The following is a 53649-nucleotide window of genomic DNA, read 5'->3' as shown; positions in this document are numbered from 1 at the left end:
TGGTACTGCTACACCAAGTGGGAGAGTAGGAAGCCGCCTTCTTCAAAGTCCGATACATTACGTATCGGACTTTTTTTATACCCTGTTTTAATTAGAAAAATTCTTTGGTACATATTATAACACTACTTCTAGAAAATTAAACTTAAAAAAGAAATGGTATTTTAAATTTATGAGTATAGAAGGACATTTTTTTAAAGTGTAACAATTTAAAAAAGAAGTAGTCTTTGTTTTGTAATTTATTAAAGACTAAAATGAAAAATTTTCTACTGTTATTGTTTTTTAGCATTTTATTAAGCTCATGTAATAAGCAAAAACCTATTAATGATATAGAAAGTCAAGTTTCTCGATTTTTTTTAAAAACGTATAAGGCTAAAAGTTTTTTAGATGATCAACGGTTGGAAAAGATTAAGGAGGTGAAATCTGAGATAAAATCGTTATTTAATACTCATTTTAAAGATAATAATATACCTGGAATTTCTTATGGTATTGTTGTAGACGATTCGTTAATAATAAGCTCTAGTGTTGGAGTATCCAATATTCATAAAAATATAGAAGTTTCAACAAATACTTCTTTCAGAATAGCTTCGATGTCTAAAAGTTTTACGGCTTTAGCAATATTAATGCTTAGAGATCAGGGTAAATTGTCATTAAAAGACCCAGTTGTTAATTATATTCCAGAATTAAAAAGTTTAAATTATTTAACTAAGGATTCTCCCATTTTAAATATTGAAAACCTGTTGACTATGACTGCCGGATTTCCTGAGGATAACCCTTGGGGAGATAGACAGCTTTCAATGACTAAAAAGGATTTTGTCGATTTTATTTCCGGTGGAATTTCTATGTCTAAAACTCCATCATATCAATACGAATATAGTAATACAGGTTATGCTATGTTAGGGTATGTTATTGGTGAAGTTTCAGGTGTTTCATATCAGGATTATATTAAAAATAAAATTTTAATTCCTTTAGGTATGTATGATACACATTGGGAATATAGTACTATAGAAGAGGAAAAATTAGCTCTTGGTTATAGGTGGGAAGATGAAAATTGGAAATTAGAACCAATGTTACATGATGGAATATATGGAGCTATGGGAGGTTTAATTACTACAATTAAAGATTTTAGTAAGTATATTAGTTTTCATTTAAATGCATGGCCAATTAGAAATGATGATAATAATGGTATCGTAAAAAGAAGTACTATTAGAGAAATGCATGTTCCTAAGTATAATTTTTTAAATTCTTGGAATAGAGATTGGGATAACAAACCGTGTGCTGGAATGATTGGATATGGTTATGGTTTAGGTATTTCTATGGATTGTAAACGCATAAAAAAAGTTGCTCATGGTGGTGCTTTACCAGGATTTGGAAGCGATTATGCTTTTTTTCCAGAATATGGTATTGGAATAATGGCTTTTGGTAATAAAACGTATACTTCTCCTATGCCATCTGATAAATTAGAAAAGTTATTATTTGAAACGTTAGATCTGCAAGGACGAAAATTGCCTCCGTCAGAGATTTTAATTCAACGAAAAGAACAAATTACAAATTTAATCACTACGGAAAATGTTAATCTTGTAAGCGATATTTTTGCAGAAAACTTTTTTTTAGATGATACTATAGAGGACCGCCTAATGGAAATACAAAGAATTAGACGTGTCGCTGGTAGGGTTATAAAAATACATGGCATTTCTGCCAAAAATCAATTAAGAGGAGATTTTATTATACAATGTGAAAATGGGGATATAAAAGTGTTTTTTACACTCTCCCCAGAAAAAGTGCCTTTAGTTCAAAAAATGAATGTGAGTTTTAACGCTAATAAGAAAGTTATGAATTAAGTATGTCTTTGTAATCCTCAAAAAAAGCTTCAAAGCTTTCCATAGTATCTTTTAAAAATAACATAGTTTCTTGCCAAGTATTTTTATTATGTATGGAGACATTATTTTTTTCAATATAAATTCTTGAAATTTCTTTTTTGTTTTCTAGAATAAAATAATCTTTAAAGTGGGATTCAGGTAAAAAATCTTCTCGAATTATGGATTTAAGGGTAATTAATTTTTCCCATAATTCAATTCTTTTTTCCAAACTGTTATGGTCAACATCTAAAGATACCATTGCCTTTTTCAAATCAAAATGAAACTTAAACGTAAGACCTTTAATGTTGGTATTATAAAGAGTCCATTTTCTAGGAAAGGATTTACCAAAGGATATCCAAAAATCTTGTTTTAAACGTTTTGACTCTTCTTTGCTGAACATTTACAATATATAAGCAATTAGTATTCCTATTGCAATGACAAGTACTTTACGTAAATTAAATTTATGTCCTTCAGAACTTTCAAAGAGAATAACGGTAGAAATATGTAAAAACACACCTATAACTAGGGCGTTAATTAAAGCGTAGTATTCTTGAGAAAGCTCAAAATTTGCAGCTATAAAACTTCCTATAGGTGTCATTAGTGCAAACAAAACAATAAAGAATATAGCACTTAGGAGTTTTATTTTAGATTCTACTAAGAAAATACTTAGAATTATTGCAATTGGTATTTTATGAATTAGTATACCGTAAAGCATAGTGTGGTTATGTTCTATAGGAACACCTTCTAATAAAGAGTGTATAGAAAGGCTTATGAATAGTAACCAAGGAAATTTGGAAGAATCTTTTTCTACATGAACGTGACCATGTTCTGCTCCTTTGGAAAAGAACTCCAAAAAAATTTGTAATAATATACCAAGCATAACAAATACACCAATCGTTTTTGAATTGGCATGTTTGTATACTTCAGGAAATAGCTCAAATAAAGTAAGAGCAAGTAAAAAAGCACCACTAAAAGCTAAGAGGAGTTTAAAGTTTTCTTTTTTCTTTGGCTTGGCAATGTATACAAACAAAAAACTTAGTAAAACACTTAAGATGGGTAGTGTATAAGTCATGAATTAGTTATACTTAATTTTATATTGCATGGAAAAATATATTGGGGGTAAAATTAACGTATTTTTGTGTGAATATTTATAGATACTATGAACAATAATTTTAAAATGTTAGCGAAAACCCTATTTGGTTTTGAAGAGATACTAGCGAAAGAATTAAAGGATTTAGGAGCAATAAATGTTGAGGAAGGGGTTCGTAGTGTTTCTTTTGAAGGAGATACTGGTTTTATGTACAAAGCTAATCTTTGTTTGCGGACTGCAATTAAAATAATTAAACCTATACATTCTTTTTCTGTGCGTAATGAAAATGAATTGTATAGAAAGGTTTATGCCATGAATTGGGATGACTATTTAAATGTAAATACAAGTTTTGCGATAGATACAACCGCAAAATCGGATAATTTTACACATTCTTTATATGTTTCTCAGAAAGTTAAAGATGCTATAGTAGATAAATTTAGAGATACAGATGGAGAAAGACCTGATGTAGATGTTAAATTTCCGGATTTGCGTATCAATGTTCATATACATAACGAACATTGTAATATTTCTTTAGATAGTTCTGGTAGGTCTTTGCATCATAGAGGATATAGAACGGCAACCAATATAGCACCTATTAATGAGGTTTTAGCCGCGGGTCTTTTGTTATTAAGTGGATGGAAAGGGCAATCGGATTTTTTGGATCCTATGTGTGGAAGTGGTACTATGCTAACTGAGGCCGCTATGATTGCTTGTAACATTCCCGCAAATATTAACAGGAAGGAATTTGCTTTTGAAAAATGGGAGGATTTTGACGAGGAACTTTTTGAGAAAATTGTTGACGTGTCTTTAAATAAAACTCGCGATTTTAATTTTAAAATTATAGGATATGATAAAGCTCCTTCTGCTATTCGTAAAGCGCAAGATAATATTGAGAATGCTAATTTAGCGGAATATATAACGATAGAAAGAAAGAACTTTTTTGATACCGAAAAATTTACGCAAAATCAATTGCACATGGTTTTTAATCCACCATACGGAGAACGTTTGGATATAGATATGCAGGATTTTTATGCATCTATTGGGGATACCTTAAAACAAAAATATCCAGGTACGGATGCTTGGTTTATAACGTCTAATTTAGAGGCATTAAAATATGTAGGACTTAGACCCTCTAGAAAGATAAAAGTATTTAATAGTCATTTAGAATCTAAATTGGTAAAGTACGTAATGTATTCTGGTAGTAAAAAGGCAAAATATCAAAATAAAGAAGAGTAGAAATATGAAATTAAAGCATAAAGCACTTCTTTGTAATTTTGTTTGTTTTGCAGTTATATTTGTAATTGCTAGGCTATTGTTAGGTTATTTTGTTCCACTGCAAAGATTAGTTTTAGCCGTAATCGCAGCAGTGATAGCTAATGTTCTTTCGCCAAAATTTGCTGTAGCCAAAATAAATGGTAAAGAGAAAATGGTTATGAAATGGATTTTGAAAAAGGGCATTAAAGAGTTTTAGATTACTCTTGTATTTCTTCTTTATCTTTTTTCTTTTCTTTTTTTACTTTTTTGTACAACGGTATAAAATACGATATGGAGTAATTATACCCTATTCCAAAAGAACTATTATCGGTTACTTTATTAAAACCTGGAATCCATAAATTGTTAAATCTTGAAGCCTCTGGGTCTTTATCCGTAATTAGTACGCCAACCCTAACACTAGCACCGAGATAAAAGTTGGTAAAAAGTTCTACTTTGGCTCCTAAAACTGCTTCCAGCCAATGTGCGGAAAGTCCGCTAAATTCTTCTGGAGTAGTAGAACCTGTAGAAAAATCATCTGTATCCCAATATCTGTTCCTATTAAAAATTTGATAATTATTTACGGTTTGCGAAAAATTGGCATAAGCATATCGGGCTCCAATAAAAATAGAATTACGTTCTCCATACCAGTTCGCATAGGTATTATAATCTATTCCTAATTTAATGTAGTTTCCTTTGGTTGTAAAATTGTATAAAGGAGAGGTTGTAGTATTTTCATTACTTGGTCCTAATTCTTCTTGTCTGGTATTGGTTTCGTTACCTAACTCAGCAGCTAAATACAATTTTTGCGTTAAACGATAATCTGCTACAATTTCAATACCATCATAATCCTCATTAGTAAAAGATAAAATAGGTCTACTAAGGTCAAGTCCAACTCTTAATCCATAGGATTGTTTGTATACAACCGTATCTTTAGGCTTGGTGTCTATAGGTTTGCTTTGAGCGTATAAACCAATACTACTAATAGTAAAAAAAAGACTAATGATATATTTTAACATGCGTAGTATTTATATTTTCTAGATTTATGTCTGCGGCAATAAATTCAATGCCTTTAATCCAATTATCAGAGTCAGCTGTAAGAGTAGCGGTAATACCGTTGTAATTTGCGATAAATCCACAAGCTCTGGATACATATTCGTCTCCTAATTCATAACTAAACGTTACAGTGTCAGGGTTTCCAATTTCATTATTATTGTCATCATCTTCTGAATCTAAAATAAAAGTAAAACTAGTAGAATTTCCTACTGTTTTAAGGGGGATAGAAATGTTTTTTAAATCTGTTCTATCTTTAAGAGAATCCGTTTGTATGGCATTAGTTTGCCCTTCGCCAATTACTCTAATAGAAGTAGCTGTTAATGCGGTATCCGTATCTGTAGTATCGTAAAACCCTATTTGTAATAATGGCGTATCTCCATCTACGCAAATATCATCTTTCTCACAGGCTAAAAACAAAATTACACCTATAAGCAAAGCTCCTAAAATTTTATATTTTACCATATACCTATATCTTTTCTAAAAGTACAACATTTTCTACATGATGTGTTTGCGGGAACATATCTACAGGTTGTATTTTAGTGATTTTATAAAAATCTTTCATTAGTGCTAAATCTCTTGCTTGTGTTGCACTATTACAACTAACATAAACTATTTTATTTGGAGCAATATTTAGAATTTGTTGTACCACATCTTTATGCATACCATCTCGTGGTGGGTCTGTTATAATAATATCTGGTTGTCCATGTTCTTGAATAAACGCCTCATTAAAAACATTTTTCATGTCACCTACATAAAATTCGGCGTTAGTAATGTTATTATTTTCAGCATTCGCTTTTGCATCTAATATAGCTTCGGGAACGGCTTCTATGCCAATTACTTTTTTTGCTTTTGTAGAAACAAATTGAGCAATGGTTCCTGTTCCAGTATATAAATCATATACCAATTCTTCTCCTGTTAAACCAGCAAAATCTCTAGTTATTTTATATAACTCGTATGCTTGGTCGGAATTAGTTTGATAAAAAGATTTTGCATTTATCTTAAATTGCAAACCTTCCATTTCCTCTATAATATGGTCACGGCCCGAAAAACAAATTATTTCTTGGTCATATATGGTGTCATTCTGTTTTTTGTTAACCACGTATTGCAAAGAAGTAATGGTAGGAAACCTTTCTTTTAAGTGGTCTAATAAAGCTTCTCTTTTCTCTTTGTGGTCTTCGTAGAATTGAATTAGTACCATTATTTCTCCTGTAGATGTTGTTCTAAGCATTAGGGTACGGAGCATTCCTACTTGGTTTCTAGGATTAAAGAAAGACATACCTGTGTCTTGAGCAAATTCTTTAGTCGCAATTCGGATTGCATTAGATGGGTCTTCTTGTAAATGACATTTTTTTACATCTAATATTTTATCCCACATGCCAGGAATATGAAAGCCTAAAGCATTCTTGTTATCAAAATCTTGCCCAGAATTAATTTCTTCCAGGGTTAACCAACGACTATCCGAAAAAGAAAACTCCATCTTATTTCTATAGAAGTATTGTTTTTTAGAGCCTAAAATAGGAGTGGTTTCAGGAATATCAAGATGTCCAATACGAACTAGGTTGTTCAGAACTTCCTTTTCTTTGTAAAATAACTGATTATCATAACTCATATTTTGCCATTTACAACCGCCGCAAACGCCAAAATGTTCGCAAACTGGGTCAGTTCGCTTATCAGATAGTGCATGAAAGTTTATAGCCGTACCTTCAAAGTAAGCTTTTCTCTTTTTGGTAGTCTGTATATCCACTATATCTCCAGGAACGGCATTGGTTGTAAAAACTACGCGGCCATCAGGAGCTTTTCCTATAGTTTTTCCTTTTGCGCCAGCATCTATTATTTCTATATTCTCAAGAATTACTCTCTTATTCTTTTTTCGCATAGGGCAAAAATAAGAATAGCACTTCATTTATAACAGTATCTTTAAGAAGGAATCTGATTAATTTAAGTTAAATAAAAGTGAACCTTTTTGAATTTATCGAGTCTTACATATAGAAATAAGGTTTAATGGCACTAAATAAGGTATTTGATGGCTTACTTGTTCTTCAATATAAAGCAGGGAATAAAAAGGCTTTAGGGTTATTAGTAAAAAGGTACCATACAAAATTTTGCAAACATGCCTACTGGTTTACTAAGGATAAGGATGCTTCTAAAGATGTGGCGCAAGAAAGCTGGAATTCTGTTATAAAGAATATTGATAAGTTAAAAGATGAAAATAGTTTTGGGAGTTGGTCTCTAAGAATTGTTACAAGGATGGCTTTAGATTACGTAAAGAAAAATCAAAAAGAATTAGAAAGAAATAAAGAATTATATAATTTAAAAAAAACGCAAGAAATTCCAGTCGATACTAAGGAGCAAGATTTGGTGCTATTGAAAAAAGGAATAGAAAAATTGTCTGATAATCAAAAAATAGTATTGCAATTGTTTTATACGCAGGGATATTCTTTAAAAGAGATGAGCTCTATTTTAGAAGTGTCCGTCGGAACCGTAAAATCTAGATTGTTTAATGCTAGGGAAAAATTAAAACTTATATTAAAAAAATAATGATGGAAAAAGAAAAAATAGATGTTTTAATTAGAGAAACATTAAGTAGAGATGAAGCTGAATTTTATAATGAATTAGAAGAGCAAAATTTAATTAGGGAGCTCATAAATACAAGTAAAAGTAGTAGTGGTTGGCTTGTTGTTATTATGAGTATAATGCATATCCTAGTTTTTGGGTTCTTTATTTATTGTACAATAGAATTTTTTGATGCAGAAGATACTAAAGAGCTTTTAACATGGCTTGCAGGTGGTTTTATGGCTATGTTTGTAATGGTGATGCTTAAACTTTATGTTTGGATGCAGATGGATAAAAATGTATTAAAGAGAGAGATAAAACGTTTAGAATTGCAAATTTCTTCTTTGTCTTTGAAGATTACAAAATAGGATTTAAAGTAATTAATATTTTGTAATTTGGCGCTTCTTAGGGATGATTTCTTTCCCACGCTGAATTTTCGAGTTCTTCGAAAGGATAAAGGTAGATAAGGAATGGTTATTTTATTAATTTAAACAAAATTAAAATGGCTGTTTTAGACCAATTAACATCGCAACAAGCGATAGATTTAGAAAACAAGTACGGAGCGCACAATTACCATCCATTACCTGTAGTGTTGAGTAGAGGAGAAGGTGTATATGTGTGGGATGTAGAAGGAAAAAAGTATTTTGATTTTTTGTCCGCTTACTCTGCAGTGAACCAAGGACATTGTCATCCTAAAATTGTGGGGGCAATGACAAAACAAGCAGAAACATTAACTTTAACATCAAGAGCATTTTATAATGATATGCTTGGTATGTTCGAAAAAAAGGTAACTAATGTTTTTGGTTTTGATAAGTTTCTACCTATGAATACTGGGGCGGAAGCTGTTGAAACAGCTTTAAAAGTATGCAGAAAATGGGCTTATGAAGTAAAAGGTATTCCCGAAAATGCAGCGCAAATAATTGTTTGTGAAAATAATTTTCATGGTAGAACTACAACTATAATTTCTTTTTCTAATGACCCTGTAGCAAGAGCCAATTTTGGGCCATTTACGAATGGGTTTTTAAAGATTGAATATAATAATTTGCAAGCTTTAGAAGAGACTTTAGAAAGTTCAAAGAATATTGCGGGTTTCTTAGTAGAGCCAATACAAGGAGAAGCTGGGGTATATGTTCCTTCTGAAAACTATTTAGCAAAAGCGAAAAAACTATGCGAGAAACATAATGTATTATTTATCGCCGATGAAGTGCAAACAGGTGTTGCTAGGACGGGAAAAATGTTGGCTGTAGATCATGAAAATGTAAAACCAGATATTTTGGTGCTTGGAAAGGCTCTATCTGGCGGTGCTTATCCTGTTTCTGGTATTTTAGCAAATGATGCCATTATGGGAGTAATACGCCCTGGAAACCATGGGAGTACATACGGAGGCAACCCAATTGCAGCTGCAGTTGGTATTGCTGCTTTAGAAGTGGTAGAGGAAGAGAATCTTGCTGAAAATGCAGAAACCCTTGGATTGTTATTTAGGGAAAAATTAAATGAGTTTATTTCTACGAGTACTATTGTTAACGGTGTTCGCGGTAAAGGGCTCTTAAATGCAATTCTTGTTGATGATACAGAAGAAAGTACTACTGCTTGGGATATTTGTATGGCAATGAAAGAAAACGGATTATTAGCTAAACCAACGCATGGTAATATTATTCGTTTTGCTCCGCCTTTAGTAATGACGAAAGAAGAATTGTTAGAATGTGTAACAATTATAATAAATACTCTGAAGCAATTTGAAAAATAACATTTAAAAAGCGAAATAAATAAAAAATCCCTGAAATACTATTTCAGGGATTTTTTTATATATCATTTATTCTTTCCCAATCTCCATTTGCAATAATAGCAGCAATTATCCCAAAATAAGCTATTACTATAATTAGGGCAAAAACAGCAAAAGCCAGTCCGATATAGGAGAGTATTTTGCCAGTTTTGGCATTTTCGTAACCTTCATATTCACTTGGGTTTTCATTGTAAATACGGGTTGCTTTATTAGCATTTATTATACCAATAATACTGAAAATAGCAGCGAATGGTCCACAACAACATAAAGAAGTAACTAAAGAAACTATACCCATAGTTAAAGAAGTACTTGCTCCTGGTAATTTATTTTTATGCATTTTTTATTTGTTAAAGTATTCCTCTACTCTTTCTCTCATAAGTTCTTCATTTTCCAGAGCATCTAAGCCTATAATACTGAATATAAACCACACGCAGAATAGTAAGAAGAGAAGGTTTAAAACAATGCCAATAATAGCTAATATTTTTCCAGTTTTTACGGAGTTAAAATCCGAATATAATTCGGGTTCGGCATTATATAGTTTGGTAGATTTTATGGCTAAAATTAGAGCTACAATAGCAAGAAGTAGTCCTAAAACTCCATAACACCAACATAATAAAATCGAGGCTATACTTAATCCTATAATTGCGCCTGTATTTGGTAATTTTTGTTGATCCATAATATTACATGAGTTAAATAAATTTTAAAATATAATTAATTAAAATAAAGCCTATAGCGGTTATTGTCAAAGTTACTATAATTTTATTAGCATATTTTATAGTTACAAAGTTACGAACTAAAAGAAAAATTAATAAAGCAATAATACTGTATACGGGAGGATACATTATAAATGCAGCCAAAAAATCTCCTTGAAGTAACAAAGCTAAAGAACGCTGTAAACCACAGCCAGGGCAATCTATACCTATAAATTTCTTTGTAATGCAAGGTAACATAAACTCATCTAAGCTAAATAAAAGAATGGTGATTAATAATTTCATGACTTAAATGAATAAAGATGCTGAAAATTACTATTATTTTTGAGCTTTTAAAACAAAATAATGAGTGTTTTTAAAGTAGGAGACATTGTGGAAACAATAGATGATGTAATTTCAGGGACAATACTTAGTATTGATGGACCTAAAATTACAATGGAAGATACAAATGGTTTCGTTATTTCATTTTTAGCTTCGGAGGTAATGAAAGTAGGGGAAGATATAAAAGTATCTAATTTTGAAGTTGCTCAAATAAAGTCTGAAAAAGAAATTCCTAAGAGAAGAAAAATTATAAATACTAAACCAAAAGAACGTAATGCCCCTAAAATGGAGGTAGATCTTCATATCCATAAGTTAACTAGGAACTCCGGTAATATGACTAGTTACGAAAAATTGAATTTGCAACTAGAAACAGCAAAAAGGCAATTAGAGTTTGCTATGCGAAAAAGAATCCAGAAAGTGGTGTTTATTCATGGAGTAGGAGAAGGAGTATTAAAAGAAGAATTAGGGTATCTTTTTAGAAGATACGATAATTTAAAACATTACGAAGCCGATTACCAGAAATACGGAATGGGGGCTACGGAAGTATATTTTTTTCAGAATATTTAATTTACTGTTGTTGTAATATCTCCGTAATCGGAAATACTTAAATCCGTTATTCTTTGGCTAGAAGATGTCTCCAAAGTAATATCATTTAATATAATTTTGTGCGTATAGGTTATATTATCTTCTGTTGTAGTTGTAATAAGTACAGCGCCGTTTTTCGCAATTATTTCTTCTAGTACCGTAGGAGTGGTTAGCGGTACACTAGAGCAAAAATAATCTTTGGTTGCTTTATCAGAAAATGTTCTATAGATAAGTTTTGATGGACCGCTAGCACTAATATTACTTTCTATAGTTTCCGTAGTAATTTCGTTTTTTAAAACATTGGCTGGTAATTCTAATATTAAAGCTTCTGTATCATTTATTTTAAATAACAAGTTGGTAGCAGCAATATCAATAGTGTTACAGGTAGTAATTGTAGTAATACTATCAAAATCTATAGTTTCGATTTGTAAATCCCCATCATCACATGAAGAAAGAGTAATAACAACTAAAAGAAATAAAAGCTTTTTCATAGTTCAAATTTAAATCAAAAAAATATATTTCGCTTTAATGATTGTCTTATTTATATCTTAAATACTAAAGTTTTATAAAAATAGTTAACAATGTTAACTATTTTTATAAAGAATAGCGTTACTTTTGTTTTCTATTCTATTTTGGAAAGAAAAGAAGTGTCTATGGAAAAGGTATATTTAGATAATGCAGCAACTACTCAGGTACGTTCTAGTGTAATAGAAAAAATGCAAAATGCATTGCGAAGTTTTTATGGAAATCCATCTTCCACGCATAGTTTTGGGCGATCAGCTAAGACTGGAGTAGAGAGTGCTAGGAAGACAATTGCTAAATATTTAAATGCACAACCATCGGAAATTATTTTTACTTCTGGCGGTACAGAGGCAGATAATATGATATTGAGATGTGTTGTTAGAGATATGCAAGTAAAAACGATAATAACCTCTAGAATAGAACACCATGCTGTTTTACATACGGTAGAAGAATTAGAAAAAGAATATAATATTACATTGAAGTATGTAGATTTAGATGCCCATGGTACACCAGATTTTACACATTTAAAAGCACTTCTTACAGAAGATGATTCAAAAACTTTGGTGAGTTTAATGCATGTTAATAATGAAATAGGTAATAAAATAGATATAGATGTGCTTAGTGCTTTATGTATAGAAAATAATGCATTACTGCACTCCGATACGGTTCAATCTGTTGGACATTATGCTTGGGATGTTAAAAAAACACCTATAGACTTTTTAACTGCTGCGGCACATAAATTCCATGGTCCAAAGGGAATAGGTTTTGCTTATATAAAAAAGAATGCGCAAATAAAGCCATTAATTTCGGGAGGGTCTCAAGAAAGAGGTTTTAGAGCAGGAACAGAATCATATCATAATATAGTTGGCTTAGAAGAGGCTTTTGTACAAGCTTATGATAACTTAGAGGAAGAAATGACCTATGTAAAAGGGTTAAAAAAGTATTTTATAGATACTATTAAAAAAGAAATTCCAGGAGTTATTTTTAATGGGCATTCGGGTGATATGGAAAAAAGCACCTATACTTTGGTTAATGTTTGTTTGCCTATAGATGAGCAGAAGGCATTAATGTTATTATTTCATTTAGATATAAAAGGGGTTGCTTGCTCTAAAGGAAGTGCGTGCCAATCTGGTAGCGATTTGGGTTCTCATGTATTAACTCAGGTACTTTCTGTAGAAAACCTTAAGAAGCCATCTTTGCGATTTTCTTTTTCCAAGTATAATACTACTAAAGAAATAGATTACGCTATTGCTGTATTGAAAGAATTTGTAGATAAATAAGGAGGGATTAAGATCGCTTTTCTCTTTTTTTCTCTTTATCGTATGGAAATTTTCGAATAGCTAATTTCATCATACGATTAATTAAATCTGTCGTGTTTTTTCCCGATTTTTTGTTAATTCTTTTTTCGTACTTCCACAAAAGTTTCCCCGTAATACCATCACTTATTTTCATGCCTATTCTGCCGTAATTTGCATCTCCTAGGAAATAATCAACAAGGCTAAAATTAGAAGGTATTCCTTTAGATAAAAGAATCGTAAGATCTAGGTTTCCGCTAATTATACCATCAACATTAAGTATTTTACTTAATTCTGTTGTAGTGTAAATATCAATATTTTGGTAGTTTATGTTATGCTTGGCTAAAATGGCTTTTGTGTCTTTCGTATTTTGAAAAGCAACAGTAAATTTCTTTTTCTTTTTTCTATTAGAAAAATAAGTTTCCAATGCGTTTTGTACCGCATAGCCTTCTTTTTCTTCTAGTTCTTTTAGTTCTTCTTTACTAAGGTTATCTTTTAAATTAAGATTCGTTAAAAAAGGTAAAATGGCTAAAGTTTTGTGTGCTTTACTAAGTTCATTAAACTTTGCACTTTCATAAATGTTTTTTTGAGCATGCGCGGAAATAGATGCTAATAGGAAAAATGAAATTATCGCTTTGTACATTACTTAATTTATAAACGCATACTTAACTTTAGGTTAAGTACACGACTGGTCATAAAATTTGGAATTGCAAATTGTTGTTTACTTTCAACATCTCTGACCCATGTATTAGTAATGGAATTTTGATTGTTAAAAAGATTAAAAACTTCAATCCCTATAGTAAGTTCCTTAAAATTATGTGTCCAATGATTTTTGGAGAACTTTTTGTTATCGCCTACAAAAATATAGGAAATTCCTAAATCTGCCCGTTTATAATCTCTTAATCTTTTCTGAAAAATATATGGGTCGGCATAACTTGGGGACCCTCCAGGTAAACCGGTATTATATACTAGGTTTAAATACATTTTTAAATCGGGCATATTGGGGATGTAATCTTGGAAAAGAACAGCTACTTTTAACCGTTGATCAGTTGGTCTAGATATGTATCCTTTGTCCTCTATATTCTCTTCTGTTTTTAAGTAACTTAAAGAAACCCACGATTCTGTTCCAGGAACAAAAGCCCCATTTAATCTTAGCTCAGCCCCATACGCATATGCTTTAGCATTGTTTAATGCGGCATATCGAATACGCACATCTTCTATAGTATATGGATTTACGTTGGTGAGTTTTTTATAATATACTTCGCCAATCATTGTAAACGGTCTATCCCATAATGCAAAGCTATATTCATTTCCTGCTACTATATGTAATGCTTTTTGAGCCTTTACATTTGGGTTAATAATACCTTGACTATTTCTTAGTTCTCTATAAAACGGGGGTTGATGGTATATGCCTGCTGCAATTCTAAAAAGCATATCTTTTTTCCAATTGGGTTTTATTCCTATTTGTGTTCTAGGGCTATATACAGTTTGCGATACTTTTTCTACTCCCGTTCCACTAGTTGTCCAGTATTGACTTCTTATTCCCGCATTATAATAAATATCATGCGTGTTCCATGTGGTGTTTTTGCTAAATTGTATATAGCCAGAGAATCTATTAGTTTTAATAAAATTAGTAGCGTAAATACCTTCAAAAGCTTCAATAGGAGCATTAAATGGTTCGTTCGGTTGGTTGTTCGTGAATTGGGATTGCGGTGGTCTAATAGAAAAACCGGTAGAATCAATAAATTCAGATTCTCTTAATTGGTCTCTTATATCTTCATGGGTATATTTTATGCCCCATTCTATTTCTTTATTTTCTTTAGAATATTTTCCTTTATGTTCTAAGTTAAACAACAAGGCGTCTAAATCATTTCTAGATCTATTAAATTGAGACCCTATTCCTTTGGAGATATCTGTACTACTATTTTCGTTAAAAACGATTTCTGAAGGACCTAGTCTATAAGCAGCAATTACATCGGAATATTCTTCTTCTGTAGTATGGTATACAGATGAAATAGCTTTAAGAGTAACATGGTCAGATACAAAGTAATTAGCTTTTAAAGCTCCAAGAGCTGTATTAAATCTATTGTCTTCTTTTCCTTGATAATGTACTAATAAAGTCTGTGGGTTATTTAAAGTGCCAAAATTGGTTTCTCTAGTTAAAGGCTCGTTTTGATAATTGTTAATAGAAATATTACCTAAAAAGTTAAACAAAAGTTTATCAGAAAATTTATAAGTAGAATAAGTTTGAAAATCTCCAAAAGTTGGATTAAAATTGGTGTTCGTATTCTTACTATTTACCAACAAACTATTGTTCCTGTAGCGCACACCAGTTATATTGGACAATTTTTTATTCTTACTCATGGTTTCAATAGAAGCGCTTGCTCCTAAAAGACTTATATCTATTTGTGCTCCAAATTCTATAGGTTTTTTATACGTAATATTTAATGTAGAAGATAGTTTATCTCCGTATTTGGCTTGGAATCCTCCTGCGGAGAATTTTACACTCTGTACTAAATTACTATTAATAAAGCTAAGTCCTTCCTGCTGTCCAGAGCGAATTAAAAAAGGTTTGTAAACTTCTATTTCATTAATGTAAATAAGGTTTTCGTCATAATTACCACCTCTTACTGCATATTGCGTACTTAATTCGTTATTAGAGTTTACTCCTGGTAGCAATTTTAAAATGTTTTCTACGCCGGCATTTGCTCCTGGAATTTTTTTTATTTGTTGGGTAGAAAGGTTGGATATTCCTAAGCTCTTCTTTTTTCCAGTCGCCGTAATAGTTACTTCATCAATTTGTATGCTATTTGCTTTTAAAATAGGATAAAATTCAAAAGTCTCATTCGTAGTAAGGATTAGTTTTTCTAAAACTACATCGGCATGGCTTATATGGGAAAATGTAATATTTGTTTTTTGGTCCGATGTTATCTTAAGGATGTAATATCCATTTGCATCGGTCGAAGTTCCATTGTTGGTTGAGGAAACATTAACATTAGCTAGTGGCTTGTTTTGTTCGTTTAAAACTACCCCAGTAATAGTTGCTGTTTGAGCAAAACCTTGGAAGGAAAAACACAATGCAAAAATTAGTACTAGAGCTTTAAGTAATTTCAAACCAATTTATTTTCTGTAAAAATTAGTAACTAATTCACTTTTGTTTCCAACGTTATCCGTGACAACAATTTTTAGTTCGCATTGCTTTTTATTTAAGATTTTATCATCAAAATTATACGTTAAAGTATTTTTTTTAGATTCATATTCCATTAATATCCATTCGCCATTAAGCGTAGCAGAATAGGTATTTATGCCACTCAAATCATCCGTAATCTTTACAGTTAAATATTTGTAATTATTAAGCCATTGTTTTTCTTTAAAATTCTTTAAAGAAATTTTTGGCGCAATAGAATCTTTGGCTATGGTATAAGTGCCTAAGTATTTTGTTCTGGTAGTAAATGTGTTGCCACGTTTATAAGTAGAGACATGGCTAGGTCTTTTTTTGTGATCTAACCTAGCAATAAAAAGTTGTTTTTGTTCTTCTTTTGAGTATTTAGAGGCATCAAAAGTTATGGTAAAATTCCTATGCGCAGGAACTTTGTTACTATGAATAGTTACCGTATCATTTTGGTTTTCTAAGTTCATATAAAAATTTTCATAAAAGGTATTGGATGGAAAATATACTTTGGCAGGACCAATACTATAATTATTTGGTTTTTTGGCAATAATATAATTTGCTGTCTTTTTTTCTGCTTTTTTTATTTTTAGGAGGTCTTTTTTTCCTTCTATGGGAATGATAAGTTTGGTAACGTTATTCTTTAAATCTTTTATTAATAATTCTACAGAGTACGATAGGCCTTCTATAATATTTATTTTTCCATCATTTTTTAATTCATTATAAATACTTAGCCTATTTCCAGCCGATTTAAAACATTTTTGGATACGTTGCTTATACTTTCCGTAATAATCGTAATCTATTAAAGTGTTTATATATCTAGTTTCCGTAAAGGAAAAAGTTTCAAAATCGTAGTTAGTGTAGGTAGTACCATTTACAGACATATTTACAGAATAAATTCCATTTTTATTTGCGGCCATATCTTGGCGGTCAAAAGCAATAAATCCAAATCCGATAGTCCCAGAGGCATTAATTTTATCTGCTAAAAAAGTACCGTCTTTTTGTTTTTTAAAGTTTAATTGTACTCTTTTGTTACTTTGTTTTATCTGAGCATCCTTACTGATGGGATATCCAAACAATTTTAAAAGAGTAGGGTTGGTAGCATCTGCGACTTCATAACCATATAAAAGGGGATTTGTAGGTTTTTCAGTAGCACTGCTACGTATTTCAAAATGAAGGTGGGGTCCGGCAGAACCACCAGTATTTCCACTATAAGCTATAAGGTCACCTTTCTTTATTTTTAACTCTCCAAAATCCGGAAAAACTTCCACTTCGTACATTTTTTTTTGGTACTGTATTTTCTTTATATATGATTCAATCTCAGGAGAAAATTTTTGTAAATGACCGTAAACAGATGTGTATCCGTTGGGGTGTGTTATATAAAGAACTTTTCCATAACCCCATAAAGACACTTTAATTCTGGTTATTGTACCATCGCCAATACCATATACCTTAATGCCTTCTCGTTGTTGCGTTTTTATATCTATACCGGAATGAAAATGATTAGAGCGTAGCTCTCCAAATGTGCCTGCTAGTATCATAGGAATATCTAGAGGAGATCTAAAAGCATCTTTCGGATATTGGTTTTGAGAAAAAACATGAAATGAAAAAAGTAAAACAAAAGTAAAAACAAAATAAAAGTGCTTCATAATATAAATAAGTTAGTGCGAAAGTAATTAATCAGAATTAAAACTTAAAAAACTATGTTCTTTGTTCGTAACGCGATAATCCAGATTTTGACCCTTTGGGACTTGTATTGCAATAAGAATTAGTATCGAACTAATGCTCCCGATGCTTTACTCGAGGTAGTTTACTCTTTGATATATTCAACGTTTACAAATGATTAAAAGTATTCTGAGAATATAAATGATAAAAATATTGCTAAGTCTTAAGATGAATGTTAACTTTGTGTAAAATGCATTGATTTTTGTGTATGAGTGAATTGGTAAAAATAGTTGATTCCTTAGAAAACAAAATTAGCAAGTTGTTGCATAAACTAGAAGTACAACAACAGGTTAATGAAAAGTTAGAAAAGGAGTTAGTAGCCATAAAAATGGATCACGATGTTACTCGTAAGAGTATAACAGAGTGGCGAGAAAAGTACAATTCGCTTAAACTTGCAAATTCAATGCTGGGCAGTAATACAAATAAAACCGAAGCTAAGCTTAAAATAAATACGTTAATAAGAGAGTTGGACTATTGCATAGCACAACTCGCTGAATAATGTTTTACAAATAAATATGTCAGAAAAGCTCAAAATAAAGCTTTCTATTGCAGACAGGGTATATCCGTTAACGATAGATCCTAGTCAAGAAGAAGGTTTGCGTAAGGCTGCTAAAAATATAGAGCAGCTAGCAAAGAAATTTGAGCAGAATTATGCGGTACGGGATAAGCAAGATGTATTGGCAATGTGTGCCTTGCAATTTGCTTCGAAAATAGAGCAAAAAGGCATTGAAAAAGCGGAAGGAACTGATGAAGCTACCGAACGATTAAAAGCGTTAGATGTTTTAGTGAGTTCTAAGTTAGGAATAAAATAAGTTCATATAAATAACCTAAAGTTACTGCCCACATTGGTAATATCTTTTGACAAACTCAACATTAAATTGTTTAAAAAGGGTGAGTTTAAATAGTAAAAGCAGGCCTTACTTGTATAAGGATTCTTGATCTGTTTGTTAGCCCTAAACTTGTATTTTGGAGTTTGTACAAAACTTCGCTAATGTGGGCTTTTTTTATATTAAATTTTTAACAACTATGGATAACAGTATATTGATAATAGCAGGTATAGTAGGTCTTGTAATAGGATTTGCGATTGCAAAATTTATGGAAAAAGGAAAAGCCTCTAAAACTATTGCTAATGCAAAGAAAGAGGCGCAAAGCATTATAAAAGAGGCAAAGATAGAAGGGGAGAGTGTTAAAAAAGATAAGATGTTTCAGGCTAAAGAAAAGTTCTTAGAGCTAAAGGCGGAACACGAAAAAGTAATCCAAAATAAGGATAGAAAGATTGGGGAGGCAGAAAAGCGAACTAGGGACAAAGAATCTCAAGTAAGTAGTGAACTCGCAAAAACTAAAAATTTAAATGGGCAATTAGAAAGTAAAATTAAAGATGCCAAGCATAGGGCAGAATTTTTAGAAAAGAAGCAATCAGAAGTAGAGAAACTACATAAAAATCAGGTGCAACAATTAGAAGTTATTTCTGGTTTGTCTGCAGATGAAGCTAAAACGCAATTATTAGAATCTTTAAAGGAAACCGCAAAGTCAGACGCTATGGCTTATATTCAGTCCACTGTAGAGGAAGCTAAGTTAACTGCCCAGCAAGAAGCTAAAAAAATTGTTATCAATAGCATTCAACGAATTGGTACAGAAGAGGCTGTCGAAAATTGTGTTTCTGTTTTTAATTTGGAGTCCGATGATGTTAAAGGGCGAATTATTGGTAGAGAAGGGCGCAATATTAGAGCTATAGAAGCAGCAACTGGTGTAGAAATTATTGTAGATGATACTCCAGAAGCAATTATCCTTTCTTGTTTCGATTCTGTTCGTAGAGAGGTAGCTCGTTTATCTTTACACAAATTAGTTACGGACGGTAGAATACACCCAGCGCGAATAGAAGAGGTGGTTAAAAAGACCGAAAAGCAAATAGAGCAAGAGATTGTTGAAATTGGTAAGCGTACCGTAATAGATTTAGGAGTTCATGGATTACATCCAGAATTAATAAAAGCGGTTGGTAGAATGAAGTATCGTTCTTCTTATGGTCAAAATTTATTGCAGCACTCAAGAGAAGTTGCAAAACTTTGTGGTGTTATGGCAGCAGAATTAGGGCTAAATCCAAAACTAGCAAAAAGAGCAGGTTTATTACATGATATTGGTAAAGTCCCTAATACTGAAGCTGAGGTAGAAACACCACATGCTATATTAGGAATGCAATGGGCAGAGAAGTTTGGTGAAAAACCAGATGTTTGTAATGCAATAGGAGCGCACCATGATGAGATAGAAATGAAAACATTAATTTCTCCAATTGTACAGGTTTGTGATGCTATTAGTGGCGCAAGACCTGGAGCAAGAAGGCAGGTGTTAGATTCTTATATACAACGTTTAAAAGATTTAGAAGAAATTGCTTTTGGATTCAATGGCGTACAAAAAGCATACGCTATACAAGCGGGTAGAGAGTTGCGCGTAATTGTAGAAAGCGAAAAAGTAAACGATGATAAAGCAGCAGCACTTTCTTTTGAAATTTCACAAAAGATTCAGACGGATATGACCTATCCTGGGCAAGTTAAAGTTACCGTTATAAGAGAAACAAGAGCTGTTAATGTAGCTAAGTAAGTATTCTAAAGGCTTGTTTTTTAAAAAAGCAAAAAGCTATCTAGAAACAATATGTTTTTGGATAGCTTTTTTTGTATCTGATATTTATCATATATAGGAGAGATTACGGAATGTAACTTTAAGGGAGAAATACAGATTTAATCCTTATGAAAAAAAGAACACCTATAGCAGCGATAATGACTAAGAAAGTAATTACGCTACAAACTGGAGACTCATTAAATAAGGCAGAATATCTTTTTAAAAAGCATCATATTCGTCATATACCTGTTTTAAAAGGAGAAAAAGTAGTAGGAATGCTTAGTTATACCGATTTGTTGCGTATCAGTTTTGCGGATGCTGTGGATGAAGATGATGATTCTGTAGAAACTATAGTGTACAATATGTTTACTTTGGAGCAAGTAATGGCTAAGAAATTAGTGAGTGTAAATTCCGAAACGAGCATAAGAGAAGTGGCAGAATTATTGTCTAAAAAAGAGTTTCATGCAATTCCTGTTATGGATAATGAAGAATTGGTTGGTATGGTTACTACTACAGATTTATTGAATTATATGTTGGAGGAGTTTTAGTCAATATAGGGTAACGACTCAAAGCTTTGTTTTAATTTAAAACTAAACTCAGAGACGTTACTTTTTTATTTTAATTAAACTAAACACAAACACTTAAAATTGATTTTACTCTTCTTCGGAAGAAGTTTCTTTATTTCCTTCTTGTTCTTCCGCTCTGTGTAGGTTGTTTTCTAGAATATTTAGTTTTTTTAGTTTTTCTGTCCATGTAGCAAGAGCATCTTTATGTTTCTCTACATTTTTAATAACTTCTTTTACTAGAGGGTTGTCTTCGGAAGCATTAGAAAAGAATTGCAAATTATTTTCTAACTGGCGAATTTCGTTTTTGCTCTCTCCAATTTTCTTGCGAATAAAGGAACGTTCATTATAAATAGCTCTTTCGTTATCTTCCGAATTGGCTAATTGCTGTATTTTGTTTCCGTATTTTAATAATTCGGATTCTTGTCTACTAACATCTAGCTTATTAAAAAGCGTATCTAGTATTTTATTAAACTTTTGGTTGATATGCTTTTTGTTAAAAGGAACTCTTCCTATTTTTTTCCATTCTGCTACAAACCCTTTTATGGCAGATAAATCCGCATTTCTCTCTCCAGAGAGTTTAAATTCTTTGAGTTTCTCTAAAAAGGTAATTTTTAACTCATAGTTAGCCTCTTCTTCTTTATTGGATTTGTTTTTTAAAGCATGTACGCGGTCGAAATAATGGTTACAAGCATTTTTAAATTCATTCCATATTTTATCAGAATACTTTCTTGGTACATGGCCAATTTTCTTCCAATCACTTTGTATGCGCTTCATTTGTGATGTGGTAGAATCCCAATCCTCACTATCTTTTAAAGAAACAGCTAAAGCTAAAAGCTCTCGTTTCTTTTCTAAATTTACTTGTTGTTCTTTTTTTAGATTTTTATAGAAATTATTTTTATTTCTATTGAAATTACGAACAGCTTCTTTGAAAGCAGCCCAGGTCTTTTCATTCTCTTTTTGAGGAACTTTGCCTGCCTTAAAGAAAGACTCTCTTAGGCCTTCTAGAGTTTTTATTTGTTGCTGAAGTTGTTTGTGATTATGAGAAACATTGTTAGATAGGATACTAATTTCACTAATGATAGCGTTTTTCTTCTCTAAGTTAATTTCATATACTTTATCTTGTTCTGCATAATATTCTTGGCGCCTATTATGTAATACTTTAGTGGCAGCACTGAATTGTTCCCAAATTTCTTCGCGATGGTCTTTTCCTACGGGTCCAATATCTTCTTTCCAAATTTTGTGTAGTGTTTGGAGCTCTCTAAAGGCTTTATTTAAATCGGGTTCTTTTCCTAGTTCTTCTGCTCGGAGCACTATTTTTTGTTTTTCTTCTAGGTTATGTTTAAAATCTAGGTCCCGTAATTCTCGATTAATATTTAAGAAATCGTAAAATATTTCTATATGATGCTGGTAGGTGCGCCATACATCATTGTAATTTGCCCTAGGTACAGGGCCCGCATTGCGCCATTGTTCTTGAATGTCTTTAAAATTCTTATAGGTGGTGTTAATGTCTTCTTCAACATTTACTAAACCTTTTAGATTTTCAATGATATTTAATCTTAGAGTAAGATTTTCTTTTAGGTTTTTCTCTAAACCTTTATAGTAAGTATTCTTTTTTTCGCGATAATCGGAATAAACTTCATTAAACTGTCTTTTAGTAACAGAATTATATCTAAAGTCTATTTCATTGCCACCACCAGCAATAAAATCTTCTTTTTTATGCTCTAAGAACTCTTGAAACTTTAAATCAAATTCATGCTTAATACCATCTACATGTTTTTTTATGGCTTGTACTTTTTCATTACGAACTAAACGTTGTAATTCTCCAACCAAATTTTCCATAGACATAGAGTGGTAGTCTAGAATTGGAATTTCGTGTCGTTTTTCGTTATGTGTATCTTCTGCATCTTCTGCATTGGATTCATCTATTTCTTTGTGAATAGTTTCCTCATTTTCATTTGTAGACTCTTCTTGAGTGGCAGTAGATGATTTTTTTGCTACTTCTGCTATGGTCTCTTCATTGTTAGGTACTTCAGTAGTTTTCTCCAAACTTTTTTCTGTATTGGTAGTTTCTGAATTATCTTGCTCCCCTACATTTTTATGTAGTTCTTGTTCTTTTTCTTCCTGCATTATCACTTAATTAAGTTGTTTTAATACCAAATAAACTACAAAAGAATCGATTAAAATAGTTTCTATTTTCTTTATGTTTCAACATAAAATAAAACCGTAACCTAAGCTCTTCTTATGTTTGCAATTTTATCTAGAGAAAATATAAGTCAAATTTAGTGTCAAACATTTATAAATTCATTTGGTATAATAAAAGTATTTGTAAGATAGTAACAACAATACGAATAGCAAAAAATATAGGAATTTCTTTTTTGTCTAGTACTTAAATGAAATGGATAGAAATCTTTGCTTAAAGTGCATTTTAATACTTTGTAATAGAGTTATTCATTCCAAATATCCCAAGCTTTTTCGGCTTGTATTTCTAACATTTTTTCTCCGTTGCAAATAGTAGCTCCTTGGGATTCTCCTTCTTTAAGAAAGGCCGTTTTTTCTGGATTATAAATTAAATCGAAAAGCAGATGTTTTGGAGTGATATAATGATAAGGTAATGCAGGTTTATCTGTAATATTTGGATGTGTACCTAATGGGGTAGTATTAACAATAACGGTATGTTCCTCTATAATCTCTTTCGTAAGGTCGTTATAGGCATATTTGTTTTCTCCAGACTTTCTAGAAACGTACGTATGAGAAATTCCAAGGGAGTCTAAAACAAAAGAAACCGCTTTAGACGCCCCTCCAGTGCCTAAAATTAGAGCTTTGGTATGATGTTTCTTTATATGAGGTTCTATGGTATATTGAAAACCATGAACATCGGTATTGTAACCTTTTAGACCGTCTTTGGTAACCTTAATAGTATTTACGGCACCTATTTTTTCTGCATCTTTATCTAGGCATTGTAAAAAAGGTATTATTACTTCTTTGTACGGAATGGTTACATTTAGGCCATTAATTGTATCCGTGTTTTCGGCTATCGCTTTAAAAGCATTTATAGTCTCTAAATCGAAATTCACATAGGAATAATTCTCCAATCCTAAGTTTTTGAATTTTTCTTTAAAATAACCTCTAGAAAAAGAATATGAAATATTTTTTCCTACTAATCCGAACTTATAATGCTTCTTTTCTTTTTTTTTCATACCAATCTATACCCAATAAAACACTTATTCCAAGAACCACAAAAAAAATAGCGCTCCATGTTTCAGAAATCTCAAAATTTGGAAAATAGCGTTCATAATTAACAATAATATCTTTTCCATTAGAGTCTACAAGAGTTTCTCCTAAAGAATTTGTTTTGTAAATAGTTTTTTTCCAAGGCCAGACTACTCCCAGAGACCCGGTAATAAAACCTATTATCAGTGCTGTTGTAGTGTGTTTAAAACGTTTTAATACAAAACTTAAAAGGTGAGAAAGTGTAACTAATCCGGCTGCTGAACCAGTAGTAAATACGGCTAATATGGTTAAGGTTTTAACTCTTTTTGAGTTTTTAACAAAACTAAAATCTCCAGAAAAAACTTCGGAAATAGTATCATACAATGCATTTACAGAATCTACTAAAAGTAAAACATAATTGCCGAGTAAAATTAAAATGAACGAACCGGATAATCCCGGCAGAGTCATTCCGGAAACACTAATCATTCCGCAGAGAAAAATAAATAATAGATTGTCATTCTCTTTAGCAGGGCTTAAAAAGCTTATAGATACACCTATACATAAGCCAATTGCTCCGGTAATTACTGTGCTCTTATTCCAATGCTTAAAATCCTTTGCTATATAATAGATAGACCCTAAAATCATTCCAAAAAAGGCAGACCAAACAAATAGTTCTTTTTTTTCTAAAAAATAATCGAGTACTTTAGAAATGCTAAAGTAGCTAATAAGCATTCCAAATATCAAAAGAGCAAGGAAACGACCATTTGTATATTGCGCAAAGCTTCTGAACCTTCCGTTCAGAATTAATTTTAAAGCTTTTAAATTTATTTTTTGCAAAGAATAGATGAATTCTTCATAAAACCCCCCAACAAAGGCAACAATTCCTCCGGAAACACCAGGGACTTTATTTGCTGCACCCATGAATAGGCCCTTAAGGACTAATAAAAACTGGTCTTTTACGTTTCTGGGTGTGCTCATTATTATGTCGTAAAGCAGCTGTTACTTTCATCCATAGTTTTAAATACCTTGATTCTCTTACGTATACATGGTAAAAGGACGGTTCTTTTTTATATTTCGCAAGGTTTCGTTAAGGTACTTTATTTTTTGTTGGCTGCTTTTTCCATGATAAAAATAAGAGAAAATCCTAGGATAGCAAGTAGTACTGCGAACATAATCTGCGGGTCTCCATCAAAATTAACAGGAGAAACACTAGTATCCTTAATGGTTATTATTTTATCTCCAAATGTTTTAGTTTCTAGTACCTGTTTCCAAGGCCATATTTTATTTAAAGAACCAACAATAAAACCAGTTAATAATGCTAGAGTTAGGTTTTTGTAATTAGCGAACATCCATTTTAGCAATTTGGCAAAGCTTAGTAAACCAAATATGGCGCCTAAACCTACTGTAAGAACTATTTTAAAATCTCTTTCATGTACAGCATCTAGAATAGTTTTGTAGGAACCTAATAGCACCAAAATAAAAGCTCCAGAAATACCGGGTAATATCATGGCGCAAACTGCTAATGCACCAGATAAAAATAAGAAGGGTAGGCTATTTACGTTTTCATTAGGAGGTAGAGTGGTAATGTAAAAAGCTAGTACAGCACCAAAAACAAGTGCCAGGATTGTAGCAATATTCCATTTTTTAATCTCTTTTCCTACGAAAAAAACACTTGCTGAGACTAACCCAAAAAAGAAGGACCATAATAAAACGGGTTCGTTCTCTAATAACCAACTTACAATGGTAGCTAAAGAGAATAGGCTAATGAATATTCCTAGAAATAAGGCGGCTAAAAAGCCTCCGTTTACTTGCTGCCAAAAAGCTTTAAAACCATCGTTTTTTAATGTTTTAAGTAAGGAAGGTCTTATATTGTTTATGGAGCCAATTAGTTCTTCGTAGATGCCAGAAATAAATGCGATTGTTCCACCAGAAACACCTGGGACAACATCTGCAGCTCCCATAGCAATTCCTTTTAAAGTTATGAAGGCGTATTGAATTGGGGTTCTTTTTTTCGTCATAAATAAGGATAAGTAGTTAGGACTTTTTTTGAATAGAATTTACTATTTCTTGTGTCCATAAAGTTTCACTGTATTGCGGATACTCTCGTTTGAATATACTAAACGCTTCAAAATTATCTTTTAGTGCATCTATTAAAGAGATTCTTGCGTTAATAGTATCTCTGGATAATAAATACAATCCTGGGATTTTATAGTTTATTTCTGCACTATCTGGATAAAACTGCTTTCCTTGCGCTAAAATCTGCAAGGCAGAAGCATAATCTTTATTTAAAATAGATATGTTAGACCAATTTAACCAAGTTTCGAGCTCATAATTTCCAAGGTCTACGGCTTGTCTGTAGGCAAAATCTGCCTGATCATAATTTTTTAATTCCACATTAATTTGAGCACATTTTTTCCAGTACGTAGGACTTTTTTCATCAATATTTAAAGCTTTATTGATATAATAAAGTGCTTTTTTAAAGTTCTTTCTTTGAAAATAGAAATTCGTTATCGCTAACCATCCTTTATCTAATAACGGGTCTTCATGTACCGTTTGGTAATAATAGTATTTAGCCATATCATAGTTACCTATTTTTTCGTAACATTTTCCTATTCTTAGAAAAGCATGAGAAGTGGGGTCTTCTATTTTTATAGTAGTTTCATAATTTTCAATAGCTTCTGGGTAGCGGCCTAGTTTTTCTAATACTTTTCCTTTTTCAAAATAAGCTCCGATAAAGTTATCATCCGATATTATTGCAAAATCAAAAGCACTTAAAGCTTCTTTGTACATTTTCTCTGAATAATATTGCTTACCCAATTGATGCCACGCTACTTCGCAATAAGGATTTCTATCTAAATAATCATTTAAGTATAGTATGGCTCCCTCGTAATCTTCAAGAAACTCAAAGCAGTAAATTACATTGTATAAAGAAGAGTAATCCTGTTCGTCGAAAGAAACGCATTGCATAAAACTATCTTTGGCTTTTTTAAAATCATCCATAAATAAATACTCCATTCCTAATAAAGAATGTATATCAAAACTATCATTAGAAAGTTCTAAAGCTTTATTTAGCAATTTTATGGCCCCTTCGTGATTATCTTTTTTGGATAAAATATTAGCACGTTGTATATAAATTTCTTCATTACTGCTGTCTAAAAGTTGTAGCTTGTCTAATAGTTTTTCTGCAGATTCAAAATTGTTTTCGAACACCATTACCTCTACATTTAGAAGTTTTAACTCTATGGAGTCTGGGTGTTGTTTTAGACTTATCTTTATTGCTTTTTTAGCCAAAGAAATTTTCCCATTATTAAGGTAATGGTGAATAATATCTTCAAAATCTTCGGCATCAAAAAAATAGATGTCGTCTGTCTTTAACATGGATTCAAACTTTGCTATCGGTTTGTTCGGCCTTTCATTAGATTCTAATGCCATAGGAACGTTTTATGTAGTCTATAAGATTAAAATTAAACTATTGGCTGAACTATACCTTGTCTATTGGAGCTATATTATTAACAAATTAGTTAACAAATTATTGTAAGTAACTGTCTAAAATTGAAAGAATAATAGTACATCCTAGTTTAATTTCTTCGTTTGAAATAGTAAGTGGGGGGGAAATTCTAACAGCTTTTGGTTCAAATAATAACCAGAATAGAATTAGGTTTTCCTCTGCTGCTTTTAGAATTATGTGATTTGCAATAGTGTCATTTTCTACTATTATAGCAAGCATTAGCCCTTTTCCACGAACTTCTTTGATTAGAGGATGTTTTAGTAATTTTCTAAAAAGAGTCTCTTTTTGAAGAGATGTAGGGATTAAGTTCTCTTTTTTTATGGTATTTAATGTTGCTAAACTAGCGGCGGCAATAACAGGGTTTCCTCCGAAAGTGGTTATATGGCCTAACTTTGGGTTGCTTTTTAAGGAATTCATTATACTAGTAGAAGATGTAAAGGCACCTACAGGCATTCCAGACGCCATGCCTTTGCCAATAACTAGAATATCTGGAATACAGTTATAATGTTCAAATGCAAACCATTTTCCTGTTCGTCCAAATCCCGGTTGCACTTCATCTAAAATTAATAAAGCTCCTACCTCATGGCATTTTTCTTTTACCTTTTTTAGATACCCTTTCTGCGGAAGTATAAAGCCAGCACCTCCTTGAATAGTCTCTAGAATTACAGCCGCGGTTTTAGTTGTTATTTTTGCTATATCCGGAATGCTATTAAAAGTTATGAAATTTATATCTGGTATAAGCGGTCGAAACGGAGCTTTACGTTCTTCGAACCCCATAAGACTTAAACTACCCATTGTATTGCCGTGGTACGCTTTTTTTGCAGCAATAATTTCAGAACGTCCGGTGTATTTACGGGCTAATTTTAGCGCTCCTTCTACTGCTTCCGTGCCAGAATTAACAAGGTACGTAGATTCTAGTGGTTGTGGTAATATAGACGCTAGTGCTTTAGTATATTTTACGGCAACATCTTGTATGTACTCGCCATAAACCATTACATGCATATAGGAGTCTGCTTGTTTTTGTATTGCACCGACTACATTAGGATGGCAGTGCCCTAAAGTGCAAGCAGAAATCCCAGCGACAAAATCTAAATGAGCATTTTCTTCCGTATCATAAATATAGCTGCCTTTTGCATGGGAAACTTGCAGGGCTAAAGGGTAAGGAGACGTTTGTGCTTGGAATTTTACAAAATCATCTTTCATAGTAATGCCTTTATAGTTGTCTGTTGTTACTTAACGTTCAAAAGAGATAAGTGTAAAGACTAAGAAACTATTATTCATTTTTAGCTTTTGATTGTTTCTTTGGTTTTGTTGCTTTGTTGTTAGAAGGAGGTATTTTATTTACGGGATCACCTTCGTTTTTTCTTCGTTCCTCTTCTTCAGCATCAATATCTATTGGGTTATCTATACCACGAATAATAGCTAACTCTAAATTGTTATCATCTTCATCAAAAATGTCCTCTTTGGTTAAAATTCGTTCGTCACCTCTCCAAATGAAACCTTTTAGAATTCGGCTATTTTCTGGAAGTTCGGCATCTGGGAAAATAGTGCCATCAGGGTTTGTTGTAAATGTTAAATCCTCTACATCATTATTGGCCATGGTAATTCTAATAGCACTGCAAATAGTTTTATTAATACCGATGAACTCATCATCATCATTATACATGTAATAAATGACTTCTGTGTTTTTTATAAGATCAATTATTTTTAGCTCATTTTCTTCAAATTTACCAAACAAGTCTTTTCCTTTTGCTTGATTAAATCCTGTTTTTCCTATAGTGTCTTGAGAGATAATAAAAGCATTATTAAGTACTTTTAGAGAGTCTAACTTTTCGGTTTTAAGATTAGAAATTAAATGAATACTATCTCCGGTCATTTGGTTTTCTCCGTTCCAAAGAATAGGATTTCGTACAAGTTGAGTTATACCGGTTTTTTGCTCAGAATGAATAGAATCACATTTTCCGCTAAGGTCTTTTTTATAAAATTTAGCATTTCTAAACGCTCTTAAAATACGCTCTTCTGGTTTGCCGGTAATCATAAGAGTGTCTCCATGCATGTATAAAGAGTCTTTTTCCATAACGCTGATGGAAACTGCTCTTTTTGTTGCAAATAGAGAATCTTTTGCCTTATAAACTTCCGCATAATGTGCTCTAATTAGTCCGTGATTAATAGTATCCGTGACTACTATGTTGTTGGTAGCCGAAGCGAACTCTAAGGCTTTGTTAAAATAAACGCTATCTCCTTGAATAATTCTGTCATTATAATCTATTCTGGTATTTTTAATACCGTATCCCGTTTCTATTTTAGTGTCGTAAAATCCACGTTCGCAATATATTTTATACGATTCTCCAATAATAGTGGAGGGGCCATACATATACGCATTTTTAGAAGTGGTGTAGTAATCTAATTGTTCCGAATCTAATGTATATTGAGGGTTTTGAACATGTACACTATCTAAAAATTGGTATTTTTTGGCTTCCATAAAATACTTTCCAATTTCGCTTGTAAGTGTATTGGCAGAATCTATTACGGTACCAAAATCTTGATAATAAGCTTCTTGTTTTTCTCTATCTAAACGAAGAGTGTCCGTTCTTAGAGTCATGTCTGTATTTTCTAGAAGTACATTTTCGTAGGCTTTTGCAAGTTTTAAATTTCCATCATACTCTATTTTACCACTTGTCATTTTTACAGAATCGCCTTGTTGTAGACGAATGTTTCCTATGGCTTTGAGCTTATTTTCATGTTGATAGAAAATAGCAATATCGCACCATAGGTCGGCTCCTTGGTGTTCAAATTGTACTTGCTTTTCGTCTTTGCTAAATATAGAAGCTCCAGGATATTTAACTTCGTTTTTAGTGAAATTAGCGCCGTAAACTATATTAATTTGTTTGCTGGCTTCTTTGAGTTCGTCTTGCGCCCATATAAAAGAGGAGCTAAGAATAAAAAGTAAAATGTATGGTAGCTTTTGCAATCCTAAAAAATTTTATTCAAAAATAGGATTTTTTAAACGAGGTTTAACACCTTTATGATAGATTTAATACCAATACAAAATAAAAAGAGCCACTCGAAAGTGGCTCCCTTGTATTATCTTAATATTGTTTGCGTTCGGTCGGGGCCAACGGAAACAATTTTAATAGGAATCTCTAATTCTTTTTCTAAAAAAGCTATATAGTCATTAAGAGCCTTAGGAAATTCTTCTGGGCTTCTCATTGTGGTTAGATCTTGTGACCATCCATCCATTTCAGTATATATAGGTGTAACATTCTCTGCCTCGATATTAAAAGGCAAGTGTGTAATTTCTTCTCCTTTGTAATTGTATGCAGTACATACCTTTAGTTTAGGAAAGCCACTAAGAACGTCTCCTTTCATCATCATAAGTTCTGTAACACCATTTACTTGTACAGCGTATTTTAAAGCGACTAAATCTAACCAGCCACAACGTCTGGGTCTTCCTGTTGTTGCTCCAAATTCGTTACCAACTCTTCCCATTGTTTCTCCGTCAGTATCAAATAATTCGGTAGGGAAGGGGCCACTACCAACACGGGTAGTATAGGCTTTAAATATCCCAAATACACCACCGATTTGGTTCGGTGCTACACCTAATCCAGTACAAGCTCCAGCTGCAGTAGTATTAGAGGATGTAACAAAAGGATAGGTTCCAAAATCAATATCTAATAAAGAACCTTGCGCTCCTTCTGCTAAAATTTTCTTTCCTTCTTTTTGTGCTCTGTAAAGATATTCTTCGCTATCAATGAAAGTAAGTTTCTTTAATTCTTCAACAGCTTTAAAAAAGGCAGTTTCTAATTCCGGTAAATCATACTGAATATCTACATCATAAAAACCAATCATAGCTTCGTGTTTGTTAGCTAAAGAACGGTATTTTTCTTTCCAGTCAGTCAATTCTAAATCTCCGATACGCATGCCATTTCTACCGGTTTTATCCATGTAAGTTGGGCCAATTCCTTTTAAAGTAGAGCCAATTTTTGCCTTACCTTTTGCAGCTTCAGAAGCGGCATCTAATAATCTATGAGTCGGTAAAATTAAATGTGCTTTTCTCGAGATTAGAAGTTTAGAAATAAAATCAATATCAAATTTACCTAAAGCATCTAGCTCTTTTTGAAAAATAACAGGATCTATTACAACGCCGTTACCAACAACATTCATTGCTGTTTTATGAAATATTCCAGATGGAATGGTATGTAAAACATGTTTAATTCCATCAAATTCTAATGTGTGACCCGCGTTAGGTCCTCCTTGAAATCTTGCGATTATATCATAATCTTTGGTTAGTACATCAACGATTTTTCCTTTTCCTTCGTCTCCCCACTGTAGTCCTAACAATAAATCTACTGCCATTTAATTAATTGGTTAGTTGTTTGCGTTATTTTTTTTGTTTTTTGTGCCGTAAAAGTATAATGAGTGGTTATTGATTGTAATATCAAAAACTTCCTCGATAGTTTTTTTTATAGATTGAATTCTAGGGTCGCAAAATTCCATTACGTCTCCGGTATCGGTTAAAATAACGTGGTCGTGTTGACGGTCGAAATAAGATTTCTCGTATTGCGCCTGGTTTTTGCCAAATTGATGTTTCCTAACCAATTTACAATCTAATAGTAATTCAATAGTATTGTAAAGGGTAGCCCTACTAACTCGGTAGTTCTTATTTTTCATGTTAATATAGAGTGATTCTATATCAAAATGTTCTTCACTATCGTAAATTTCTTGGAGTATTGCGTAACGTTCCGGTGTCTTTCGGTGGCCGTTTTCCTCTAGGAAGGCGGTAAAAACGTTTTTTACAATGTCTTGGTTCTTGTTCTGAGCCATAATTTGTTACAGCATTAATGTGCAAATGTACAGTTAAATTTTGATACAATTTCTATACTCTTGTCACTTTATCAATACCGTTGATTTGTTTTAGATTCGTTATTAATTTTTTAAGAATAGCATTGTTTTTTACAACAACAGTAATTTTTCCTTTAAATGTACCCCCGTCCGTGCTAAAACTTAGATTACGAATATTTACGTGCATATTTTTAGAAATCATTTCTGTAATCTGGCTTACCAGTCCAAGATTGTCAATACCTGTAAGGGTAATTTCTGATTTAAATTCTTCTTGAGAGGAATCTACCCATTTGGCAGTTATAATCCTGTAAGCATAATGAGATTGTAAAGAAATGGCATTAGGGCAATTCTTTTTGTGCACTTTAATACCTTCGGAAACACTGACAAAACCAAATACAGGGTCTCCAGGAATTGGATTACAACATTGCGATAAAGTATAATCTAGTTTTTCTTCTTCTTTGCCAAAAACAAGAACATCGTATTTGGATGTAATTTCTTCTTTGTTAATATTTTCGGGAGCAGTATTTCTTCTAATTTTATTTTTAAAGAAGCTAATAAAGGCATTGTTATAGGAAGAAGCGAACTCTTTGACCATTTGATTGTCAATTGCGCCAATTCCTATTCTATAAAATAAATCTAAACTAGTTTTTAATTTAAAGAAGGTTACCATTTTGTTAATGGTATCTTCATTTAAATTAATTTTTTGAGATTTTAGTTTACGTCTAAGAATCTCTTTACCTTCTAAGGCCATTGCTTTTTTCTCTTCTCTTAACGAAGATTTTATTTTTGCTCTGGCTCTAGCAGTGGTGGCATAGTCTAACCAATTTTGGTTGGGTTTAGCTTGTTCCGAAGTAATTATTTCTACTTGGTCTCCACTGTTTAGTGTGGTATTTAATGGAACTAGTTTGCCGTTTACTTTAGTTCCACGAGTACGTAAGCCTATTTCGGTATGAATATTAAAAGCAAAATCTAAAGGAGTAGCTCCTTTTGGTAAAGATTTTAGTTCTCCTTGCGGGGTAAAAACAAATATTTCTTTAGAATATAGGTTAAGTTTAAACTCTTCAACAAAATCTACAGCATTAGTATTAGCATTTTCTAAAGCTTCTTGCAGTCGATTTAACCAAACTTCAATACCTTGTTCTTTTTGCGCTCCATGTTTATATTTAAAATGAGCGGCATATCCTTTTTCTGCAATTTCATGCATGCGGTCACTTCTGATCTGAACTTCTACCCAACGACCTTTAGGTCCCATTACAGTAATGTGCAAGGCTTCGTATCCTGTAGATTTTGGAGAAGAGATCCAATCTCTTAAACGAACAGGATTAGGGGTAAAGTGATCGGTAACTATAGAATAGATCTTCCATGCCAAGAATTTTTCATTGGCACGGTCCGATTTATAGATAATTCGTATTGCAAACTTGTCATAGATTTCATCAAAAGAAACATTTTGCATTTTCATTTTTCTACGTATAGAAAAAATGGATTTCATGCGGCCTTTGATAGTGTAATTTAACCCTTCTTTTTCTAAAGAGTTATCTATTACTCCAGAAAAGGCATCTATGTATGCTTGGTTATCTTCTTTGGAGTCTTCTATTTCGCTTTTTATATCCTGGTATACATTTGGCTCGGTATACTTTAAACTTAAATCTTCTAGTTCCGTTTTAATATTGTACAGGCCAATTCTATGCGCTAGTGGAGCGTAAATATATAAGGTTTCTGATGCTATTTTAACTTGCTTATGTTCCGGCATAGAGTCCATCGTAAGCATGTTGTGGTACCGGTCCGCAATCTTAATAATAATAACTCTTACATCATCATTAAGAGTTAAAAGCATTTTTCTGAAATTCTCCGCCTGTTGGGAGATATTCATATCTTTTTTTAAATGTGCAATTTTGGTAAGACCATCGACAATACGGGCTACGGTTTCACCAAACATACGATCTATATCATCTAGAGTATATTCAGTATCTTCTACAACATCATGCAATAATGCAGATGCTATAGACACGGCATCGAGTCCAATCTCCGCAGCTACTATTTTTGCAACAGCTATGGGATGAAAAATATAGGCTTCGCCTGATTTTCTGCGTTGATTTTTATGCGCATCTACGGCAATTTCGAATGCAGAACGTATTAGTTTTTTGTCATCATCCGATAAAGTTTGATAGCTAATACGAAGCAACTCTTTATATTGCTTAGCAATTTCTTTATTTTCTTTTTCTATTTCAACCTCTGTCATACTTCATTAAATTTACCACAAACATTATTGGTATACAACAAAAATTATACCTTTAAATTGTGAATACGATTTATTAATGGCGGGTGCGAATAATGCATAAAAACATAAGAAGGATGAGGGGTAAGGTTACTTAAGCTATTTTTAGAAAGTTTCTTGAGTCCGGTTATTAAAGGTTTGGCTTTGTACGTGCTTTTAGCATAATCATCAGCTTGGTATTCAAATTTTCTAGATAAATAATTCATAATGAGTGCCGTAATTTCAGAAATAGGACTATACAAAATTCCAAAACCAATTAAAGCTGCATGAAAACTTGGTTTAGAAACACCAATGGCTAAAGATACCTCTGGGGTATTTATAAATAGAGATAATAGAAAAAGAGTTACTCCTGTTAATAGTATAGAAGCAAAAAGGTTAAAAAGAATATGTTTCTTTTTATAGTGCCCTACTTCATGGGCCAGCACCGCAACAATCTCTTCTTCTTCTAAATCTTTAATTAAAGTATCATAAAGAGTTACTCTTTTTTCTTTGGCAAAACCAGAAAAATAGGCATTTGCCTTTGTGGATCTTTTAGAGCCATCTATTACATAAATATTGTCTAAAGCAAAGCCAACCGTTTCTGCATAATCCTGTATTTTACTTTTTAAGTCCCCTTCTTGTAAGGCTTCTTGCTTATTAAATAATGGAACGATTAACTTACTGTAAAAAAGATTCATAAAAATGGTTACTACCGCTATTATAGACCATACGTAAATCCAAAAATTACTCCCAGCCCATTGAAAGAACCAGATAATTAGAGCAAGTAGACCTCCTCCTAGTATTACCATCATGCACCATCCTTTTATTTTGTCTAAAAGGAAAAGTTTAAAAGTAGATTTGTTAAAGCCAAATTTTTCTTCAATAACAAAGGTTTGGTAATAAGAAAAAGGAGTTGTTATTATATCACTCCCTATTAAAATTATTCCAAAAAATAGTAAAGCTTTTAGAATAGAATTATCCGTTAGTATAGCTATCCATTGATCTACGTAATTAAAACCTCCTAAGGTTAAAAAGCTTAAGGTTAAAAATAAGGAGAAAGTGGAAGAAATTAGTCCAAAACGGTAATTTGTCTTTTTGTATTCTTGAGATTTTTGATATTCCTCTTCGTTAAAAACATCTTCTAGTTCATGTGGGATAGGATCTTGATATCGCTGAGCATTTAAATAATCTAAAAAAGTCTCTATTACGTATTGTACTATTAATATGCTTATGATTATATAAAATAAGTGGTTACTATCCATAGATGGTTTTAGTTAAAGATATATTTTCTGTTATACATACTGACGTTGTCTCTTGGCTTCAAAAATTATAATAGAAGCGGATACGGAAACGTTCATGGAGTCTATTTCTCCTTGCATAGGTATAATTATGTTGTCTTTAGATGCTTGTAGCCAGGTGTCTGTAAGTCCGGTTGCTTCTGTGCCAACCACAATGGCAGATGCTTGTTTGTAGTCTATCGCAGTGTAATTTTTAGAAGCTGTTAGTGCGGCACAATAGATATTTATGTTGTTATTTTTTAAATAGCTTATTATATCTTCTGTACTGGCCATGGCAACAGGAACAGTAAACACGCAACCCACACTAGAGCGTATTATGTTAGGGTTGTATAAATCACTTTTCGGATTAGCAATAATTACACCATCTAAATTAGCAGCATCCGCTGTTCTTAGTAAAGCACCAATATTGCCAGGTTTTTCTGGAGCTTCCGCGATTAAAATTAAAGGGGTTGCATTTTTTAGTCTAAAGTTTTCTAATGAGGTATTTTTAGATGAAACAATAGCAATAGCACCTTCTGTAGTTCCTCTATAAGCGAGCTTTTGGTATACTTCTTTAGAGACAGAAATAGAATTTGAAATAGAACCGAAGGAAGTTTCAATAGTGTTTTCAGGAAGTAAATTGGGTTCAAAAAAGAGAGTGTTAATATTATAGTTCCCCTTAATAGCGAGCTGAATTTCTCTTTTTCCTTCCAAAATAAAAAGGCCTGTTTTTTTTCTTTCTCTAGCCTTGTCTCGTAGTAAAAGTACTTTTTTTACTAAAGGGTTTTGTAAACTACTTAAATGTTTAAATTTACTCATTGACGCAAAAATAATGTAATTCCTAAATTATCATACCGACAACCATAAAAAAACTATATACCATGTCGTACAAATTAAAGTCTTTTTTAGTGTTCTTAATTTTTTTAAACTCTTGTAAAGAGCATTCTGCCGAAAAAGTAAGTTCTTTACAACAGGAAAAGAGTGTTACTTCTTTAAAGGAAAATAGGTATCCAGCTTCTTTAGAAAAAGTGTTTCATGCGCATGGCGGATTAAATTCTTGGAAGGGGTTTAAAACCTTAGAGTATTCTATTTCTAAAGATGATTATAATGAAAAACATACTGTTAGTTTATCTAGTAGAAAAGATATAATTAAAGCGCCGGATTACTCATTGGGTTTTGATGGTGAAAACGTATGGAAATTGGATGTCTTAGGGAATTTTAAAGGGGATGCTGTTTTTTATCATAACCTGTTTTTTTATTTCTACGCAATGCCTTTTGTTTTAGCAGATGAGGGTATTACCTATGCAGAAACTCCAAATTTAGAGTTTAAGGGAGTTAGTTATCCTGGTGTAAAAATTAGTTATGATGTTGGTGTAGGAACCTCTTTTAAAGATAACTATTATTTACACTACCATCCGGAAACTTATAAAATGGAATGGCTTGGGTATACGGTTACATACAGGAGTGGAGAGACGTCTAATAATATTAAATGGATACGTTATAACGATTGGCAGTCCGTAGAAAAGATGATTTTACCCAAATCTATAACTTGGTATAGCTATGAGGGAAGAGAAATACAAGAAGCTAAGAAAACTATGTTGTTTAGTGATGTGAAATTGTATAAAGAAGAATTTTTAATAGATTTTTTCGTAGCTCCTAAAGAAGCTATTTATGTTATGAAAAAATAATTTTTTTAACATAAAAAAAAATGTTAAAATTGGATTGAATGTAAAGCAGAAGCCTATTTTATATATATTTTTAAACCTATAGAAATAGTTATATAAGGTATAGCGTTTTTATCTTAGTTTAATAAATTAATCCAACCCTCATAAAATATGGCAACTTTTAATCTATCAATTAACGGAAAATCACATGCTGTAGAAGCAGATGCAGATACCCCATTATTATGGGCACTTCGAGATCATTTAGAAATGGTCGGAACCAAGTTTGGTTGCGGCATAGGACAATGCGGTGCTTGTACAATTCATATCGATGGTAATGCAACCAGAAGCTGTTTGTTACCTATATCAAGCTTAGAAGGAAAAGAAATTACAACTATAGAAGGACTTTCTACCGATGGTTCGCATCCTGTGCAACAAGCATGGAAAGAGGTAGATGTTCCCCAGTGTGGTTATTGCCAAGCTGGTCAGATTATGACGGCTTCCGCATTTCTAGAAACAAACCCTAAGCCTACAGAAGAAGAAATTAAAGTAGCTATGAACGGTAATATTTGTCGTTGCTCTGCATATAATCGTATACAGAAAGCTGTAGCTATTGCATCTGAAAAAATAGGATAACCCCAAAAAACAAAAAAATGTCAAAACAAAAAACTTCCAATTTTAGTAGAAGAGGATTTTTAAAAGCATCTTCTTTAGCGAGTGGTGGAATGCTTATAGGCTTTAACCTTTTTACAGCATGTAAACCAAAGGCAGAAATGCCAATAGATATATCTAAATTGAATTTTGCCGATTTTAACGCATTTATAAAAATTGCAGAGAATGGCATGGTAACCATTTTTTCTCCAAACCCAGAAATAGGGCAAGGGGTAAAGACTTCAATGCCTATGCTAATAGCTGAGGAACTTAACGTAGAATGGAAAAATGTAGTTGTAGAGCAGGGGGGGTTGGATACTGAAAATTACACAAGACAAGTAGCGGGTGGTAGTCAATCTATTCGTTTTGGTTGGGAAGCATTAAGACAAACAGGAGCTACAGCAAGGCAAATGTTGGTAAATGCAGCAGCAGCGCGTTGGAATGTAGATGCTAAGGAATGTACGGCTAAAGATGGTGTAATTACAAATGCAGCTGGAGAAACACTAGGGTACGGAGATGTTGTGAAAGAAGCAGCTTTACTTGAAGTTCCTGAAAATATAGAACTTAAAGAACCAAAAGATTTCACTATTATAGGCACAGATGCTACAAATGTAGATATTGATAAAATAGTGACAGGACAGCCACTTTTTGGATTAGATTATAAGGAAGATGGAATGGTTTATGCTTCTGTATTAAGACCACCTGCTTTTGGGCAAATATTAGAGTCTTTTGATGCTACTGAGGCAAAAAAAATACAAGGAGTATTAGACGTTATTACTATTGGTGAAAAAGCTAGAAAATTGTTAAATAGTGAAGACCCTGCATGGTCCGTAAAACTATGTAGTAGTGATAAAGTAGTTGTAATAGCAAGCTCTACTTGGGCAGCAATGAAAGGGAAAAAAGCAATAAAAGCGGTTTGGAAAATAGATACCCCTTTAGAGAATTCCGAAAATCATAATAAGGAATTATTAAGTTTATTAGATGGGAAGAAATTTAAAACTATGCGTTCCGATGGAGATGTAAAAAAAGCTTTTGCTCAAGCGGATAAAATAGTAGAGAAGACTTATGAATCTCCTTTTTTACCTCATAATTGTATGGAGCCTATGAATTTCTTTGCAAGTGTAAATGAGGATAAAGTAAGATTGGTAGGGCCTATCCAAACTCCTGAAGCATTAGCGACATCGGTTTCTACTTTATTAGATAGAAAATTAGAAGATATTAGCGTAGAGATGACCCGTATGGGTGGCGGTTTTGGAAGAAGGTTATATGGAGATTTTGCTATGGAAGTGGCCGAAATTTCTGATGTTATAAGGAAACCAGTTAAGATGATTTCTTCTAGAGAGGATGACATGACAACAGGAGTCTACCGTCCGGCAATTAAATATCGTATTAAGGCAAGTATAAAGAACGGAGAAATAACAGGATATCAACTTAAAGAAGCTGCAGTAAATGGTAATATGTACGGTTTAATTCCCAACTTTTTCCCTGCTGGAGCCATTGAAAATTACCAAGTTGATGTTGCTAGTTTAAAAAGTAATATTACCACAGGAGCTTGGCGTGCACCATATACCAACTTTTTATCTTATGCAGAACAAAGTTTTTTAGATGAACTGGCGGAAGTGTTAGAAAAAGACCCTGTTCAAATGCGTTTGGATTTATTGCAAAAAGTAAAAGGCACTAAAGATGAGAAAATTAAATATTCTCCAGAACGTTTAGAGGGAGTAATAAATTTGGCAGTAGAGAAATCGGGCTATAGAACCCCAAAAGAAGGTGTTTATCAAGGTTTTTGTTCATACTATTGTCATAATACGCATGTGGCAGAAGTAGCAGATGTGGTTATGGAAAATAACCAGCCAGTTGTTAAAAGAGTTACTGTTGCTGTTGATTGTGGTATTGTAGTGAATCCTCTTGGCGCAATAAATCAAATTGAAGGTGGTGTTGTAGATGGTGTTGGACATGCAATGTACGGCGATTTTAGTTTTAAGGAAGGGGAGCCAGATAGAAATAATTATGGAGCTTATCGCCTTATTCGTATGAATGAAGCACCTAAAGTGGATACTTATTTTGTAAAGAATGATCTATCACCTACAGGATTAGGGGAACCAACATTGCCACCAGCTGGAGCAGCGGTTTCTATAGCCATTACTAAAGCTACTGGAAATAGAATATACAAACAGCCTTTTATTGATAATATGGCACCTAAAGAAATAATTGGGTAGAGAGATAGAAGGGTAGAGGCAGAAGCTTTACAATTTTTTTTATGAAGAAGCCTTTCTATTTATATAAGTAAACTATCTCGGTGTACTTATATGTCAATTATAGAGTAATATAGAAAAAAGCAGTAGAAGGAAAATGGTTAATGGAGCTAAAATATATGGTCTTGTTCTATCTGGGGGTAAAAGTACTCGGATGGGACAAGATAAAGGTTTGTTGATTTATCATGGTAAACCACAAAGAGAGTATTTGTACGGAATGTTAAATACTGTTTGTGTTAAAACGTTTCTTAGTATTCGTAAGGAACAAGCGTCGGAAATTACACCAAAATTTAAAACGATAGTAGATACTAATGAGTATGATGGTCCTTATAATGGACTTTTGTCCGCTTATAAAAAGTATCCAAATGTTGCCTGGTTGGTTTTAGCTTGCGATTTGCCATTAATGAATGTAGAATCTTTAAAAGAACTTATAGCGGTAAGAAATGTAAAAAAACATCCCTTAGCAACTTCTTTCGCTTTAAAAGAAAACCCGTTGCCAGAGCCTTTGTGCGCTATATGGGAACCAGAAGCCTTAAAACAATCGATAATTTGCCTACAGACTCAGAAAGCAAGTAGTCCTCGCAAATTTTTAATTAAGAATAATGTAGATTTGGTATTTCCTTCCAATGAAGAGGCTTTATTAAATGCCAATTCTATGGAAGATTATAAAGCAGCAATAGGAAAAATTTCTACAGTATGAGTCAGGATAGATATAGTAGGCAATTACAATTAAAAGATTTTGGGGTGTCTGCACAGGCTAAATTATCTGAGGCAAAGGTATTAGTCATTGGTGCTGGCGGTTTAGGAGTACCTGTGCTTACGTATTTAAATGCAATGGGTGTCGGCGAAATAGGAATAGTAGACAAAGATGTTGTTTCTATTACTAATTTACATAGACAAGTTTTGTATGATGAATGTGATGTTGGAAAATCTAAAGTAAAGGTGGCTGTTAGAAAATTAATGGCTCAGAATTCAAATACTAAGATTACAGCGATTGATACTTTTTTAGAGGTTACTAATGCAATAGAAATTATAAAGCCGTATGATTATGTGGTAGACGCTTCGGATAACTTCCCAACAAGGTATTTAGTAAATGATGCGTGTATATTACTTAATAAACCTTTTGTTTATGGAGCTTTGCACGGTTTTGAAGGACAGGTAAGTGTTTTTAACGCAAATGGTGGTCCTACGTATAGATGTTTATTCCCTAACATGCCCAAAGAAGATGAGGTTCCTAACTGTAATGAAAATGGAGTTTTAGGAATTTTACCAGGAATAATTGGTAATTTACAGGCATTAGAAACGGTTAAATTAATTACAGGAATTGGGGATTTATTATCTGGTACATTATTAATTTTTAACGGCTTATCGCAAAGAACACAAAAAATAAAGTTTTCTTTAGTTTCTGAAAATAGTACCCGAAAAAAGTTAGAAACCAGTTACGATTTTCAATGTAATGTGGATTTGTCATCTATAGAGGCAATTGCATTACAGCAGCTACTTGAGGAAGAGGAGATTCAACTTATTGATGTTCGTACAGAAAATGAATTTGAAACGGAGCACTTAATAGGAGCTCTGAATATTCCTTTAGATGAAATAGAAGAAAGGTTGAAAGAGTTACGTATTGTTGGTCCTATTTATTTTATTTGTCAATCTGGTATACGAAGCAAGAAGGCAATTTCTATAGTAAAAACTATTTTTCCAGAAGCAAGCTGTGTTAATGTAAATGGTGGTATGAATAGCCTGAATTCTTTTGCAAATTTTGCGTAAAAAATAGTGCGTTTGGCTTGCGAAAAGAGAGTGTTAAAAAAACAAAGTGACTGCATTATGAATCGTAATTTTTTTTTGTTATGTATTGGTGTTATCCTTTGCGGGCTTTCTTTAAGGTCGCAAGAAGTAGATGAGGAACCTGTAGAAGGAAAATTTGGAAATAAAGTTATCTACTTAGTTAATAATCATGTTATAGCCAATGAAAAAACACTAGAGTGGTACAAGGAGAAGATTGAAGATGTTTCCGTTCTTCTGGAGAAACCCAAAGAGAGTGAGCCCTATTATAGTTTGTCAAAAAATGGGATTCTTTTTGTGAAGTTAAAAACCGATTTAAAAAACAAAACCCAAAAACAATTAAATACTTTTTTTGGTTTGGAAGAAGATAATCTCATTTTAGTTAATGGGTGTATTTTGGAAAACATAAATTATTCTATCGCAACGGAGAGTATTTCCTCTGTTTGTATTATAGAGCCTAATTCCGAAAATAAATTAAATAGTAAAACTTTAGATATTTTATTATACTCAGCCAATCAAGGTAAATGAAACTTTTTGACTGGTACCCTCATTTTTGTAAGATTAAACATAGTGTTTTTTGATTTTTTGTGGATTTAGATTAGCTGTTTGTAAGACATCCCTCTGAATATAGCTGACATTGCAAAGAATTTTATATCTTGTTTATCATAAACACGAATAATACTATTAACTGTCATTTTAACCCCCTAATAAATGATAAGAAACTTTAGAAATGAAAAATGGAAAGTCATAAAGTTTGATGACAAGATTTCCAAAAGTGAAAATTACAAGATTTCCAATCACGGAAGAATCATTAATTGTAAAGGCGAAACCGAAAAATTGGTAAAAGTCACTTATATTAATGGGTATCAGAACTTGCCCTTAAGGCAAGAGGTAAATAAAAAGCTCACCAGTAGATATGTTCATAAATTAATAGCAGAACACTTTTTGGAGAAAAAAGATGGTATTTATGTTATTCACTTGAATTATGACAAAAAAGACAATCGTCTAGAAAATTTAAAATGGGCTACCAAGAAGGAGAAAGAAGAGCATCAATTTAGTAATCCTGAATATAAGGAAGCTTCAAAAAGAAGACGATATTCTAAACTTTCAGAGGCTAAAGTAAGATTGTTAAAGAAGAAAATAAATGATCCTAATAGGCGTACCAGATTAAAAATGATTGCAAAACAATTTGGTATTTCTGAAATGCAATTATACCGTATTAAATCTGGTGAAAACTGGGGTTCCGTAGAATAGAGGCAAAATACATTATAGCAAAAAGCTCTTTAAGATATTTTAAAGAGCTTTTTGTTCGTAAAACTTTGGATTTTATTTTCCGTTATACTTTTTCATATAGCGTTTCCATAATTCTGTCTGGTGCGTTTCTAGAGAAATGTTTCTTCCATCGATAAAAGCATGACTTAATTGATTAGTTCTCATATCTAGAGCATCGCCAGAAGAAATAAATAGGGTTGCACTTTTACCCACAGCAATAGTACCATACATGGCATCGATACCTAGAATTTTAGCAGTGTTTCCGGATATTAGCTGTAAAGCAATTTCTTTATCTAAACCTTGGCCAACTGCCTGGCCTGCATAAAAAGGTAAATTTCTAGTTTGAAAATTTGATGCCGCGCCATTTTGTATTCCAACTAACAATCCCGCATCTACCAATATTTTAGGGAGCTTATAGGGTAAATCATAATCGTCATCTTCAAAAAATGGTAAATTGTGCGTAAATTGAACTAAAACAGGAATCTTGTTATCTTTTAATAAAGAAGATGTTTTGTGTGCTTCATATCCGCCTACTAAAACTACTTCTACTATATTTTCTTTTTTTAGTTTAGTAATGGCATCTATAATTTCCTTTTCACCATTAGCGTACACATATAATTTTTGAGAGCCATTTAGTACTCCTTGAAAAGCTGAAAAAGCGGGATTAATTTCTTTAGCTATATTTTTTCCATACGCTATTGAATTACGGATAAAACTAATTACTTCATCTACTTGTTTGTTGTATTTCTTATTTGGAAGAAATCCTTTTGACTCTCCAAGCCACCATTTTCCTTTTCTAAAAGTAGTAGGCCAATTTAGATGAATACCATCATCTACTTTAATAGCAGCATCTTCCCAATTCCAAGCATCAAATTGTACAATTGATGAGGTTCCTGAAATACGTCCTCCATTTGGCGTAATTTGGCCAATTAAAACACCATTAGGGCGCATACTCTCTACGAGTTTGGATTCAGCATTATAAGCTATTAAACTACGCACATGCGGAATTATCTCTCCAATTTCATCCTGGTCGTTACTTGCTCTTACCGCATTAACTTCTATTAATCCTAAGGCTTTGGACGGGGCAATAAAACCTGGGTATACATGTTTATTTTTGCCATTTATTAAGGTGCCTTTTCTTGCAATTTTTTGAGTAGCAGAACCAACAAAAGTAAGTATGCCGTCTTCGAACATAATCAAAGAATTCTCAATGATTTTTCCATTTCCTAAATGAGCTGTTGCTCCTTCAATAGAAATAGTTTCCGATTGTTTTGGAGCTGGTGTTTGCTGCGCAAGACTGGTAAGCGAAAAGCTTAAAAACAAAGCGCATATTATAGTTGTATATTTTTTCATTTTGTTTTTTTTAAAGACTGTCACAGTGGTGGTGTTCTTTTTTAGTTTGTTTTGGTTCTTGCGTTTTAGCACCTCCGGCTTTTTCCTGTAGCATTAAACCAATAAGTAAATTTCTTTCTTTTTGTATCGCTTTTCTATATTGTAGGTCCGTTTGTAAATCAAAATAAGTAACACCTTCGATAATAGTTTTTTCCGCTTTAGCGTAAACGGAAAGAGGATTATCGTTCCATAGCACTATATCAGCGTCTTTTCCTTCTTTAATACTACCTACACGATGGTCTATGTGTAATAATTTTGCGGGATTAATAGTGACCATTTTCCAAGCTTCTAGTTCGGTCATGCCTCCATATTTTACCGTTTTTCCTGCTTCTTGGTTTAACCTTCTAGACATTTCGGCATCATCACTGTTGATTGCTACAGTTATTCCTTGGCTTTGCATTATTGCTGCATTATATGGTATGGCATCGTTTACTTCATATTTGTAAGCCCACCAATCGCTAAAAGTAGAAGCACCAACGCCGTGTTCTTTCATTTTATCGGCAACTTTATACCCTTCTAAAATATGAGTAAAAGTATTTACAGTAAAATCGAATTTATCTGCTACTTTCATTAGCATATTAATTTCGCTTTGAACATAGGAGTGGCAACTAATAAAACGTTCTCCGTTTAATATTTCAGCAATTACTTCCATTTCTTCATCGTATCGGTAAGGTTGGCCGCTCTTTTTTAATGCATCATATTCTTTGCCTCTTTGAAAGTAGTTCATGAATACTTGTTCTACACCCATTCTAGTTTGCGGAAAACGAGAAAAACTTTGCCAGTTAGATTGTTTTACGTTTTCTCCTAAGGCGAATTTTATAAATTTTGGGGAGTTGTTGTAAATTAATTTATCGGCGGTTTCTCCCCATTTTAGTTTTAATATAGCAGAGCGTCCACCAATAGGGTTTGCAGAGCCATGTAGTAATTGTGCAGAAGTGACTCCGCCTGCCAAATTATAATATATGTTAATGTCTTCTGAGTCTACAACATCTTCCATTTTTACCTCGGCTGTAGAATTATGTCCGGCTTCATTAATAGCTACAGCTGCAATGTGCGTGTGCTCATCTATTATACCAGCTGTTAGGTGTTTTCCTGTCGCATCTATTGTTTTAACTCCTTTAAAATTAAGATTCTTTCCGATTTTAGATATTTTGCCGTCTTTTATTAAAACATCTGTATTTTCTAGAATTCCCTCATTTTCTCCAGTCCAAACTGTCGCGTTTTTAAATAGGGTGGTTTCTTTTTTAGGCTTAGAATTGAAACCATATCCAACATTTGGAAATGTAATTGGGACTATGGTAAGGTTAGAAGTATTGGCTCCCTTATTTTCTTCTTTAGAGTCTTTATAGTTTACAATTTTTATGGCTTTAAAAGCACTTTCTTTTCCGTTTGGTAGAACTAATTTTCCACTAATGGTATTAGTATTAGAATGGGTTATGCCCGTCATTCTATATTGCTTATTTTCTTTATGCTCGGCAAAAGAAAGTGTAAGCCAATTGTTTGTATGAGTAATTTTAACTTTAAACTTAGTTGTGTCTTGTTTTAATTCTGCAGAAGGTTTACTGGGGTTTCCTTTTATTTTTAGTTCGTATATTAATCCACCTATATCTAAATCGTACGTTCCTCTAATATCATTTAAGGTAATATCATTGATTACATTTTTACGACCCTGTACCCAATTTTCATATAAGGTAGTATTTGTATCAAAAAGGTCTCCAGAAGTAATTAAAAAGTTTGCTTGTCTACCTGTTTTAAGAGAACCAATAATATTAGATTTACCTAATATTTCTGCAGGAGTGGTAGTTAAAGCTTTTAAAGCTGCTGTTTTGGATAGTCCATGTTTAATAGCTTTTGCTAATTTCTTTTTGAAAAGAGAAGGACTTTTTAATGTATGGGTTGTTAAAGAGAACAACACACCGTTTTCTGCAAGAATTTTTGGATTACTAGGAGCTTGGTTCCAGTTTCTCATATCCCTTAAAGTCACATATTTTGCTTGGTATGGATTGGATACGTCGTAAGCATCTGGAAAATTTATTGGGAGTATATATGTAGCATTAGTTGCTTTTATATCTTCAATATTTTCATATTCGTTACCGCCTCCAAGGATAGTATACTGAATTCCGTATGCATCACCAATTTTATCAGCCCTAAGAGCATTGTCTTTATCTTTGGCCTCAAATATTTGGACTTTAGTTTTGTTTTTTAACAATGCTTCTAAAGATTGGTCTTTGGTTGTTGCGTTTCCTTGGGAATACCATTTTGCATCGGAATACATTTGTCTTAACAATGCCATGGAGCCCATTAGAGATGTTGGGTAAGCCTGTTTTTTTTGTACACTTTTTGAAAAAGACAAATACTGCGCAGATTGGTCATCTAAGATTCTTCTGGCATCATTATCTGTACTATTTAAGGCAACTAAAATACCAGTACCCCTTACAATACCATCTTGTATATGGGAGTTTACTACTCCAAAACCAACATCAACAAGTTCTTTTGCTTTTTTTGCATCGAATTTAAATTTGGTATTTGCACTGTTCTCTGGCATAATGTGGTCGTTCCAATAAAACCCTTCCCTAGATGGGTTGTATTGAGCAGCTCTTCTTGTAGATGGGCTTTTTTTAGGCTGTTCTACTCCAAATGTGGAATAAATGTCAATAAAAGAAGGGTAAATAGACTTTCCTTTTAAATCAATAATAACAGAATTTGTAGGGATAGAAATAGAAGTTCCAGATTTAATTACTTTTCCGTTTTGAATAAGAAGGGTGCCATTTTGGATGACTTCTTCCGGGGTAATGTAAATTTTTGCGTTAGTAAATGCAGTAAAATTTTTGTTGGTGGCTTTTACTCCTTCATTTTCAGGGAAATAATCTTGAGCAAATAGGGTAGAACTACACCATAATAGGCATAATCCTAAAAATTTCATTTTCATACTTTTGGTAATTTAATTAGTCACCTTAAAGATAGAAGATAATAAAGAGGATTGGGAAATTTTACATTTTTTTAACACTACAATGTGTGTTCTTTATGGTAAGCTATTAATAAAGAAACTACTGCATTATAGCTTTGTATTCCCTGCGTTTGGTTATTTGCTTTTAAGAAGTTGTTGAAAATAGATTTAAATATGGGTTCTAATGGATTTTCATAGGAAGACCAAAAATTAGACATCTCTTGGTAATTTAGTTTAACCCCCGGATTTAAATCTCGAAGTAAAATCTTGAAAAGATTAGGGTCTTTTTTGTTAATGTCATTTAGGCAATATCCTAGTGCATATGCATAAGCGGCATATTTAAAATATATATCCTTATTATTCATAGTTACAAGATACCCTATGAAATTTGTTTCATTTTCTGCAGAATAACCAATTTGATGCCCAATTTCGTGACCCGCTACTACGGGAAATCTAAATGTTGGTAATATGCCATTAACATGGGCTTCATTTGTAAATGGGTTAAGGTAGCCTCCGTAACCCATATAGGTTAATCCAGTACTGAATAGAGATTGTTTTATGCTTGGTTTTTGATAAGATAAAAAAGGATACATTTCTTTTAATTGTACATATCCGTCTAGAGTTATAGAAAATATTTCGTTTTTAGTATAGGGAATTACTACAGCAGTAATAGTATCATTTGTGATTTTTAATTGTGTAGCATTTGTTTTTGTAATAAGTTTTTTTGCCAAAGAAATTAACTCTTCTCGAGAATATTCTTCTTCTAAATTAAATTTAGAAGCAATGGGTTCTCTATAATAATTAAATCCCCATAAAATATGAAAAGTAAAATAGGCAATGGAGAGAATCATAGTACAATTGATGAAAAACGTCTTTAAGTTTTTTCGAATGTATCTTCTGTTATTGACTATATATCCAATCGCTAATATGATAAGAGAAAAGTATGCTAAATCTCCAATAGAAAAAGGAATCCATCCAAAGATTGTTCTAAAAAAATAAGAAATTTTTGGGTATAGCCCATTGCTATAATAATTTTCAACAATTTCTGGGTGATTGCCAATCCATTTCACCAAAATTATTTGCGGAATTAATAATAAAGCAATTACTCTGTTTAGTGTTATTTTCAAATTAAAAAATAATGTTGTTGAATGTATTTTTGTTTGTTATTCAAAATTAGCCAATTTACTCGGATGCTAGTACATCAATATGTATTTTTGATTTAATAAATGGCATAGCCTTTAAGAAATGTCGTATTATATAGAGTTTCTCTTATTATTTTAATGTTGAGGTTGGGGGAAATTAAACTAAAAAAAGATAAAGTCTATTGATTAAAATAAAGAAATGAGTAAAGAAATAAGAATTTTAGAACCTATATCGGTTTGGAATAAGTTTGCAGATTTAAACGAAGTGCCAAGACCATCTAAAAAAGAAGAGCGTGTAATAGATTTTATGCTTGCTTTTGGAAATTCACTTGGTTTAGAAACGTTTGCCGATGACGTAGGGAATGTTATTGTTAGAAAACCTGCAACCTCAGGAATGGAGGACAGGAAAATGGTAACATTACAATCCCATTTAGATATGGTGCATCAAAAAAATAAGGATACTAATTTCGATTTTGATTCTCAGGGTATAGATATGTTTGTTGATGGAGATTGGGTACGAGCAAATGGAACTACACTTGGTGCAGATAACGGATTAGGTGTAGCAACTATTATGGCTTTGTTGGAAAGTAAAGATATTCCGCACCCCGCTTTAGAAGCTTTATTTACTATTGATGAAGAAACGGGTATGACTGGGGCAATGGGTCTTAAGCAGGGAGTACTTCAAGGAGAAATATTATTGAACTTAGATACCGAGGAAGATGATGAAATTGGTATAGGTTGTGCCGGCGGTGTAGATATAACGGCAAAGAGAACTTATGGAGAAAAATCTCTTCCACGTGGAGTAGTACCTTATAAGATAGTCGTTAGTGGGTTGCAAGGTGGTCATAGTGGTATGGATATTCATAAAGGGTTAGGGAATGCTAATAAGATTATGAATAGGATTCTCTACCATTGTAATAAGGATTTAAATATTAGAATTTCTGAGATTAATGGTGGTGGTTTACGTAATGCAATACCAAGAGAAAGTTATACGGTATTAATTGTAGATAAAGCCCATACTGTGTTGTTTGAGAAAAAAGTTCAAAATTTGGCGGGGATTATTAAGGAGGAATTAAAGGAAATGGAACCAAATCTTATGATTGAGGTTGCTTCTGCCAAAAAACCAAAGAAAATAGTCGGTTTACGTTCGCAAGAGAAATTATTTAAGACATTATATGCTGCGCATAATGGAGTGTATAGAATGAGTGCGGCTATACCAGATTTAGTGGAAACGTCTAATAATCTTGCTAGAGTAAAAGTTAAAAATGGGAAGATGGAAATAGCTTGTTTAACCCGTTCTTCTCTGAATTCGTCAAAAAACGATTTAACAGAAGCCTTAACCTCTGCATTTGAAATGGCAGGAATGGAAGTTACTCTATCTGGTGTGTATCCAGGATGGAATCCTAATCCAGATTCTGAAATTTTAAAAGTGTTAGTAGAAAAATACGAGACGCTGTTTAATGAAAAGCCTAATGTTGCTGCCTGCCATGCAGGACTAGAATGTGGGATTTTAGGAAATAACTATCCAGAAATGGATATGATTAGTTTTGGACCTACCATTAAAGGTGCGCATTCTCCGGATGAGAGAGTGAGTATATCGTCTGTGCAGAAGTATTGGAAATTTGTGTTGGCAGTTTTAGAAGATAGTCCAAAGAAATAAATAAAATCAAATAAAAAAGGCTCGCAATTTGCGAGCCTTTTATTATCTTTTTGGTTTACTCCGCTAAACCGGTAATTTCTAAATCAAAAACCAAATCTGCATTAGGTGGGATAACTCTTCCAGCCCCAGCTTCTCCGTATCCCAAATGTGGTGGAATGAATACACGAATTTTGTCTCCAATTTTCATGCTTAAAAGTCCGTCTTTAAAACCTTGTATTAAAGAAGCATCTGGACTGTAATCCATAGGGATAGCTTCATAACCACGACCTTGTTTTCTTCTTTGGTCGAATTTGTTAAACTTTACGGCAACATCTTCATAATTACTATCGAATAAAGCTCCATTAGCTAAATAGCCAGCATAAAAAACTTTTACTTTTTGTCCTACTCTTGGCTTTTCTCCTGTTCCTTCTGTTAGTTTGTAGATTTTTAAACCACTAGGCAGTTCTACAGCTTTAGCTTTATTATTCTCTAATTCGGCAGCAAATTCGTTTTTCATTTTTTCAAAAGCAGCAATTTTTTCCTCTTCTTCTTTAAAGTAAGAGCTCATTACTTCTACTGCATCAAACTTTTTAGCAATTTTACCATTTCTAATAATGCTAACCTTTTCCATAACAATACTGTCTAAAGGTTTTTCAGAAACTGTTTTTACGTTAGCTATCGTGTCAAGAACATCTAAGCCTTCAACAACTTCTCCAAAAACAGTATGTCTTCCATCTAAAAATGGAGTTTCTTTATGAGTTATAAAAAATTGGCTTCCATTTGTAGTGGGGCCAGAATTGGCCATAGATAAGATTCCTTTTTTACTGTGTGTTAAAGAATCATTGAACTCATCTTTAAATTTATAACCAGGGTTTCCAGTTCCAGTTCCAGTTGGGTCACCTCCTTGAATCATAAAGTCTTTAATGATTCTATGGAAAATAATACCATCGTAATATTTTTTGCCTTTAAACTCTTCGCTAACAAAGGGGCTAGTGCCTTCTGCTAAGGAAACAAAATTGGCTACTGTAATGGGTGTTTTTTCTTGTTCGAGTTTTACAATAATATCTCCTTTCGTAGTTGCTATATTAGCAAAAATACCATCCCCTAAATCAGCATGTTTACCAGATTTACAACTAGCTAATGCAAAAGCTATTATAGCAAATGCGTATACTTTTTTAATCATAATTTTAATTTTAAATCTATTTGTTTTCTTTTTCTATTTTTAAAATGGATATGGTTGCTTTCAAAGGAACATTTACTCCAATTTTTTTAGTGTCTCCATGATATCCATACCCTAAGGAGGATGGATATAAAAAAGTAGCAGTTTCGTTTTCTTTTAAAAGCTTAACACTATGTCGTAATCCAGGAAATAATTCTTGTAAATCTACTTTGTACTTAATAGTGTCTATTTCTTTATAGGAGTATATGGTATCATTATTAGTGCTTAAAATAGTATAAGTCATCGTAACTAAATCCTTAGGTTTTGCGGTATAGTAGTTAGTAGTATCTTTAACGTTGTAAAAATACCAAGATCCAGTATCACTATGTAGGTAAGTGTTTGTTGTATCTTTTGCTATTATTTCTTGAAAGAGTTTTTCTTCTTCTTGTAAAAGTCTTTTGTTTCTGGCTACAGATTCTTTTATTATACTACCGGAACTTTGTTTAATTGCTCTTCTTGGTTCCGGACCTTTACAATTAAAGAGTAGTAGTCCTAATAGAATTAGTGTAATTTTTTTCATGCGGTAAGTTGATCTTTATAGTTTTTTAATAAACTTTTAAAGTAAGCTGTAGTTTCTTCTATGCTATCATCGCTTTTTCCACCGGCAGCATTATCGTGTCCTCCACCTTGAAAATGTTTCCTAGAGAATTCATTTACCGAAAAATCACCAACAGAGCGTAGAGATATTTTTAAAATCCCTTCTTCTTTATTTTCTATAAAGATAACAGCAAATCTAATACCTTCTAGGGTTAAGCCGTAATTAACAAAACCTTCTGTATCTCCTTTTTGGTAGCTAAATGTGTCTAATTCTTCTTGACTTAATGTAATGTATACTGTATTGTATTCTTCTAATATGACCATGTTTTTTAAAGCGCAGCCTAATAAATGTAATCTGCTCGGTCTGTTAGAATCATATATGTTATGATGTATTTGCGTGTTTTTTGCACCTTTTCTAATTAAATCTGCCACAACTTCATGTGTTCTACTTGTTGTAGAGGCAAATTTAAAAGAACCAGTGTCTGTCATTATACCAGTATATAAGCAATTGGCAATTTCCGTATTAATATCGCTAGTGCCATCCAAAAATTCTATGAGGTTATATACCATTTCACAGGTAGAACTCATGCTAACATCAGAGTACATAATAGAGGCATAATCCGATGGCTCTTGGTGATGGTCTACCATCACAAAAGTAGCATTAGATTCTTCTAAAATAGGTTGCATTTGTCCTATTCTTCCTAAATGATTAAAATCTAAAGTAAAAATTACTGTAGCTTCTTTTATACGATCTTTGGATTGGTAGTTTTCTTTCTCAAAATTCAAAATGGTTTCATTGCCGGGCATCCATTTTAAAAACTTAGGATAGTCGTTAGGAGAAACGATAGTTGCTTTATGTCCAGAATTCTGTAAAAAATGACGTAACCCTAAAGTAGACCCAATAGCATCTCCATCAGGGTTTTTATGCGGGACAATTACAATTTTTTGAGGTGTTGAAAGTAT

General features: G+C 32.6%; 50 protein-coding genes and 1 other RNA gene (1 of these 51 only partly in view). 21 read left to right on the top strand and 30 right to left on the bottom strand.

Features of this window, described 5'->3' with window-relative positions:
• Positions 1 to 251 precede the first annotated feature (251 nt).
• Positions 252 to 1838 (top strand): serine hydrolase domain-containing protein, encoded by a 1587-nt coding sequence (locus Q0856_RS13815; protein ID WP_298505959.1) that lies wholly within the window; start codon positions 252 to 254, stop codon positions 1836 to 1838.
• Here Q0856_RS13815 and Q0856_RS13810 read toward each other — a convergent pair.
• Entirely contained in the window at positions 1828 to 2256 is a 429-nt protein-coding gene (locus Q0856_RS13810; protein ID WP_298505956.1) for a DUF4268 domain-containing protein, read from the bottom strand. The two genes, Q0856_RS13815 and Q0856_RS13810, sit on opposite strands and share 11 nt — an antisense overlap.
• Entirely contained in the window at positions 2257 to 2928 is a 672-nt protein-coding gene (locus Q0856_RS13805) for a ZIP family metal transporter (RefSeq protein ID WP_298480257.1), read from the bottom strand.
• Between the two features lie 87 nt (positions 2929 to 3015).
• Here Q0856_RS13805 and Q0856_RS13800 point away from each other — a divergent pair, with 87 nt between their 5' ends.
• Both Q0856_RS13800 and Q0856_RS13795 read left to right on the top strand, forming a co-directional pair.
• Positions 3016 to 4182, top strand: a complete 1167-nt coding sequence (locus Q0856_RS13800; protein WP_298480260.1) for a THUMP domain-containing protein — start codon at positions 3016 to 3018, stop codon at positions 4180 to 4182.
• 4 nt (positions 4183 to 4186) lie between these two features.
• Positions 4187 to 4417 (top strand): hypothetical protein, encoded by a 231-nt coding sequence (locus Q0856_RS13795; RefSeq protein ID WP_298480265.1) that lies wholly within the window; start codon positions 4187 to 4189, stop codon positions 4415 to 4417.
• A gap of 1 nt (position 4418) precedes the next feature.
• On the opposite strand, the gene Q0856_RS13790 is transcribed toward Q0856_RS13795, so the two are convergent.
• From Q0856_RS13790 to rlmD, 3 genes are read right to left on the bottom strand one after another with little or no spacing between them, the layout of a single operon-like run.
• Complete coding sequence (locus Q0856_RS13790; protein WP_298505954.1) at positions 4419 to 5216, bottom strand: DUF6048 family protein; 798 nt, start codon at positions 5214 to 5216, stop codon at positions 4419 to 4421.
• Positions 5197 to 5715: a DUF6452 family protein gene (locus tag Q0856_RS13785; protein WP_298480272.1), complete on the bottom strand. Its 519-nt coding sequence runs from the start codon at positions 5713 to 5715 to the stop codon at positions 5197 to 5199. The genes Q0856_RS13790 and Q0856_RS13785 overlap by 20 nt, the downstream gene beginning before the upstream one ends.
• Positions 5716 to 5719: 4 nt before the next feature.
• Complete coding sequence (rlmD, locus tag Q0856_RS13780; RefSeq protein ID WP_298505952.1) at positions 5720 to 7129, bottom strand: 23S rRNA (uracil(1939)-C(5))-methyltransferase RlmD; 1410 nt, start codon at positions 7127 to 7129, stop codon at positions 5720 to 5722.
• A 125-nt stretch (positions 7130 to 7254) separates the two neighbouring features.
• On the opposite strand from rlmD, the gene Q0856_RS13775 reads away from it, so the two are divergent.
• The 3 genes from Q0856_RS13775 (at position 7255) to rocD (ending at position 9553) form a co-directional block, all read left to right on the top strand.
• Complete coding sequence (locus Q0856_RS13775; protein WP_298480278.1) at positions 7255 to 7791, top strand: RNA polymerase sigma factor; 537 nt, start codon at positions 7255 to 7257, stop codon at positions 7789 to 7791.
• On the top strand, positions 7791 to 8174 hold the full coding sequence (locus tag Q0856_RS13770; protein WP_298480281.1) for a DUF6768 family protein: 384 nt from the start codon (positions 7791 to 7793) through the stop codon (positions 8172 to 8174). Before Q0856_RS13775 ends, Q0856_RS13770 begins: the two co-directional genes overlap by 1 nt.
• 134 nt (positions 8175 to 8308) lie before the next feature.
• Positions 8309 to 9553, top strand: coding sequence for an ornithine--oxo-acid transaminase (gene rocD, locus Q0856_RS13765; protein ID WP_298505950.1), 1245 nt, complete (start codon positions 8309 to 8311; stop codon positions 9551 to 9553).
• Between the two features lie 55 nt (positions 9554 to 9608).
• On the opposite strand, the gene Q0856_RS13760 is transcribed toward rocD, so the two are convergent.
• From Q0856_RS13760 to Q0856_RS13750, 3 genes are read right to left on the bottom strand one after another with little or no spacing between them, the layout of a single operon-like run.
• Positions 9609 to 9926 (bottom strand): CCC motif membrane protein, encoded by a 318-nt coding sequence (locus tag Q0856_RS13760; protein ID WP_298505947.1) that lies wholly within the window; start codon positions 9924 to 9926, stop codon positions 9609 to 9611.
• 3 nt (positions 9927 to 9929) lie between these two features.
• Positions 9930 to 10265, bottom strand: coding sequence for a CCC motif membrane protein (locus tag Q0856_RS13755; protein WP_298480290.1), 336 nt, complete (start codon positions 10263 to 10265; stop codon positions 9930 to 9932).
• 13 nt (positions 10266 to 10278) lie between these two features.
• Entirely contained in the window at positions 10279 to 10584 is a 306-nt protein-coding gene (locus tag Q0856_RS13750) for a DUF2752 domain-containing protein (RefSeq protein WP_298505944.1), read from the bottom strand.
• Positions 10585 to 10644: 60 nt separating this feature from the next.
• On the opposite strand from Q0856_RS13750, the gene Q0856_RS13745 reads away from it, so the two are divergent.
• Positions 10645 to 11187, top strand: coding sequence for a Smr/MutS family protein (locus Q0856_RS13745; RefSeq protein WP_298505941.1), 543 nt, complete (start codon positions 10645 to 10647; stop codon positions 11185 to 11187).
• Here the strand turns inward: Q0856_RS13745 and Q0856_RS13740 are convergent.
• The gene (locus Q0856_RS13740) at positions 11184 to 11696 is read right to left on the bottom strand and encodes a hypothetical protein (protein ID WP_298480299.1); all 513 of its coding nucleotides are present in this window, start codon (positions 11694 to 11696) and stop codon (positions 11184 to 11186) included. The genes Q0856_RS13745 and Q0856_RS13740 overlap by 4 nt on opposite strands.
• Positions 11697 to 11858: 162 nt before the next feature.
• On the opposite strand from Q0856_RS13740, the gene Q0856_RS13735 reads away from it, so the two are divergent.
• Positions 11859 to 13007: a cysteine desulfurase family protein gene (locus Q0856_RS13735; protein ID WP_298480664.1), complete on the top strand. Its 1149-nt coding sequence runs from the start codon at positions 11859 to 11861 to the stop codon at positions 13005 to 13007.
• A gap of 7 nt (positions 13008 to 13014) precedes the next feature.
• Here Q0856_RS13735 and Q0856_RS13730 read toward each other — a convergent pair whose 3' ends face one another.
• The 3 genes from Q0856_RS13730 to Q0856_RS13720 are packed head-to-tail and all read right to left on the bottom strand — an operon-like array spanning position 13015 to position 17840.
• A complete protein-coding gene (locus Q0856_RS13730; protein WP_298480302.1) occupies positions 13015 to 13665 on the bottom strand; it encodes a hypothetical protein in 651 nt (216 codons plus the stop codon).
• Positions 13666 to 13673: 8 nt separating this feature from the next.
• Positions 13674 to 16136: a carboxypeptidase-like regulatory domain-containing protein gene (locus tag Q0856_RS13725; protein WP_298505939.1), complete on the bottom strand. Its 2463-nt coding sequence runs from the start codon at positions 16134 to 16136 to the stop codon at positions 13674 to 13676.
• A 6-nt stretch (positions 16137 to 16142) separates the two neighbouring features.
• Positions 16143 to 17840: a M23 family metallopeptidase gene (locus tag Q0856_RS13720; protein ID WP_298505937.1), complete on the bottom strand. Its 1698-nt coding sequence runs from the start codon at positions 17838 to 17840 to the stop codon at positions 16143 to 16145.
• Positions 17841 to 18124: 284 nt separating this feature from the next.
• Between Q0856_RS13720 and Q0856_RS13715 the strand changes: the two genes are divergently transcribed.
• From Q0856_RS13715 to Q0856_RS13695, 5 genes are all read left to right on the top strand, one after another.
• Positions 18125 to 18415, top strand: coding sequence for a hypothetical protein (locus Q0856_RS13715; protein WP_298480311.1), 291 nt, complete (start codon positions 18125 to 18127; stop codon positions 18413 to 18415).
• Positions 18416 to 18431: 16 nt separating this feature from the next.
• Positions 18432 to 18728 (top strand): cell division protein ZapA, encoded by a 297-nt coding sequence (locus tag Q0856_RS13710; protein WP_298480316.1) that lies wholly within the window; start codon positions 18432 to 18434, stop codon positions 18726 to 18728.
• A gap of 53 nt (positions 18729 to 18781) precedes the next feature.
• Positions 18782 to 18891: non-coding RNA, 6S RNA (ssrS, locus tag Q0856_RS13705), on the top strand.
• A gap of 51 nt (positions 18892 to 18942) precedes the next feature.
• The gene (gene rny, locus Q0856_RS13700; RefSeq protein WP_298480319.1) at positions 18943 to 20511 is read left to right on the top strand and encodes a ribonuclease Y; all 1569 of its coding nucleotides are present in this window, start codon (positions 18943 to 18945) and stop codon (positions 20509 to 20511) included.
• 146 nt (positions 20512 to 20657) lie between these two features.
• Positions 20658 to 21077 carry a CBS domain-containing protein gene (locus Q0856_RS13695; RefSeq protein WP_298505936.1) on the top strand — a complete coding sequence of 140 codons (420 nt, stop codon included), beginning with the start codon at positions 20658 to 20660 and terminating at the stop codon, positions 21075 to 21077.
• A gap of 105 nt (positions 21078 to 21182) precedes the next feature.
• On the opposite strand, the gene Q0856_RS13690 is transcribed toward Q0856_RS13695, so the two are convergent.
• The 12 genes from Q0856_RS13690 to Q0856_RS13635 form a co-directional block, all read right to left on the bottom strand.
• On the bottom strand, positions 21183 to 23222 hold the full coding sequence (locus Q0856_RS13690; protein ID WP_298505934.1) for a DUF349 domain-containing protein: 2040 nt from the start codon (positions 23220 to 23222) through the stop codon (positions 21183 to 21185).
• A gap of 317 nt (positions 23223 to 23539) precedes the next feature.
• Positions 23540 to 24292 (bottom strand): shikimate dehydrogenase, encoded by a 753-nt coding sequence (locus Q0856_RS13685; protein ID WP_298505932.1) that lies wholly within the window; start codon positions 24290 to 24292, stop codon positions 23540 to 23542.
• Positions 24264 to 25283, bottom strand: a complete 1020-nt coding sequence (locus tag Q0856_RS13680; RefSeq protein WP_298505930.1) for a DUF368 domain-containing protein — start codon at positions 25281 to 25283, stop codon at positions 24264 to 24266. The genes Q0856_RS13685 and Q0856_RS13680 overlap by 29 nt, the downstream gene beginning before the upstream one ends.
• Positions 25284 to 25402: 119 nt before the next feature.
• Positions 25403 to 26323: a DUF368 domain-containing protein gene (locus Q0856_RS13675; protein WP_298480366.1), complete on the bottom strand. Its 921-nt coding sequence runs from the start codon at positions 26321 to 26323 to the stop codon at positions 25403 to 25405.
• A 16-nt stretch (positions 26324 to 26339) separates the two neighbouring features.
• Entirely contained in the window at positions 26340 to 27737 is a 1398-nt protein-coding gene (locus tag Q0856_RS13670; RefSeq protein ID WP_298480367.1) for a tetratricopeptide repeat protein, read from the bottom strand.
• A gap of 97 nt (positions 27738 to 27834) precedes the next feature.
• Positions 27835 to 29016: an aspartate aminotransferase family protein gene (locus Q0856_RS13665; RefSeq protein WP_298505929.1), complete on the bottom strand. Its 1182-nt coding sequence runs from the start codon at positions 29014 to 29016 to the stop codon at positions 27835 to 27837.
• Positions 29017 to 29086: 70 nt separating this feature from the next.
• Entirely contained in the window at positions 29087 to 30784 is a 1698-nt protein-coding gene (locus Q0856_RS13660; RefSeq protein ID WP_298505927.1) for an OstA-like protein, read from the bottom strand.
• 113 nt (positions 30785 to 30897) lie between these two features.
• Positions 30898 to 32169: an adenylosuccinate synthase gene (locus Q0856_RS13655; RefSeq protein WP_298505924.1), complete on the bottom strand. Its 1272-nt coding sequence runs from the start codon at positions 32167 to 32169 to the stop codon at positions 30898 to 30900.
• Between the two features lie 12 nt (positions 32170 to 32181).
• On the bottom strand, positions 32182 to 32637 hold the full coding sequence (locus tag Q0856_RS13650) for a transcriptional repressor (RefSeq protein WP_298480375.1): 456 nt from the start codon (positions 32635 to 32637) through the stop codon (positions 32182 to 32184).
• A 52-nt stretch (positions 32638 to 32689) separates the two neighbouring features.
• Entirely contained in the window at positions 32690 to 34894 is a 2205-nt protein-coding gene (locus Q0856_RS13645) for a RelA/SpoT family protein (RefSeq protein ID WP_298480377.1), read from the bottom strand.
• A gap of 44 nt (positions 34895 to 34938) precedes the next feature.
• Positions 34939 to 36171, bottom strand: coding sequence for a M48 family metallopeptidase (locus Q0856_RS13640; RefSeq protein ID WP_298505921.1), 1233 nt, complete (start codon positions 36169 to 36171; stop codon positions 34939 to 34941).
• A gap of 30 nt (positions 36172 to 36201) precedes the next feature.
• A complete protein-coding gene (locus Q0856_RS13635; RefSeq protein ID WP_298480380.1) occupies positions 36202 to 37005 on the bottom strand; it encodes an RNA methyltransferase in 804 nt (267 codons plus the stop codon).
• 62 nt (positions 37006 to 37067) lie between these two features.
• On the opposite strand from Q0856_RS13635, the gene Q0856_RS13630 reads away from it, so the two are divergent.
• The 7 genes from Q0856_RS13630 to Q0856_RS13600 all read left to right on the top strand — a co-directional run bounded on the left by Q0856_RS13630 (position 37068) and on the right by Q0856_RS13600 (position 43792).
• The gene (locus tag Q0856_RS13630) at positions 37068 to 37874 is read left to right on the top strand and encodes a DUF6503 family protein (protein ID WP_298505917.1); all 807 of its coding nucleotides are present in this window, start codon (positions 37068 to 37070) and stop codon (positions 37872 to 37874) included.
• Positions 37875 to 38021: 147 nt separating this feature from the next.
• On the top strand, positions 38022 to 38483 hold the full coding sequence (locus tag Q0856_RS13625; protein WP_298480384.1) for a (2Fe-2S)-binding protein: 462 nt from the start codon (positions 38022 to 38024) through the stop codon (positions 38481 to 38483).
• Positions 38484 to 38500: 17 nt separating this feature from the next.
• Positions 38501 to 40717, top strand: a complete 2217-nt coding sequence (locus tag Q0856_RS13620; RefSeq protein WP_298505914.1) for a molybdopterin cofactor-binding domain-containing protein — start codon at positions 38501 to 38503, stop codon at positions 40715 to 40717.
• A gap of 133 nt (positions 40718 to 40850) precedes the next feature.
• On the top strand, positions 40851 to 41453 hold the full coding sequence (locus Q0856_RS13615; protein WP_298505912.1) for a molybdenum cofactor guanylyltransferase: 603 nt from the start codon (positions 40851 to 40853) through the stop codon (positions 41451 to 41453).
• Entirely contained in the window at positions 41450 to 42523 is a 1074-nt protein-coding gene (locus tag Q0856_RS13610; protein WP_298505910.1) for a HesA/MoeB/ThiF family protein, read from the top strand. The genes Q0856_RS13615 and Q0856_RS13610 overlap by 4 nt, the downstream gene beginning before the upstream one ends.
• A 57-nt stretch (positions 42524 to 42580) precedes the next feature.
• Positions 42581 to 43066: a hypothetical protein gene (locus tag Q0856_RS13605; protein WP_298505908.1), complete on the top strand. Its 486-nt coding sequence runs from the start codon at positions 42581 to 42583 to the stop codon at positions 43064 to 43066.
• Between the two features lie 183 nt (positions 43067 to 43249).
• Entirely contained in the window at positions 43250 to 43792 is a 543-nt protein-coding gene (locus tag Q0856_RS13600; protein WP_298480393.1) for an HNH endonuclease, read from the top strand.
• Positions 43793 to 43864: 72 nt separating this feature from the next.
• Here Q0856_RS13600 and Q0856_RS13595 read toward each other — a convergent pair whose 3' ends face one another.
• From Q0856_RS13595 to Q0856_RS13585, 3 genes are all read right to left on the bottom strand, one after another.
• A complete protein-coding gene (locus Q0856_RS13595) occupies positions 43865 to 45163 on the bottom strand; it encodes an amidohydrolase (protein WP_298505905.1) in 1299 nt (432 codons plus the stop codon).
• A gap of 10 nt (positions 45164 to 45173) precedes the next feature.
• On the bottom strand, positions 45174 to 48131 hold the full coding sequence (locus Q0856_RS13590) for an amidohydrolase family protein (RefSeq protein ID WP_298505904.1): 2958 nt from the start codon (positions 48129 to 48131) through the stop codon (positions 45174 to 45176).
• A gap of 77 nt (positions 48132 to 48208) precedes the next feature.
• Positions 48209 to 49276: a DUF3810 domain-containing protein gene (locus Q0856_RS13585; RefSeq protein ID WP_298505902.1), complete on the bottom strand. Its 1068-nt coding sequence runs from the start codon at positions 49274 to 49276 to the stop codon at positions 48209 to 48211.
• 214 nt (positions 49277 to 49490) lie between these two features.
• Between Q0856_RS13585 and Q0856_RS13580 the strand changes: the two genes are divergently transcribed.
• On the top strand, positions 49491 to 50951 hold the full coding sequence (locus tag Q0856_RS13580; RefSeq protein WP_298505901.1) for an aminoacyl-histidine dipeptidase: 1461 nt from the start codon (positions 49491 to 49493) through the stop codon (positions 50949 to 50951).
• Between the two features lie 55 nt (positions 50952 to 51006).
• On the opposite strand, the gene Q0856_RS13575 is transcribed toward Q0856_RS13580, so the two are convergent.
• The 3 genes in view from Q0856_RS13575 to Q0856_RS13565 are tightly spaced (at most 19 nt apart) and all read right to left on the bottom strand, a layout consistent with a single transcriptional unit that may run on beyond the window.
• A complete protein-coding gene (locus Q0856_RS13575) occupies positions 51007 to 52110 on the bottom strand; it encodes a peptidylprolyl isomerase (protein WP_298505964.1) in 1104 nt (367 codons plus the stop codon).
• A gap of 19 nt (positions 52111 to 52129) precedes the next feature.
• Positions 52130 to 52669 carry a gliding motility-associated peptidyl-prolyl isomerase GldI gene (gldI, locus tag Q0856_RS13570; protein WP_298505899.1) on the bottom strand — a complete coding sequence of 180 codons (540 nt, stop codon included), beginning with the start codon at positions 52667 to 52669 and terminating at the stop codon, positions 52130 to 52132.
• Positions 52666 to 53649, bottom strand: partial view of a bifunctional oligoribonuclease/PAP phosphatase NrnA gene (locus tag Q0856_RS13565; protein WP_298505897.1) — the 3' portion only. The gene runs 33 nt beyond the window's last position; the window shows 984 of its 1017 coding nt (coding positions 34–1017); its start codon lies off the right edge, out of view; its stop codon occupies positions 52666 to 52668. Before Q0856_RS13565 ends, gldI begins: the two co-directional genes overlap by 4 nt.

It is taken from the genome of uncultured Maribacter sp., from assembly GCF_947496775.1.
GTDB lineage: Bacteria > Bacteroidota > Bacteroidia > Flavobacteriales > Flavobacteriaceae > Maribacter_B.
This window is presented reverse-complemented; position numbering and strand designations above follow the sequence as displayed.

Coding starts and splice junctions, on each gene's coding strand:
- Q0856_RS13720 (WP_298505937.1), bottom strand. CDS start 17,840: ATGAAGCACTTTTATTTTGTTTTTACTTTTGTTTTACTTTTTTCATTT.
- Q0856_RS13710 (WP_298480316.1), top strand. CDS start 18,432: ATGTCAGAAAAGCTCAAAATAAAGCTTTCTATTGCAGACAGGGTATAT.
- Q0856_RS13685 (WP_298505932.1), bottom strand. CDS start 24,292: ATGAAAAAAAAAGAAAAGAAGCATTATAAGTTCGGATTAGTAGGAAAA.
- gldI (WP_298505899.1), bottom strand. CDS start 52,669: ATGAAAAAAATTACACTAATTCTATTAGGACTACTACTCTTTAATTGT.
- Q0856_RS13610 (WP_298505910.1), top strand. CDS start 41,450: ATGAGTCAGGATAGATATAGTAGGCAATTACAATTAAAAGATTTTGGG.
- Q0856_RS13640 (WP_298505921.1), bottom strand. CDS start 36,171: ATGGATAGTAACCACTTATTTTATATAATCATAAGCATATTAATAGTA.
- Q0856_RS13805 (WP_298480257.1), bottom strand. CDS start 2,928: ATGACTTATACACTACCCATCTTAAGTGTTTTACTAAGTTTTTTGTTT.
- Q0856_RS13735 (WP_298480664.1), top strand. CDS start 11,859: ATGGAAAAGGTATATTTAGATAATGCAGCAACTACTCAGGTACGTTCT.
- Q0856_RS13675 (WP_298480366.1), bottom strand. CDS start 26,323: ATGACGAAAAAAAGAACCCCAATTCAATACGCCTTCATAACTTTAAAA.
- Q0856_RS13795 (WP_298480265.1), top strand. CDS start 4,187: ATGAAATTAAAGCATAAAGCACTTCTTTGTAATTTTGTTTGTTTTGCA.
- Q0856_RS13790 (WP_298505954.1), bottom strand. CDS start 5,216: ATGTTAAAATATATCATTAGTCTTTTTTTTACTATTAGTAGTATTGGT.
- Q0856_RS13630 (WP_298505917.1), top strand. CDS start 37,068: ATGTCGTACAAATTAAAGTCTTTTTTAGTGTTCTTAATTTTTTTAAAC.
- Q0856_RS13755 (WP_298480290.1), bottom strand. CDS start 10,265: ATGGATCAACAAAAATTACCAAATACAGGCGCAATTATAGGATTAAGT.
- Q0856_RS13670 (WP_298480367.1), bottom strand. CDS start 27,737: ATGGCATTAGAATCTAATGAAAGGCCGAACAAACCGATAGCAAAGTTT.
- Q0856_RS13785 (WP_298480272.1), bottom strand. CDS start 5,715: ATGGTAAAATATAAAATTTTAGGAGCTTTGCTTATAGGTGTAATTTTG.
- Q0856_RS13810 (WP_298505956.1), bottom strand. CDS start 2,256: ATGTTCAGCAAAGAAGAGTCAAAACGTTTAAAACAAGATTTTTGGATA.
- Q0856_RS13635 (WP_298480380.1), bottom strand. CDS start 37,005: ATGAGTAAATTTAAACATTTAAGTAGTTTACAAAACCCTTTAGTAAAA.
- Q0856_RS13770 (WP_298480281.1), top strand. CDS start 7,791: ATGATGGAAAAAGAAAAAATAGATGTTTTAATTAGAGAAACATTAAGT.
- Q0856_RS13695 (WP_298505936.1), top strand. CDS start 20,658: ATGAAAAAAAGAACACCTATAGCAGCGATAATGACTAAGAAAGTAATT.
- Q0856_RS13760 (WP_298505947.1), bottom strand. CDS start 9,926: ATGCATAAAAATAAATTACCAGGAGCAAGTACTTCTTTAACTATGGGT.
- rocD (WP_298505950.1), top strand. CDS start 8,309: ATGGCTGTTTTAGACCAATTAACATCGCAACAAGCGATAGATTTAGAA.
- Q0856_RS13595 (WP_298505905.1), bottom strand. CDS start 45,163: ATGAAAAAATATACAACTATAATATGCGCTTTGTTTTTAAGCTTTTCG.
- Q0856_RS13715 (WP_298480311.1), top strand. CDS start 18,125: ATGAGTGAATTGGTAAAAATAGTTGATTCCTTAGAAAACAAAATTAGC.
- Q0856_RS13745 (WP_298505941.1), top strand. CDS start 10,645: ATGAGTGTTTTTAAAGTAGGAGACATTGTGGAAACAATAGATGATGTA.
- Q0856_RS13775 (WP_298480278.1), top strand. CDS start 7,255: ATGGCACTAAATAAGGTATTTGATGGCTTACTTGTTCTTCAATATAAA.
- Q0856_RS13730 (WP_298480302.1), bottom strand. CDS start 13,665: ATGTACAAAGCGATAATTTCATTTTTCCTATTAGCATCTATTTCCGCG.
- Q0856_RS13580 (WP_298505901.1), top strand. CDS start 49,491: ATGAGTAAAGAAATAAGAATTTTAGAACCTATATCGGTTTGGAATAAG.
- Q0856_RS13740 (WP_298480299.1), bottom strand. CDS start 11,696: ATGAAAAAGCTTTTATTTCTTTTAGTTGTTATTACTCTTTCTTCATGT.
- Q0856_RS13800 (WP_298480260.1), top strand. CDS start 3,016: ATGAACAATAATTTTAAAATGTTAGCGAAAACCCTATTTGGTTTTGAA.
- Q0856_RS13690 (WP_298505934.1), bottom strand. CDS start 23,222: ATGCAGGAAGAAAAAGAACAAGAACTACATAAAAATGTAGGGGAGCAA.
- Q0856_RS13600 (WP_298480393.1), top strand. CDS start 43,250: ATGATAAGAAACTTTAGAAATGAAAAATGGAAAGTCATAAAGTTTGAT.
- Q0856_RS13620 (WP_298505914.1), top strand. CDS start 38,501: ATGTCAAAACAAAAAACTTCCAATTTTAGTAGAAGAGGATTTTTAAAA.
- Q0856_RS13680 (WP_298505930.1), bottom strand. CDS start 25,283: ATGAGCACACCCAGAAACGTAAAAGACCAGTTTTTATTAGTCCTTAAG.
- Q0856_RS13615 (WP_298505912.1), top strand. CDS start 40,851: ATGGTTAATGGAGCTAAAATATATGGTCTTGTTCTATCTGGGGGTAAA.
- Q0856_RS13625 (WP_298480384.1), top strand. CDS start 38,022: ATGGCAACTTTTAATCTATCAATTAACGGAAAATCACATGCTGTAGAA.
- Q0856_RS13645 (WP_298480377.1), bottom strand. CDS start 34,894: ATGACAGAGGTTGAAATAGAAAAAGAAAATAAAGAAATTGCTAAGCAA.
- Q0856_RS13605 (WP_298505908.1), top strand. CDS start 42,581: ATGAATCGTAATTTTTTTTTGTTATGTATTGGTGTTATCCTTTGCGGG.
- rlmD (WP_298505952.1), bottom strand. CDS start 7,129: ATGCGAAAAAAGAATAAGAGAGTAATTCTTGAGAATATAGAAATAATA.
- Q0856_RS13590 (WP_298505904.1), bottom strand. CDS start 48,131: ATGAAAATGAAATTTTTAGGATTATGCCTATTATGGTGTAGTTCTACC.
- rny (WP_298480319.1), top strand. CDS start 18,943: ATGGATAACAGTATATTGATAATAGCAGGTATAGTAGGTCTTGTAATA.
- Q0856_RS13650 (WP_298480375.1), bottom strand. CDS start 32,637: ATGGCTCAGAACAAGAACCAAGACATTGTAAAAAACGTTTTTACCGCC.
- Q0856_RS13750 (WP_298505944.1), bottom strand. CDS start 10,584: ATGAAATTATTAATCACCATTCTTTTATTTAGCTTAGATGAGTTTATG.
- Q0856_RS13655 (WP_298505924.1), bottom strand. CDS start 32,169: ATGGCAGTAGATTTATTGTTAGGACTACAGTGGGGAGACGAAGGAAAA.
- Q0856_RS13665 (WP_298505929.1), bottom strand. CDS start 29,016: ATGAAAGATGATTTTGTAAAATTCCAAGCACAAACGTCTCCTTACCCT.
- Q0856_RS13815 (WP_298505959.1), top strand. CDS start 252: ATGAAAAATTTTCTACTGTTATTGTTTTTTAGCATTTTATTAAGCTCA.